Below are 40,371 nucleotides of genomic sequence, written 5' to 3'. Positions count from 1 at the left end.
GGCCTTAGGATTCTTTCAGGTGGAAATCAGAAAAGCGGGGAGGGGGCATCTGGTTTTTGTGACCGATGAGAATGGAGCAGTAATCCGGCATCCGATGAACCTGTCAGATTTTGGGGAGCGGCCGAGGTTTTATTTGAATGAGAAACAGAAATACGCAGCTAAAATGGAGCTTTCTGAAAAGATGGAAATACCTGCCAAAATTTTGAAGCCGCTGATTTTAAAGGAGCTGATCCGACAAATACAGATTCAAGTTTCCGGACAAGGATTACAGAACAACAGAAAGAGCAAATTAAAAGCAAGAAAAAGAAAGGGAAAACGGTTTTGATGTATTGATCTTTCATCAATTTTTCGTTTTCATAGCTGGGTAAAAGTGCTGTGATAGTTGTTGATAAACATATTTAATTTTTCTAAAATATTTTGTGGTTTACTGTTTTGAAATCGTAATTTTATGTTTCAAGAATCAATTATTGCTTACCTGACACCCAATAATGAACGAACAACAGAAACTACGACGCATGCTGGAGATCATTATTTACCTTTCCAGCGGGATCAGGCGGAGCCTTTCTGAAATTTCCAGACGATTTGATATTTCCGATCGGACGGCTTTCAGGTACATCCAGGCTTTTCGCGAAGCAGGCTTCATCATTCCCAAACCAAAAGAAGGCTTGTACTACATTGACAAGGATTCTCCCTATTTCAGGGAAATAAGCGAGTTGCTCCATTTTTCAAAAGAAGAAGCGGTGATCCTGCAAAAAGCCATTCACTCGATTAGCGATGAAAACCTCTTGAAACAAAACCTGGTCAAAAAGCTCTATGCCTTATATGATTTTGGCAGGGTGGCCAATACCATTGTCAAATGGGAGCATTCAGAAAACATCCATCAGCTCATGCATGCGATAAAAAGCAAAAAGAAGGTCATTCTTCGCGGTTACTTCTCTGCCAACAGCAACGAGATGAAAGACCGGGTGGTCGAGCCTTTTAACTTCACAACGAATTATATTGCTACCTGGGCGTTTGATACCGAAGACCAAACATGCAAAACTTTTAAGAATACGCGGATTGGTTCGGTGCAAGTACTGGACGAGCCCTGGGATAACGGAGACAAACACAACATGCTCCCAATGGATGTTTTCAGGATCAGTGCAAACCTGCAAATCCAGGTGAAAATGATGCTTTCTATCCGCGCTTGTGAATTGTTGAAAGAAGAATACCCATTGGCCGAAGAATACATTGAGCCGATAAACGACAATCAGTTTCTGTTCGACGCACCAGTTTGCAGTTTCGAAGGGGTTGGCCGTTTTGCACTGGGGCTTTGCAACGAGGTGCAGGTTGTTGAGCCGAAAGAATTCACCGATTTTTTAAAAGAAAAAGTAAAAAATAGTTTAACTGACATTCGTTGACAGTTTCATGTTCGAAATTGGTCTTCGAAAAGTAAAACTGAAACGTTTCAAAGCATAATTGAAATATAGAATCGTATCCTTATGAGATTTAAAATTACATTCAATCGTACCGGGAGGCAGCGCATGCTTCCAATGGACTACCAGTATTACCTGAGTGCCTGGATATACAAAATTCTGGGAAAGGCAGACCGGGATTTTGCCAGTTTTTTACATGCCGAAGGTTATCCTTTGGGACATCGGCGTTTCAAGCTCTTTAATTACTCTCCGCTTGATTTTGGCAAACCCAAATTATGGAAAGAAAAAAGTCTATTTGAAATTCAGAATGACCAAATCACCCTGAAGGTTTCCTTTCAGCTCGGTGATGCCGCTGAAAAATTTATCATTGGGCTGTTCAATAACCAACAGGCCTATATTGGCGATCAGTTTAACGGATTGGACTTAAGCGTTGCACAAATTGAACGCCTGCCCGAGCCCATCATTCAGACCGAGATGAGTTACCGGGCCATTTCGCCAGTGGTCATTAGTTTGAAAGGTGAACAGGACAAATATGCGCAATACCTTTCGCCTGACGACAATGGCTACGAAGAACTGTTTCTAAATCATTTGCGGACAAAACACCTGAGTTTGCCAGTTGGAACGGATTTATCGGAGAATTTGAAATTACAGTTCCAGCTGAAAAGTAAGCCCAAATCAAAACTGATTACCATAAAACCTTACACCTTGCAACAAAGCAAGGTGCGAGGTTTTGTGTTTGATTTTACACTCACAGCAAATCAAAAAATTCATCAATTGATTTTATCCTGTGGAGCTGGTGAAAAAAACTCAATGGGATTTGGGTGGTGCGAGGTACTGGAAGTCATGTAATAAAAATGAAAAACACCAACAATATGAAACAAACCAACAACACGATTGACTGCGAAAGTTCAGAAATACCTAAAGAGTAGGTCTGCAAAACTAAAAAAGCCAGAGCCGAAAATTTCAACTCTGGCCAATCAGTAATAGCGTAATTTGTTTTACACTTATCTATTTGTTTCAAATCCAGAATGGTACGATTGGAAAATAAAACAACAGCTATTATTGATGTGTTTTAAAATGCGTTTAGATGTCAGACCAAAGTTAATGTTTTTAACATGAAAAAGAAGCAGCAAAGAATACGTTGTTTTAAACTTATATATTTTGGGCTTGCATATCTCCAAATTTGAATATAGCTTTGTAGAAATCTTTTTCTATGAAAGAAATATATCAAAATTTCGAATTTAACCTTATGACTTTAGAAAAAGTTATTGAATATGTAGGGAAGAGAATTAGCACTCTTAAAAGTCAAGGATTTAGTGATGATCAGATTCAGTTGATAATTTTTGAAGACCAACTTTTTAAGGATTATTTTATTGATTCATCATATTTTGAAAAAGTTAAAAGGTTTTTTTATTAATAATACTACAATAATATGATTAAAGAAATTTGCCAATTTGTGGAAACACTTGAAGAACAAGCTTCCGATTTGTTTGAAGATGGAGCCAAGCTCAAAGAAGGTATTTACGTTGCTCTTGATATTGGCCTTCAAGATGGTAAATATATTCTGAGAAATGTTGATGAAAATGGTGATATCTCGAAGGAGGACATTGGCCTATTTACGAAGAAGGAGGACATTTCTCCATTTTTTAACCGATGTCGCATGATTCTGCAAGCATCAAAGCCAGTCTCCGCTGCAAAAATATTTAATCCAAACAAGAAAATTTTCAATGTTACCTGTTCTCCGTTTGCAGTTGGATGCACAAAGAAAATAATAGATAAAAACCTTGCTAGTATTGGAAAAGATGGCATTCTTAATGAACTAACCAAACAGTATTTAAATAAAGCCGAAGAGTTCGTTGAAGAAGGACAGCCGAAGATCTGGTTTGAGGGTTTTAAAAGTTATTTGACAAATAACTTTTGGAATCTGTTAGAGCAGATAGAATACAACAATCTGAAAGATGCCTTTGCTATCGTATTATATTTGAAATCACCTTCGCTCGAAGAGTATAAAATCCCATACCAAAAGTATCTAGGACAAAATGTTTTTAATAAGGCTGATTATAACACAACATTTCAAGAAGTTGTGTTTGGAATTAGTGATAGACTGAGTTCGTTTAATGATAAAAAACGCTTCTTGCAACATCAATCGGCCAGTTTTAAATACAACTATAAAATTCATAGTGAGGATGCTCAATTAATTTGGAAATTTTACCAATTGAGTCAAAATAAGCAATTACCAAATCCCCTTCCTATTTTTGTTGACCGGAATGAAGCAAACCTGAATGCTGATGTTGTTAAACTATTTAATGCTGATGGCATTGCCGGTTATTCCGAAATTATTCGATCGCTTTTGAATCTTCGAAGAAGCAATCTCCAAAACTTTTATCTTTTGTTTGTCCAGAAAGGACAAATTATAGACTTGGATTTTGTTCCTGTATTTAATTACACCTTGAAGAATAGAACAGATGAGGATTTTATGATCAAAGAGTTGTTTGGACTTGAACCAAGAGCCTATTTTAACAGTCAAGAGCATAATGTTTTTGATTTTCAATTTCAAATTGTTAATCCCATTTTCAACAAACAGTTGGTTCAAGAAACGAAGGCAGGTTCACTGTGGATAAAATATTTCGACGACCTTGAGATTAAACCTGATTACGGACTAACTGATGCAATCTACAATTTACTATATAAGTACAGGAAAGCTTGGTATGATTTCATATACAAATCGAAGCAGCATGAAATAACCATGACAATGATAGATGAAATGTTTCGGGACTCCATTTTTGATGATCTTAGGCATGATGACGAATTAAAAAAAACAATACAAATACGAAAGAAACTAAGCCTTTGGTTTGGTTTACAACCAATTTTCGATAACAACTTTAAAACAAATAGTATGGCAAACAAAACCGTTGAGTTACAAACGAAGCTTCGGGAAATTGCCCAAACCGAATCGCTTCACATCGAAACCGATGATGAATTCGCTTTTTCAGCTGGGCAGGTAATTTGGAAACTATTGATTCAAAGTGAATCGGCAAACCGTTCACACGCACTGCTTGAACCATTCTTGCAGAAAACTGAACCTATGCTGTTTAAGCAAGCAGTTGCTAGTACATTCAATATGTATAAATACAAGTTCGCATTGTATCCAAACAAATATGAGTTCGATAAACTGTTCAGTGAGGTTATGGGATATTTCCCCAATAACTCAAACATGAAGGAACACTTACCAATGATTTTGGCAGGCTATTTCTCTGAATCGATATTTAAAAAAGAAAAATAATAACCTTTAAAACTAATTGACATGACTTATTCAAAAAGAATTTTTGGAGCAGCAATTATAAAAGCAGTTAATGCAAATTACAATGCTGACTTTTCGGGACAACCCCGAACTTTACCTAATGGTGTTGTTTATGCAACGGACAAAGCATTAAAATATGCTGTTAAGAATTTTTTGAAGGAAAATTATATTACAGAAAAAGTTTTCTATTTCAAACGGTTCAATGAAGATTTCATTCCCTATAGTTTGGATGATGCATTTGCAACTGCTTTCCCTGAGCATAAGGATGAAAAGGACAAAAAAATTATTGCTAAAGATCTTCTGAACTGCATTGATATTCGTTTATTTGGAGCAACATTCGCGAAAAAATCAAAGACAAACAATGTTGCCATTTCTGTACATGGTCCAGTTCAAATTACCCATGGTGTAAATATCTGGCACCAGAACAATTTCTATTCTGAACAGATAATGTCTCCATTTCGTAATCCTAATGAGAAAAGTGAAGATAATGCAGCTACAACCCTTGGCCGCCAAAGCCGTTTGCACGAAGGCCATTACTTGCATCACTTCTCGGTGAATCCTAAAAACCTAGAAGATATTACAATGCTTGCAGGAAAAGATGCAAAGGAGCTTTCTACTGATGATATTGCAAAGCTGAAAGAGGCATTGCAAAAAGGTGTCACTTACTACGATTCGGCTGCCAAAGCCGGTTGCGAAAATGAGTTATTGGTTTGGGTTACATTAAAACCAGAGTCCAAGCTTGTTCTTCCAAACTTCACACAATTAATGAAGATGGAAAAAGAAAAGTTTGATGGTAAGGTACAACTTGATTTAAGTGAATTGAAAATAGCCATTGAAGCAAATGTCGCAGAAATCGAATCCGTCGAAATCAGTTTAAATCAGGCATCTATTGAAGTAAAAAATGTGCCTCAAAACGCATCTATAAAAAGTTTGTAGATTCATCTAAACCTGACAGGTTTAAAACAACCGCAGTATGGAAAAAATAGTTTCAATCAATATTAAATCGGATTTTGGGTTCTTGAAAAAACCTGACACCAATGATCCGATTTATCTGACCTTTAATATGCTTCACAAACCCTCTTTACTGGGAATCCTTGGAGCAATTATTGGCGAAAAAGGTTTTCAGAAACATGGAGAAATGCCAGAATACTACAAAAAGCTTAAAGGCTTAAAAGTATCAATTGCCCCATTGGAAGAAAATGGGAAAACCTACCACGAGAATGGAAACTTTTCCAAAACAATTATCAAATACAACAATACAACGGGACTAGCAAGCGAAGAGGAGGGTGGCAATCTGATGATAACAGAACAAGCATTGGTAGCTCCTGCCTTTAAGTGTTGGATTATGCTTGACATAGAGAATGAGACAGAGGCTAAACTTTACAACTTCCTTAAAGAAAATAAAGCAGAATATCTTCCCTACTTAGGTAAAAATGAATTCTCGTTGTGGTGGGATAATTTCGAGGAATATGAATATGAAATATTTAAACCAGAAGGCATTTTCCGAATAGACAGCCTTTTTATTAAAGAAGAAACTATCAAAGAAGGTAAGTACGATCCTATTTTTCAATTGGATATGTCTTCTTTCGCTGGAAAAGAATACTTGTATTTCGAAAGATTACCTGTATCCTATGAAACTACAAAGTTATTCCAGTATGAATATGAAGATTTTACTTTTACGAACTGGCAGTTAAAGCAGAATTACAAATTACCGAGCAAGCATTCATTGTACAAATTGTCGAGTAATGAAATCATCCAAATGTTTTAAAGATTATTCGGAGAATCTTTTAATGCTTTTTGAGGAGCCTCAAAAGACTTACTTTGCCCATTTGTCGCACGACAAAAAGGAAAAGGAAACTCTTTTTGAACACTCAAAGTTGGTTTCAGATTATTGCCTGATGTTAGTTGATGCTCATGGTGTTGAGGTTGTAATTGATTCTGTAATTGAAGAACTTAATCAAAATATACCAGTTAAGAATCACGAAGAATTTAGAAACCTCTTTAAAGAATCTTTTCTGGCAGCAATTATATATCATGATTTGGGTAAGGTAAATCCAAACTTTCAGATTTTAAAAATGGAGAACGAATTGTTTATCCAAGAAAAGAATCTTTCAATCCAATCGTACCATTCGTTTTTAGGATCTTATCTGTATGCAAATGTTTTTCTAAAAAGGATATTTGAAAACGAAAAATTTAGTTCGGAAGAAAAATTGCTTTTGTATTTTATAGTTCTTCTTTTCTCTAGTGCTATCGTTAAGCATCATAATTCGACTATTGATTTGTCATTTGAATTCGATGAGCAACAAGTTGATGATTGTTTTTCATTTTTTAAGACTTACAGTTTCCAATTTGATAAAAGCTTTGGTCAAAATTTCTTTTTAAGTGCAAAAAAGATATTAGAAGGATTCAACAAACTTGCTGGGGACAAACCAGAAATCTATTTTAATCTGTTTGCAACAACCAAACTACTCTATTCTTTATTAACCGCTTCTGATTTCTATGCAACCAACGAGTTCATGACAAAAATAAAAGTTAATGAATTCGGCATTTTGAGCAGCAAAGAAAAGGAAAGTCTGGTCGAACGGTTTAAAACTGTAAAGCCATACAATAAAGACCTCTACTCAAGTTTGGAGCATTACCAATCTTTTCCTTTTGAGAGACTGAATGAACGGAATAATAAAAATTTGAATATTCTGAGGCAAAAGCTTACTGCCGAAATGATTTTGAATTTAAGAAAACATTCTGAAAACAGATGCTTTTATCTTGAAGCTCCAACCGGCTCGGGAAAAACAAATCTATCGCTGGCATTTGCTACCGAGCTAATGAATGTTGATTCTTCATTAAATAAAGTATTCTACGTTTTTCCTTTTACAACTTTAATCACCCAGACATTTAAATCGATAAAAGAAACTTTAGAGATTGATAACAATACCATTATTCAACTACACTCCAAGGCTGGATTTCATGAAAAAGCTGATGGCGCTTACGGAAATGAGAAACGGTTATTTCTCGATAACTTGTTTGTGAATTACCCGATTGCGCTAATGTCGCATGTCCGGTTTTTCGATATTTTAAAAGGAAATGAAAAAGAGAGTAATTACCTGTTACATCGATTGTGCAATTCGGTGGTAGTCATTGACGAAATTCAAACGTATAATCCAGAGCATTGGGATAAGATTGTCTATTTCCTTGCTAACTATACTCAATTGTTAAATATTCGGATTTTAATCATGTCGGCAACTCTTCCGAAAATTGATGCGTTGCATGAGAATCTAAAAGGAACTTTTATTTCGCTCATTTCAAATCGGGAACAGTATTTTACAAACCTCAATTTTGCAGGTCGAGTTTCATTTGACTTTACCTTGGCTAATAAAAACAGACCCAATAATGATGAGAAAGAAAACTATCTTTCTGAGTTGTCGGATTTCATGATTGATAAAGCAGAGCAATTCACGGTATCCAACGAAGAGAAGGTTAAGGTTTTAATGGAATTCATCACCAAGAAAACTGCGGCATTGTTTTTCAGAATTATTAATAAGGACAGACGTTTTGAAGATTATAAAATTCTTTTGCTTTCTGGCGATATTTTGGAATTCAGAAGAAAGCAAATCATCAATTCAATAAAGGAACAAGAGTATTCAAAAGTTATTGTTGTATCAACTCAGGTTGTTGAAGCTGGTGTTGATATCGATATGGATTTGGGATTTAAGGATCGCTCGCTTATTGATAGCGATGAACAATTGGCTGGCCGTATCAATCGCAACGCTTCAAAAGATAATTGCGTTGTCTATTTGTTCGATTGTGATAAAACCAGTATTGTTTACGGCTCAGACTTTCGTTATAAAGTACAGCAAACGGACAAAGATATTTTCGATGACTATAAAGAGATATTGGTAAAGAAGCAATTTCATGCCTTGTATGAAAAGGTATTTGAAGAGAAATCAAGGAATATGAAGAATATTTTTCATGCAGCCAATAGCTATTACCAGTACTTCAAAGATTTCAATTTTTCAAAACTTCATGCTGAATTCAAATTGATTGAGGATAATGACAGCCAGCAGCTATTTATTCCGATTTCTATTCCTGTTTCATTTTTCGAGAATAGAACAGATTTGGAGAGAATGGACGTTCTAACCGACTACGGAGAAAATGTAGATGGTTCAAAAGTATTCGATTTTTACGAACACCTTATTCGTTGTGAGATTGACGATTTTGTTTTGAAGAAAATAGAAATGAAGAAATTGGGAAGTATAATGTCGCAATTCTGCATTTCTGTTTATAAAAAGCAACTTGATTCGATAGCAGATATGCTTGATCCCGAAAGAAGTAAATATGGATTTAAGTTTCTATTGAATTGGAAGCTGTGCTATTCACCCGAATATGGTTTTGACTCAGGAAAAATTGATACTAGTATATTCATTTAAATTCAACAATATTATGAAGGAATCCATCGCGATGTTTCAGCTGCTTCGAAAAGAAGAGATCAAAGAACAATCCTACTACCTCATCGACCGCAAATACGACGATGAATTGGGATTGCAGTTGGATTTGGAAGAAAGCAGTAGTGAAGCAATAATATTTTAATTTTCCTAGACCTTGAAGGTTTTCAAAACCTTCAGGGTCTATTCGGTAGAAAGTAACTTTTTCAACCAAATAATCGAACTTCATTTTCGGCGAAAAGGTTTAAAAAGTACTTTTGGTCATCATTTAAAAAATTCAAGGTATGGCAAATAAGAACAAAGGCAAGGTGGTGCAGATGTTAAGCCCGGAAAACTACATCCGCAAAAAGGCGCGCACATTGCCCGTTTACGAATGCAGGATCAACGAAGAGTGGGAAGAATCGAAAATGGCGCAACTATCGGTTGCCCGGCAACACACCAATGGTAATATTACTGTGTGTTTTTATTTAGTTGACCTCATGTGCCTGGGAATTAAAGACACCGATTACATGTTCAACGCCCCCATTCATGCGTATCGCGAACATATTGAAAAGATAGAGGAACATATGACCATGATTGAGATTGATTATGTTCTGGCCCACAATATCATATATGCCGGGCTCGAATATGCCGAAGAGTATGGTTTTAAACCACACAAAGATTTTACCTCGATCACCCGGTTTATGATCGAAGAAGATACCGACGACATCGAGCTCATAGAAATTGAATGTGGATTGAATGGACGTCCAACTTACGTACAAGGCCCTTTTGACGACGAAGTAAAAGTGAAGAAAATTATTGCCCAATTGGAAAAGACCGCCGAACCGGACAATTATTCGGTGCTACTGGAAGAAGATGAAGATATTTTTGACGAAGATATTTTTGATGACGATTTTGACGAAGATGAATTTGAGGAAATGCCGGCTGCTGAAAAAAGAGAATTGTTCCTCAACCTTAGCTCCCGGCTCGAAAGCCTGACAGAAGAAGAAGGTAAACGTTTTATCGTGCTGACCGACTCCATTGTGGACGACCTCATTGATGTTGACTTGCACAATCAAATCTACGATGAATATTTCGAAGATCTGGATATCGAAACCGAAGAAGATGAGATCCCCGATCAGTTGCTGGGCATCAGGCCTGAAGACCAACCTGTTTCAGAAGAAGCGAAAAACCGTTTCATCGAAATATATAAACTGATAGCAGAAAATCCGAAACAAGCAGCAAAAGAACTGAAGATATTCGGAAAAACAGCCAATGGCCTGCCGTGTGTTTATTTTCTTGAACTAACTCTGCTACAGGCAAAAGAATCGCCCAAATACCACCATAAACTTGATGAATATGCACTGAAGTATCCAGATTATCCGCTGATCAGGGTATTATGGGTTACAGAACAAGTCATCTCAAACCACAACTTAAAAGGAAGTCCCGAATACCCGCTTAAGTTGGAAATATTCTTTCCCGACAGGGAAACCATCCATCCAATCGAAAAATACTATTTCCTGACCATGCATGCTTTTGCTGCGGCAAAGGGAAACGATATCGACAGAATTGAAGCATTAAACTCGGTTGTGGGCAGTATTGACCTTCCTGAAACAGAAGAAGAAATACTGGTGACGATTATCGCAATAATTAAAGTCGATTACTTATTATCTTATTTAAAGCAGTAGACAATGAAACCTGTAATCAGTACAAAAAACACAAAAAACGAAATCCTCGCCGCTTACGACGAGTTGATGAAAAAAGTTCAGGAGAAGAAAACCAACGAACCAAAAAAAGTTCAGGAACAACAAAAACAGGAAACCGTTGTGAAAAATGCAGCGGCATTGAGCAACGAAGGTATTGTAAAAGAAGTATCGGGGCTGAAAGTAGGACTTTCGGCGGCGCTCGATAAATTAAGCGAGAACTTTGTTTCGGAATTCCGGAAATTTGAAGAGCTGCAGCAAGCCATAAAAATCGAAAAACAGCAGTTGGAAGACCTGTACCAACTGTCGGCCAGCACCGATTCGCTTGCGGCCATGCTGCTTGCCCAAAAGGAGAAGAAAGAGCAGTTTGAACAGGAAATGGCCACCCGGAAAGCAGAGTTCGAAGAGAAGATAAGAACTGAAAAAGAACGGGTTGACCTTGAAATGTCGGACAAACGGGCGCAATGGAAAAAAGAACAGGAGCTTTATGCCGCACAGACCAAAGAAGCCCGTGACGAACAGAAAAAGAGCCAGGCCCGCGAAGACGAAGAATACCAGTACAATCTGAAAATCACCCGAAAGAAAGAGACCGACCAGTACGAAGAAAAGAAACAAAAACTCGAAAAAGAACTGGCCGACAAAAAAGCTGCATTCGAAAAAGAATTTGCCGAACGCGAAACGAAAATTCAGGAAGCCGAAGCCGAATTAAAAGATCTCAGGATAAAAAATTCCGCTTTCCCAACCGAACTCGAAAAAGCGGTAACGGCTGCAACAAAATCTGTTTCGGAAAGACTTGAAACCCAGTTTGGCTTCGAAAAAGAACTGAAGGAAAAAGAAACTATTGGCGAGCTGAAACTGAAAGACCAGATTATCGGTACCCTAAACGCAAAAATAAAAGACCTGGAAACGACCATTAAAGAACTTTCGCAAAAAGCTATGACCGCCGAAACCAGCGTTAAAGACATTGCCATCCGGGCCATCGAAAGCTCTTCGAAACCCTATTTTATCGAGAAAAATAAGGAGGGACAAGGGAAAGAATAAACTACATCAACACATAACCCTTGAAGGTTTATAAACGAAATACCATGCAACGCTACATCGAACAACTCATTGACGACATCCACAAGGCGACCTGGAATTTGAAGCCGCCGCATAGCCTCTGGGAAGAGTCGGAAGCTGATCCTGACAATGAATTGGAACTCGAAGACATGTCGTTTGTGGAGCAATACATTGAAGGCGAAAAACAGCCCATCGCACAAATCACGGGTATTGGGGCGGAACAACTTCCGCCTTCTGAAAAATTGGCCATTGAACAGCGGGCTTTGCTGGCTGTTGAATTGGAAAAATTGTTGCAGTATTTTCATTTTGTGCTTGACTTTCCGGCAACCCTGCCGGGACACCTTCGCTACCCGTTTATCCGCGATTTTTGGAGCGAAGAACATGTTCCACTTTCGTTTGGCGAGAACCATATTGAGTTTTGTGATTATGAGGTTGAACACTGCCCATTCCCCGGCTATTGCACCACCTGCAAAGAGGTTGAGGCACAGATGAAATATGACGAAGAACGTGATGCCACTGGCGACTTCGACTTCGATTTCGATGTGGATAGCCTTCTGCCGGATCTCGAACAACTGGAAGATATTTGGGATGCCCGCGATAAAATCGAAAACGACGACGAGCCGGACGATGACCCGGATCCCAACGACCACTCGCCATCATAATCAATCTCCCCAATCTTTATTCAATCTAAAATTCAATCTCTATTCAATCATTTCAATCCATGCAAACCACCGGAACCCATTTCAATTATTACCTGATCTGTCACCGCAAATTGTGGTTGTTTGCCAATGGCATTAATATGGAATCGACCTCCGATTTGGTTTACGAAGGCAAACTGTTGCACGAAACTTCGTATCCCCGCCGCAGTGAGAAATACCAGGAGATCGCGATTGATGGGATCAAAATCGATTACTTCGACGCGAAAAACAAGGTAGTGCATGAAATCAAAAAATCGGACAAGCACGAGGAGGCGCACGAATGGCAGGTGAAATACTATTTGTATGTTCTGGAACAAAATGGTGTAACTGGCGCCACCGGCTTACTGGAATACCCGCGCCTGCACAAAACCGACGAAGTATTGCTTACCATCCCCGACCGGGAAGCGATTGGAGAAATGCTCGAAAAGATTGAAAAGGTCATTCATGGAGACCAGTGCCCGGGGCGTATTCAAAAAACGAAGTGTAAAAATTGCAGCTACTTTGATTTTTGCTGGAGCGGGGAGGGTGACTTATGAAAAAAACGTATTACCTATTTAATCCGGGACGTCTTCAACGCCGCGACAATACTCTGAAGTTTACGCCTTACGATGAGGAAGGCAACGAGCAAAAACCCCGCTTCCTTCCGGTGGAGAATGTGGGCGAACTGTATTGTTTTGGAAACCTGGATGCCAATTCGGCGACCTATAATTTTCTTGGGCAGGAGCAAATCCCCATTCACTTTTTCGATTATTACGAAAACTACACCGGTTCGTTTATGCCTCGTGAGGCTCTGATTTCCGGTAAAATGCTGATCGCACAAGTTAAATGCCAGCAAAACAAAAAAGCACGGATCGATTTGGCACAACGGATTTTGAATGGTGCCAGTTTCAATATGGTGAAGAACCTAAAATACTATAACAACAGGGGAAAAGACCTGGAACCAATTATTGAAATGATTGAAAAACTGGCCGGTAAAATTTCTTCGACCACTGCCATTGATGAGTTGATGGGCATTGAAGGGAATATCCGCAAGAACTATTATGAAGCCTTCGAACTGATCATTAATGATTTTAACATGAATGGTCGGAGCTACCGTCCTCCACAAAACGAAGTGAATGCATTGATTTCATTTGGTAATATGATGTGCTACAGTCAGTGTTTGCGGGCTATCCACCAAACCCAGTTGAATCCGACCATCAGTTTTCTGCATGAGCCGGGCGATCGTCGGTTCTCTTTGTCGCTTGATTTGGCTGAGATTTTCAAACCATTACTGGTCGACCGGATTATTTTTAAAGTGATGAACAAAAAGATGGTACAGCCCTATCATTTCGAAGAACAGTTAAACCGGGTGACGCTGAAGCCAAATGGAAAGAAAACAGTTGTCCAGGCCTTTGAAGACCGACTGGGAGAAACCATTAAACACCGCTCGCTAAACCGCTCGGTGAGCTACAAACACCTGATCAAATTGGAGTGTTACAAAATACAGAAGCATCTACTGGGCATCGAAGAATACAAACCTTTTAAAATGTGGTGGTAATGTATGTAATAGCAGTTTATGATATTGGGGAAAAGCGTGTGGGTAAGATGTTGAAACTTTGCCGGAGATATTTGAACTGGATACAGAATTCGGTTTTTGAAGGTGAAATTTCGGAAGTGAAGCTCCTGGAGTTGAAACAGGAAGCCATGCTGCTGATGGATGAGGAAACGGACAGTTTAATTATCTTTAAAACCCGCCAGGAGAAATGGCTGGATAAAGAAGTTGTTGGCCATGAACGCCAAAACCTGGACACTTTTCTGTAGCAAAAGTTGTCGATGGCTTTCCTGAGTAGGTTTTCTACCATAGAAAAGGGAAAAATAAAGAAAGTCAGGTTCTTTGACATCTTGAAAATAAGCGATTTATATATATTTGTCGATCCCCCGGGAAAAATACCTTCAGGGGGATCGACAATCTTTTCATTAAAAAATCCGATATTTGAGAAAGTTAATCTATTGAATATGAATATATTTTTTTGAGTCGTCGAACGACTACCAATCGCACCATACTGGAATTGAAATGCTGATAATTTATATCCTCTGAACTTATCCTTCTCTGCTACCAATCGCACCATACTGGAATTGAAATAATAGAACGGGAAGCGTAACAATACAAGAAATTGTATACTACCAATCGCACCATACTGGAATTGAAATAAGATTGGGGCGAGATTATTCTTTCCCCAATCTTCTACCAATCGCACCATACTGGAATTGAAATGGCGAAGCAAAAATGCTAAAAGAACATGAAACAGCTACCAATCGCACCATACTGGAATTGAAATTTGTAAACAATTAGCCGTGCGCTAAAAGTCGTTTACTACCAATCGCACCATACTGGAATTGAAATTTTGTAACTTTCAATGTCTTCATTCGCCTTTTTTAGCCTACCAATCGCACCATACTGGAATTGAAATTCCGTAGATAAAAAATTCAGGCAAACAAAGCATTTTCTACCAATCGCACCATACTGGAATTGAAATAACCCGTCATTAACACAGACAGCTACGTGGAAAGCACTACCAATCGCACCATACTGGAATTGAAATGGGAGTTCACTTTGTAGTTGTCTTCGTCGATGTGACTACCAATCGCACCATACTGGAATTGAAATTTGATACGGAGTACGACTCAGTAGACATGAATCACTACCAATCGCACCATACTGGAATTGAAATTTCCAAGTGATTCAGATTTTGATACTCTGGTTTGATTCTACCAATCGCACCATACTGGAATTGAAATGGGAACAGGCAAATCGGACAAAATACGCTTAGGGCTACCAATCGCACCATACTGGAATTGAAATTCAAACTGTCAATGGAGCACGATGACAAGGATTACCTACCAATCGCACCATACTGGAATTGAAATGTAGATTTCTTTCATGATGCTACTTTTTCAGTTGCTACCAATCGCACCATACTGGAATTGAAATGTTGATTATAACCTGGTAAAGACTATTCGATTCTGCCTACCAATCGCACCATACTGGAATTGAAATTCGGTTTCTTTGCTTACCACAAACCAGTGGTATTGGCTACCAATCGCACCATACTGGAATTGAAATTATATAAGATTCATCTGCAAGTTCATTATATCCTCTACCAATCGCACCATACTGGAATTGAAATATATATACAATATTGCTCCCACTTTGAGACGTTCCCTACCAATCGCACCATACTGGAATTGAAATTGTTTTTTTGATTTTAAAAAAAAGTTGATGATTTTTCTACCAATCGCACCATACTGGAATTGAAATTGTTTTTCCTTGTGTTCATGCTATTCTATTTTTATCTACCAATCGCACCATACTGGAATTGAAATCAGCAAGCTCAATCTGGTTCAAACCCAATTACTTTCTACCAATCGCACCATACTGGAATTGAAATTTGTTACCGTTGCACATGCAACAAACGGGACGTTGGCTACCAATCGCACCATACTGGAATTGAAATCAATTAGGAACATCATGATATAAAAATATTGGCGCTACCAATCGCACCATACTGGAATTGAAATATATGAATTCCGAGTTAATTCTATCCATTGATTTCTACCAATCGCACCATACTGGAATTGAAATCCGGAAGTTATTAATACTTCGTTCGTGCTTCCTATCTACCAATCGCACCATACTGGAATTGAAATTTCATAATGAATGTCAAGATCAAACGGGTAATTGTCTACCAATCGCACCATACTGGAATTGAAATTATTTACTGCCGTCACTCGGGGCATCTGGTATATACCTACCAATCGCACCATACTGGAATTGAAATACAATATTAATTGTTAGATTTCCTGCAAACGGATTTAACTACCAATCGCACCATACTGGAATTGAAATTAATGACACCATCCGTCATACTTGGTCAGCTCTCCCTCTACCAATCGCACCATACTGGAATTGAGATTCTGGCAGTTTGTTTATTGATCCTCATGTGCTTTTATTTTTTCTTTTCCAAAGCTTCCAAAATATCAAGTTTGATCACCTCCCAATATTTACCTTTTAAACAAATGGGGTCAAAATCAGTGTCTGCTTGTTCAAAGTTTGAAAAATTGGCTAGGATTTCCTTTTCATTGTGCCCATACGGATAGCGTTCTTCATGGAGTTTTAGCATCTGATCTATGCTATAATGTTCGAGAAGCTCATGCAAATCCCAAAAGTCCTTTTTCCGGGCTCCCCGGCTCACGACATCTATTTTCATTGCCACAATATCATCAGCATCGGCAAGACGAATCCCATCCAATTTTAATATTTCTCGGATAAAGGAGTCAGTGTAAAATAAATCGAGTTTGATAGCCTGATCCTTTGATTCACCGATAAAATAAGATTTCCCAAATCCGACGATTTTTGAATCAATCGTATCGACGTATGAAAAATTTGCTCTTAGATATTTATCAATGGTTTCGAAGTTTATCGCACCGTATTCTGAATCCGTAAATAAGTCAATATCCACAGATTGCCGGTGTCCCATTAGCAGGCTTAAGGCAGTTCCCCCAACCAGTCGGAATGGGTTGAAAACTGCTGAACCCATTAATGATTTTAAAGTAGAGAGAAGTAAGGGATTTACTGTATTATAGTATAATTTTAGAGACATGTATAAAAGGATTGTTATTCTTCTTTGTAGTATTTCAGCCAGGCAACAGATCCTTTGATCGTTCTAAAATCCTGGAAACTTCATCCTTCCCATAAAAGCGGACAATTTCCTGTTTTTCCTGTTCATTGCCCCGCTCAAAAACACGCTTGATAATGCTTGGCTTATATTTTATCCAATCCATTTTATCTGTATTGGTATCCCAAAATACCACCGGCCGTATTTTTGACAGATCAGGGTGATGGCCTTTCTGTTGTTTTCTCTTTTCCTGTTCGATATCATAATAGGCCTGCAGAATCATGAAATAGCTCTCATCAATACGCAGTTTTTCTCCTATCCTAACAGACAAAGAAGGGTTGATTCTTCGTTTCCCTTTAGTAATTGCTCCCAAGGTTTGGGGAAACTCGTCAATTGATTTCGCAAACTGTTTTTTTGACAGTCTCCTCTTTTTGAGTTCCCGGTCCAGAATTATTCCAGGATGTATTCCTTTGATAATAGAGATATTTGTATTCATTATTCTTACCCCTTTCCATACAAAAGTAAACATATTTGTTTACTTTTCAAGCCAAATCAAAAATATTTGTCTTTGCTCCATAAATCCGTCTACCTTTCGTGGACACTGAAAATATGACGATAGGAATAAATAAAATTTTTCATATTCCACTTGAAAGAATCTGGAAACGGTTTAAATTGAATGCTTCGGTTAGAATATTCTGGCCCCAATTCTTTGTTCACGGTCATTGTCTGTTCACGCTTGCGTGAACGTTTTGGTTTTGTGAACGCAAATCTATGCCATGACTTGCTGCTACAACACCCTTTCAAACCTTGCTTCAACCAGCTCTTTATAGCTATCCTTGAAATCACCGGCCAGAAAACTATCATCGATCAAATCCATCCATTTGGATTTACTTTTCCCCATCTTTTTGAAGATATTTTCCTGCTGTTTTGCATCAAGGTGAAGAGTTGTGAAGGCAGCTTTAAAGTCGTTCCGCTTGATTTTTTTCTTTTTGCCGTTCAGGGTCAAGGCCATATCCTCGTCATCTGCAGGATTGACCAATGCTGTTGCCAGAAGGTCATAAGCAGGGGTAAGTACAGTGCCCACTCCCGGCTGATGGATCAGTGAAAAGTTCTTTAGGTGCATATCGGCATTTCCGGTTAAGAAAGAGAACAGGACCAGCTCACAAAAGTTAACGACATCCAGACCAGGAGTGGACGAGTATTTCATGATCGCTTTCCCGATTTGTTCATAGCTCCCGTTGTATTTTTCTTCAGTCAGCCGTTCGGTCAACTGGCACATATCTTCCATGTGAAGCTTGCCTTTTTTTACCCGGTCGATCCGTTTGGTAATATAAGCCAGGTTCCCTGACTGCATACGTATCAGGCTGTGTGGGACTACGTTGATTTTAGCCAGGCTTGCCAGGTGCATGGTCAGGTCTTCCACTTCCGGCAAGTGTGGATAGTTGGGGCTTGGAGGTTTCAATATGTAACCGCCCCATAGTCCAACAATTGTAAACCGTTTGGGTGTGTCCCGGTGGCCCCCGGGAGCCAGGTGAAGCGAAAGCTTGGCCTGTACCCCGGTTACAGTGGTCTGGCTTTCTAAAACTTGTTCCGCCAGCTTTTCCAGTTCATTTTCTTGATAGGGCAAAACCGGAGGAACTGTCTGTCCAAACATCTTTTTGCTGCACGGTGCATGGAAATCCTGTTCGTTTTTGGCCAATGGCTTATAACAATAGAGACAGTTCATGTTCTTACGCATTTTCTTCGTTTGCAGGGATAACACTCACAGCCCCGATACAATCTTTGCAACAGGCCATCAAAAGCCCCATCCGGTCACGGGGGTTTAACTTCCAGTTCCTTTCGGCAATGTCCAGCAGCCATCCTTCAGGAATCAGGCCATCAAAAAAGGGGAACATGATTTTGGAAGTAAATTCGGCTTCCTGCAAAGGTAAAGTAAGGCTTATGGCTTGAGGGGGATCAGAATTCAGGTAATTTTTGTCGTATTGAAAATGGTAGCCCTCCTCGTCCTGAACCAGCCAGCCAGCCAGCCGGTCGTTCATCTTTATTTCAGCTTTCCTTTTTGCCATCATTCATCCTTTCTGATTTCAACCGGGCCAACTTCGTAGCCAAACAATTTAAGTACTTGGTTCACTTTGTCCAGGCGCAGGGTTTCTTTTCCTTGTTCCAGGTCGCGGATAAACCGTAAACCTACCCCTGCCTTTTCCGCCAGTTCGGGTTGGGTCAACCTGACAGCCCCTCGCTTCTCTTTTATAAAATCATTTAATCTCATAATTTATACCTTTTCGGGTATAAGTTTAATAAATTATTTTGAAATTATACCATATCGGGTATAGTATTTGTTTACATTAGCCTCTTTATACCCGAAAAGGTATAAGCTTTGGGAATAGAAATAAGGTTTTTAAAGGCTGATGGTTAAAATAAACCGGATGTTTGCGGTTATTACCTGTTCATGCCTGAGAGAATAGATCGGTTTTGTGAATGCACAATTTCTTTAAAAAAACAGACACTATTTTACAAAATAATGAAATCTTAATTAGCCATTTTGAGACAAAAAATAGTCATTTTTGAGACAAAATATCCCTTCTGAAATTTATGTCCAATTTCCTTTTATTCTTTCAAAAAAATGCCTTAACTTCGTCATATTGAATGTGTTCTAATACATGTGAACTATAAGGTGACCTGGTTTTTTCGTAGCGGTATAACCTTTTGATATACAGTTAAAAACAGCACAGTATTCAAATCTTGTCATCCCGACAAAAAAGAAAACCCAGTAAAAACAATTTTTTCTGTTTTTGCTGGGTTTTTCCGTTTAGTTTGAAAAAAACACCTTTAGAAACTAGTTCGAATGATCAGACATGATGTTTATTTTGCGATAACTACAGCTGAAATTCAAACCAATGTCTTTTTGTTTGGTTATTAAGAGAATTCCCGATCTGTTTCTTTGGGGATTTCCCACTCAACAACATAATCAAAGCGGTTTCCTTTGCAATGCAATCCATCGCTTGCAGGGAAAGGTTTATACTGTTTTCTTTTTGCTTTTTTTAGATAACTGGTGTCAATATGACTTTCATTAATAAACGGAACTTTGTTTGATTTAATTTTTACTTTCATTTTGATGAACTAAGAATAAAACGAATAACTGGCGTGATTCTTCAATGATCACAGTATAGCTTCCATTACCACGCATTAAGAAGATCGAACCTGCAATCAAGAAATCAGAGACGTCAGAATTATAGGTATATAGTCACTATAACAAAGAATCGCTTGAATATAGATTTACGCAGTGAAATTGAAAATGTTATGGAAATCAGTAATGTTTTTTTTGGCTTGAATTTCCGTTTGCGTTACAGTTTTATTGACTGCTCCAGCCACTTGCCAGAATATCAGCTATATGGATAGGTTTTATAGGTAGTTTGTTTTTTTTGATATAGCTTTCAATATTTAATAAACAAGATGATTCGGTAGAGATAATATACTCTGCTCCGGTATTCAATGCATGTTCAACTTTTTGTTCAGTCATAGCCGCCGAAATGGCTTTGAATTTGGTTACAAAAGTACCACCGAAACCACAACAAGTATCTGTATCCTCCATTTCAACCAGTTCTAGTCCTTTTACTTTAGAAAGCAATAAGCGAGGTTCTCTTTTTATACCATATTCCCGAAGAGCTGTACAGGCGTCGTGGTAGCAAACTTTATGTGGGAAGCTTGCTCCAAAATCGATATATTTCAGCTCATTCACTAAAAAATCAGTGAGTTCAAAAAGCCGCTCTTTTAGTTTTAAATGATATTCATAATCCAAATCCTCTTTATTGAAGAGGTCTCCATAGTAATTTTTGATAAATCCGGTGCATGATGCCGACGGACTAACAATAAGACGGTCGCCTGGGAAGTCTTTTACAAACTTATGAGCTAGATTTTTAGATTCGTTCCAATATCCACTATTATAGGCTGGCTGTCCGCAACAGGTTTGCTCAGGATTGTATTCTACTGCAACTCCGGCCTTTTTAAGCAATTTGATCATGTTAAAGGCGGTTTCCGGATAAAGCTGGTCAATAAAGCAGGGAACAAATAAATCTACAGTCATGGTAATCGGTAAAAGATTTGGGCAAATATAAGGGGTTTTTACGTTATATCGAAGAGTCTGGTAGTAATTGCCGAAAGCAAAAAAGAGCTGTTCAACAGAACAACTCTTTTGCACGGGAGGAGCGACTCGAACGCCCGACACCTGGTTTTGGAGACCAGTGCTCTACCAACTGAGCTACACCCGTATTTGAATGCGAGTGCAAATATAGTAATTCTTGAAAAACTACCTAGAAAAACTGAGCTGATTCGATAAAAATATTTCACTCGTTTTAAAGCTCTAAAATCAAATCTATTAATTTTTCGTCGTGTTCGAGTTTCATTTTTTTTACGAACCCGATATCGATGATTTTCGACTCCTCGAACTGATATGCGTAGTAATGGAGCGATTTCCTTTGATGATAAATTCATTCGAAGGTAAGCACACAGCCGTAGGTCTTTTGAGGTTAATTCAGGGTGCATTTCTTTAATTTTATTCAAAAACTGTTCATGTGTTCGTTCAGAATTCATCTCAAACACTTTGATGTGATTTCATTTATCGGCACAAAAAATTATAAAGCAATGATTATAAAAAGATTTACTCCACCGGATTTTTAAACTGATCTTGAAAGATCCTTATGAATTGAATCGTGTTTATAATGACCCTGAATAGGCAGATGTTGTAGCCGAAATGAAAATGAAGTTGACTGAACTGAGAAAAAAGTATAAAGATTCTGATGATCCCGATCAATATTTCATCGAAAAGTATAGGTCGAAAGGGATAATTAGGTAGTCTAAGCTAAATTATTCATCCTTTAAACGCGAGGATCTACCTTTAATCGAGCCTTAATCGAAGGAGATTGATTATAATTTCATGTTTTAAAGAAGAGAAAATGGCTCAATAGTATCGTTTTTCTGGAGTCGATCGTCCCTTTTTTAACTGTTCCGTTTTATTGATAACTGTCTTTTGTGTCTATGAAAAAGCTATTTGTCGATCAAAAATTGAGAAGATAGCATGGAATGAGAAGAGTTTTTAATAACAGGAAGTAATATAAAATAAAAAGCTGCAAGTGTTTGACTTGCAGCTTTTTGTGTGTTGGCGGAGAGAGAGGGATTCGAACCCCCGGATCCGTGAAGATCAACGGTTTTCAAGACCGCCGCATTCGACCACTCTGCCATCTCTCCTTTGATGTGGCGGCAAAAGTAGAGGATTTTTTTAAAACTCAAAAATTATTGCAAAAAAAAACTTAGAATTAGCAAAAAAAAAAACTTCAATAAAGGTTGCATAATTGAATCATATTTTAGAATTTTATAAAGCGTAAAAATTAAGCTTTTGAAAGCATTGATTTTACTGATGTTTTAGAAAAGTGAATTTCTTCTTAGTGATGTTTTAGATACAAATATGTTAATTATATAATTTCTAAATAGTTTATTTTTTTTAACCCTAAACAAGTTTTCTTATGAACAAAGCTCAATTAATTGACGCAATTGCTGAAAAAGCTGATCTAACTAAAGCGGATGCTAAAAAAGCCTTGGATGCTTTTGTAGAATCTACTACTGACGCCTTAAAAAATGGAGATCGTGTTGCATTGATCGGATTTGGATCTTTCTCTGTAGCTACTCGTAGTGCCAGAACTGGAAGAAATCCTCAATCAGGTGCTCCAATCGAGATTCCTGAAAAGAAAGTTGTAAAATTCAAACCAGGTGCTGAATTAGGTGATGCTGTGTAAATTACGTATCATAGAGAAATAATAAAAAAGGGAGGTACACCTCCCTTTTTTATTGCGAATATTTTTTGAAATAGCGTTTCAGCCCGTTGGGTTTATTCTATTTTCATACTTCTTAAATAACCGGATTGCGGCCGATATGGGTGATCTAATTTACTCCTTCAGATCAGTCTAATGTTTGCATTCTGTGCTATGCGGTAGTCAATAACCGTTTCATGATGACTGAATGATAGCCGGTAAATTTTCCGACCTTCATCCAAATCAGTATTTAATATTCAGCGCTCCTGTAATCTTACCAATATTTTCAGGGTCAATCAATCCCCGAATACTAATCAAAGCATTGTCATCACCTCCCACAACCAGAAGTAACTCAGAGAACTTACCAGCACCTGCATCACGACCGAAAAACCGGACAACTTCGTCTTCTTCTGTCACTTCCATTAAAACCTGATAGTCATGATTTTTGAAGAACCCATCATTTTCAAGTTCTTTGTAGAAATCCAGTGACTTATTGAGGTCATCATCATCGACTGCTAAAATCCTGACTCCATCTAAATCTGCCAGGAGATTTCCTTCGGGCGAGTTTTTATCCATTTGGCTTGCTAATCCAAGCAGGGCACCACTAATGTTAACGGTAGTCATTCCTTTCTTATTGGCGTACTTTTCAAACAATTTGTCAACGGGGCTTTTCTGTGCCATTCCCAATAGTGGGATTAGGCAAATTATTATAACTAGTAGCTTTTTCATTTTATTGTTTTTTTAGTTTTTGGTTAATTTTTTCTATTTCCTGTATTTCCTCAAAACCCTTATTTAGGGAATTCAGGCTTTTATTTAGTGGCTTCGAAGCATTGTCAATTTTTTTTATCGGTTGTAACTCATCCATCCCTTTTTGATAGTATCTGGCAACATATTGCAAGGTGCGCTTGGCTTCGGCGTAAGCTTGATCCGGATTCTTGTATGTATCGTTCCATTGTCGATGGTCGTTGTTTAGATTGACAACGAGCAAAGCGATTAAAATTGCAGCTGCAATTCCACTAACTGATTGCCAAAGCCATCTGTAGTGAATCTTTTCCTGATTTTCATTTTCCAGGATGTGATTCATAATTTCATCTTCCAGCTTCTTGTTTCTGGGGTTTTCTGAGAGTTCATCAATTCCGGTGAAAAAGGCCGTATACTCTTTCAGTTCCGGATCAATATTGTCCGAATTAAAATATTTAGCTAGCGACTGCTCCTCCAGTTTTGTGCTCTTTCCCTCAAAGTATTTTTGCAGAATTTGCTTGACTTCCTTTAATTCCATATCCCTGGTATTTTAATAATTCGTTTCTAACCTTTTTTCGTGCACGAGATAGGTTAACTCGTATGGCGTTGATGTTCATCGTTGTGATCTCAGCTATTTCCTCATATTCCAGTTGATCGATATCCCGCATTTTCATCACTTGCATTTGTAACTCTGGTAGCTTTCCAATAAGTTTCCTGATCAGTATGGCTGTCTCTGATAGTTCTAACTCGTTATTGAGGTCGCCATGCACCTCGTTGCCGATATTGGGTGTTTGATCTTCCAGAGAACAAGTTTTGCTTGTGCTCGATCGAAATAAATCAAGACATTTATTTCGGGTTATTCGTATCGCAAATGCTTCCAAATTCTCAATACGATTTAACCCTTTTCTTTTTTGCCAAAGTTTTAAAAATACATCCTGAACAACATCCTGCGCTTCCTCCTCGTTTTTTGTATAATACAACGCATAACGATGAAGTTTGCTGCTAAGGGGTAATACCGATGTTTTAAATTCTCTGGCTAGCATATCAGAACAAGCTTCTTAACTGTTTTCAAATGTAAGACGTAGACGGAAACTTTTCATTACATCATAAATACTATTTTTTAAATAATTGACACACAGATGAAAAAAGGCCCGGAAATTAATTCCGAGCCTAACTATCGTTTAGTTCTTGTTTCTATTTTAAGGTGCCCAAGGCAAATATTGATTTCCTCTGGTGCTTCCTTCATTCAGAGGAATGGCAACACCAAACATGATGCGGGGAACAAGTCCTGCCAAATCCTGTCTGATCTTAGAATCAGTACCGGTCGTCGCATAATTAGGTGCTCCATCTAAATAGTCGGTACTTACTTTTGAAATTTCAGCAGCCAAAGTGAGAGTCATCCCACTTTTAAAATTAAATCTTGAACCGAGACCCAGTGCATATTGCAGGTTCACTTCAGGGGATTTATTGGGTTCAAATCCCTTTCCTATTGAAAATGCAGGATCGTCACTTGGTAATCCTGAGACATCAGTGTAAGCAAGTTCGGAATAGAGGATATTCGGACCAGCATTTAATTCAATATATGGTTGGAATAGTTGAGCGTCTCTAACTCGACTAGCAAATTTCTTAAAATAATACCGGACCAATACACTTGGAGTAAAAGCTGTTGTCTTATATTCTATTGGATTGGTATAAAATGCTACTCCGTTAAATCCTTCGTGGGAGCTGCTCCAAACCGACAAATCCATAACTGTCAGAGAGTCGTCGGAGCTACTTAAACTATAGAAGCCAACACCTACACCCAATTCAAAATTAGTACCTAACGTTTTTGAGATGGTAATGTCCATGCTAAAGCCCATGTTATGACTAAATTCATTGTCGACAGAAGTGAAGCCTGATTCAACTTCGCTCATCAAGGTTGCGGTACCAATTCGCGGGGTTATAAACCATTGTTGACTGCCTTTGCCTTTTGCAAAGGTGAGTTGGGGAACTATAAACGTTAGTAATAAAAATACGGATAGTGCTACGCTGAGGTTCTTTTTCATCATTCAATCTATTTGGGTTTACAAACAGGAGGATACTCATCAAGGTTTCCGCATATTCAACTGTTTGCTTATCTCTTTCTACAAACCAACACTCAATATTACAAACAAAAAGTAATAACAGTACGATAATACAAAAAAAGCGATAAAAAACAGGTGTTTTTTAGTACATAATTCGCAAAATAGTAAGCAACTTCTATTAAAGTGAAATACTATGTTAGATGGAATGATTTTTCTGTTCAAAAATTGGTCAATAAACTATAAAAAACAAAAAACCATCAGAACCTCTGTCCCGATGGTTTTTTTTTGAGCTTGTTTTAATATACGTGAAGATTCGAGTGTGTCGTTTTGGGCTATTATTTTACTTCAATAACAGCGTATTTTGATATTTTCCAGAATTCCTCAGGATTATCAATCTGCAAGTAAGCAACTTGTCCATCTTCTTCTACCAATGTGTACGAATCGAGCGGGTGTTCTGAAATAATGGTTGCTTTTTTAGAGTGAAGCGGAATTGTTTTTGTTTCCTGAATATTTAGTTCTGTAAAGTACTCCTCATCAAAACTTTCCTGAATTGTTTTATTTTGACCGATCCAAAGAAAACCACCTTCTTTAGTTAGCAACCCTTTTTCTTTTAGTTCTTTATAGGTTCCATAGGCAATATGTGCCGTGTTGAGCTCATCCGTTTTTCGATCAATAATGCTTAGTTTGCTTTCGATGGTGTCATTTTGTTTCGCAATTTCAAACTCCATGTCTTCAACCTTTTCGTTCAATCCTGCAACGAGCACTTCTTTCTCTTCGATCACTCTTCTCAACTCATCCATTTCTGTGTTTTGGGCTTCAACAGTTTGAGATAAGGCAGCAATTTTTTGTTGGAATCCGTTCATTGTAATACCGGATTTTTTTAGTTTCTTTTCAAGATCAGCAATATGTTTGCTGCTTTCTTCCAGCATTTTATTCATCAGGGTAATGTCATCTAAAATGGCTTGTTTCTGATCAACATTACCTTCTTTGTTTTGCTCAATGGATAGTTGCTTTCTTTTTTCTTTAATAAATTTAAGGTTGTTTTCAATATCATTGAAAGCAGTAACCATCTCGTTTACGACAGAATCACGGTCTTCTATCAATTCATTTAAATCAGTGTTTTTTGTTAACAATGAATCAACTTCTGATTGCTTCTGCGTATAAACGTAAAAGGTGCCAACTAGTGCCAAAACGACTACTACGACAGCTGTTACGATAATTCCTAATTGTTTTTTTCTTGTATTGTCCATGTTGTTTTCCTCCTATAGTTTTTTGTGCTAAGCGGAAAGCAATGCTCGTGCCAATAACATGATTGTTTGGTAAGTGGTTGTAAATGAGAGGTTCGTTTTGTTGGGGTGTCCGTTATTTTTATCAATCTGATTACTGGTTTCGCAAATTGATAATTTCAGATCGCGCGAATTATTTATTTTCTTCTTTTAGCATACGATAAATGGTTGCTACACCAATATCCAGTTTTTCAGCCACCAATTTAATGTTATTATCGTATTTAGATAAAAAGCGATTAACGATCTCAATAGTGTATTCGCGCATGGTACATTCCTCGTTAGTCAGGCTATCCATCATATTTTGCCCGCCAAATACAAGGTCATCTTTAGTAATCTCGTCATGATCAGAAAGCGTGACTGCAAGTTCAACGATAGACTTTAATTCCCTGATGTTTCCCGGGAATGAATAGGAAAGTAGTTTTCTGCCCGCTTCGGAACTAAGTGCTTTTTCATCGAGCTCATTTTCCTTGCAAAAGCTTTTTATAAAGTGCTTGGCTAAAATAATTACATCATTTCCACGCTCGCGAAGTGGCGGAAGTTCAATTGGTAAGCCAAATAAACGATAATACAAGTCTTGTCTGAAGTTCCCTTCCTGAACTTCCATCAGCAGGTTTCGGTTAGTGGCAATAATGATTCGGCAATCAACTTTTACTGCTTCGTTGCTTCCCACCCGATTGATTTCCTTTTCTTGCAGGGCCCGAAGTAGTTTTGCCTGAAGAGAAATGTCCATTTCACCTATTTCATCCAGAAAAAGAGTTCCACTGCTGGCTTCTTCAAATTTTCCGATTCGGCGAGATGACGCACCCGTGAATGAACCTTTTTCGTGCCCGAATAGCTCGCTTTCAATTAAGTCTTTTGGGATCGCTGCAACATTTACCGGTACAAAAGGTTTTTTTGCCCGGTTGGAATTATAGTGAATGGCTTTTGCTACCAGTTCTTTTCCCGTACCAGTTTCGCCGGTAACTGTAACCGAAATATTGGTGCGTGTGGCTTTTTCAATTAAAGAGAACATCTTTTCGGCAGCAGGACTGTTGCCAATAATCGTATTTTGGTAGCTGTATTTCTTTTTTACTTCTTTTCGAAGTGTAACAATTTCTTTTTTGAGCCGACTTCCTTTGCGAATGTTATTTATGGTATTCAACAGCCGTTCTTTCACGTCTGACGATTTCACAATGTAATCGTAAGCACCATGCCGAAGTAGCTCAACCACGACTTCAATATCATCTTGCTCGGATATTAATATAACCTGAATATCCTCATTGATTGCTTTGATCTCTTTCAGAACTTCGAGTCCTTTCATATCGGGTAACCGATAATCTAAGGTCACGACATCCGGTTCTTGACTCAGGTTTTTTATGCAGTCTTTTCCGGTGGTGTACGATTCGATTTCGTATTCAGGAATTAACGACAGGTTATGAACAAGAAGTCGATTATACCAATCGTCGTCTTCTACAACAAATATTTTAAATGGTTTGCCAGTATCCATAAAATAGGTTCAGGGAAAATATTGCTTTTCTGTATGCAATGTTATGGAAATATTTTGTGAAAGTATAGCTATTTGCGGGTTTTAACTTTAAATTTTTATATGAAAATCCCCAAAACCGGCGGAGGTTTTGGGGATTGTTAACAAAATATATAGAGGTGACGAAATGGCTAAAAATCATTTAAGTGTCGCAATTATTTACTTCTTCTAACTTTCTTTTCTCTGGCAGTTGGTTTTTCGATGAATTCTTTGACTCTGAACCCTGCAATTCAAGTGCCAAAGCGGTATTTTAGGTTTTTGTCTGCTTAAATGTTTGGTTATTAGTGTCGTTTTGTTTTGAGCATGGAATTAGTATTCTCATAATGAGAATTTTTATCTAAAAATGATTTTAAAACCTACCCTATTGATCTTCGAGGATGGATCTCAAATAGCGATTAGTAGTCTCAACTTCGTATTCTATTTCTGTAGATAGCTTGATTATTTTCTGTTCGTTTTCTCCCAGCTGAGCTTCGTACTCTATTTCTTTAATTTTTGAGTATAATTTAAGTGCCTTGATGTGCTTGGCAGGAGCAGCCATTTTATGTGCATATTCCCGAACCATATCCCAATTTTTCAGGTCAATGTTTTTTTGCATTTCTGATAAGCCACTATCGCTTGATCGAATGAAAATTTCTAACATTTCATTTACAAATGCCATATTTCCATTTGCCATGCGTTTCAATTCGCTTAAATCAATTTGTGGCTTTGCTTCTCCTTTATGCGATTTAGCCTCTGTGTGTTGGTGTCGACTAGCCGCTGATAGCCTCGCTAATAGTTCTTTCTCAGTAAAGGGTTTTGGCAGAAATTGCTGCATACCCGCTTGCTTGCATTTTTCAATATCATCAGGTTTATTGGTTGCCGTTAGTGCAATAATTTTAGCTGCGTTGTTTTGTTGTACAATTTGTTTTGCTGCTTCCAATCCGTTTAAAACCGGCATGCGAATGTCCATGAAAACAAGGTCAAAATGTTCTTTTTTGTACAAATCGACCGCTTGCTGACCATCGGAACATTCCGTTACATTTATATTCCATTTTTCGAGGATCGATCTTAGGAGGTATCGGTTGAATTCTTCATCATCAACAATTAAAATTGACAGGCTGCTAAAATGATCCGGGATTGTCAATGTTTCCTGTTCTGCTTGTTTAATTTTTGACGGGTCGCCAATGTCGTAAGGAATTTCGAGTGAGATTGTTGTTCCTTTATTTAATTCGCTGTCGATGGATATTTTCCCTTTTTGCACGTCAATCAGCTTTTTTACAATGGCCAGTCCCAGTCCGGCACCTCCTTGTTTTCTGGTCAAGTCGGTTTCCAGTTGTACAAAATCATCAAATATTAACGAGTGGTTTTCTTTTGATATGCCAATTCCGGTGTCGATCACCTGAATGCGGACCCATATCTTGCGCCATTTATTTTCTTTTGCCGACACTTTTAAGGTCACACTGCCCTGATCAGTAAACTTAATCGCATTGGTAACCAGATTGATCAGGATTTGTTTTAATCTAAAAGCATCGCCGCGAAGCACGATTGGTTCAAGACCATCCGTGTCTAATTTAAGCCGCAAGTTTTTCGATTTCGCTTTTCCTTTGTTGAGGACTATAACGTCAGCAAGTAATTTGCCCAGCGAAAAATCATCTTTTGCCAACTTCAATTTCTGGCTTTCAATTTTCGAGAAGTCAAGCGTGTCGTCTACCAACGAAATTAAATGCTCGGTCGAAGTGTAAATAATTTCCAAATCCTTTTTACGTTTGTTGTTATCTGTCTTTTTTATCAACTGCTCGGTTAATCCGTAAATGGCATTGATGGGTGTTCGCATTTCATGGCTTACAGTGGCTACAAAAACTTCTTTGGCGCGAGCTAGTTTTTCAGCATCAGTTTTAGCCTTGTGAAGTAGGTTTTGATGGATTCTGGATTTGTTTAAATATCTATAAAACAGAAACAAAACCAATAATAACAAGATAACCGATCCCAGCGTAAATAAGGCCAACCGTTTGTAGGTGATGGCTGCCAGCCGGTCTGCTTCCTGAGTTTTCTCAAGTAGTTTTCTTCGTTCGTCGGTTTCCAATTTAGTTATTAATGTGTTGAGCAGCTCCGAAAGGATGATGTTTTCTTCGAGTAATGCTTTTTCCTGAACAGAAATTGTCTGGTTGGTTGTTTTTATGCGGTCTTCTATTTGTGCAATTTCTTGTTTGATCGAATCTTTGTCGATGGTATTGGAATCCACTGGTTGAACCTGAATTTGTTCAATGATCTCAGGTTCTTTTTTCTTACCTCCAAAAATACGTTTTAGCAATCCACGTTTTTTTTCTGGAGCTTCAACTTCAACTAAAATGGTATCAGGCTCAGTTTTCGCACTGTCAATTTTGGTGTACAGTTCGGTGAATGATTCGTGTGCATCTTCGCGGGCATGATGGAGCACCAAAATTTCTTTCCAGACAGCCAGCTTTGCATTTGTCAGCTGCCGAATTGAGTCAATCTGCATTTTTTGCTCTTCGCTGGTCTGTGCATAGTCTTCCAAATTTGTTAGTTTTTTCTGAATGGATTGATTGATTTGCTTATAGGGATGAAAATATTTCTCATCTCGGGTTACTGAATATAGTCTAACGGTACTTTCTACTTCGGAGAGGTCAGCGGCAATATCTTTTATTTGCAGCAGCTTAAAATCTGGTCGAGCTTCGCGGTGAATAGAATCGACGATTTGTGATAGACTTTGATAAACCAGATAGCCGGAAAAAATGACGCCCAGCACAACTATTGCTGTGAGTATCGTTACAGGGAATTCAATCTTAATACGTTTCATCAATCAATCATTTGAATCAGATTTAACTATTTTGTGACACCGATACAGCTGGAGTAAACTATCAACTATCTAAAGTAGAATCGTATTGTCAGGCCAATGTCATCCATCCAAAAGCCGGTATAGTTAATCACATTAAACATGGGCTTCCAGTCAACCGAAACACTGATCGGAGCATCTGGAATGGCATACTCGAGTCCCAATATTCCATCAATCCCCAAAGCGGTGTAAGTTCCGTCATTGTCGTACCAAGGGTGTATGTGTCCATTCAAATCCCAATAACCAAGATGTGCGCCCGCTCCATAGTATAAGTTGAAGTTTGAGTCGTTAAACACGTCCTGATGTATTTCATACAGACCTTGAAATAAAGTTCCATTCCATCTGGAGGAAACGATGAATTCCAGCGCTTTGCTTTCGGAGATGAAGTGCTTTAGCGACAAGCCAGCCATCGGGCCTGCACGGAATCCGATTGCTGTTTTATAATCACGTTGAGCACTCAAATCTGAAAAGCCCATAAAACAGATAAGAACAACTAAAGATACACTTTTAACTACTTTCATAAAGAAGAATGAATTTGAATTTTTGACTAACCCGCACTTGTTTGTCGCGATTGACCTCTAATTTATTGGTTCAATAGGAACCGGTATTTCGGAGAACGAAAAGTAAGGACATAAATTACTTCTCGTTGTCAGAATTAATTCCTATTGTAAGACTGTTGAAAAGGTAAAATGTTCAGTGAAATCAGACGTTTAAAAGGTCTTGGTAGATTTTGTGATTTTCATCGTCATAAACACAAAAAGTGACTCCTTCAAACCAATCGTCATCATCTAAAAATTCAAGGATTGTTTGTATTGCGATTTTCGCGGCGAGCTCTTTTGGGAAGGCATAAACACCAGTGCTGATATTTGGAAAAGCGATCGTTTTTAATTTGTATTCTTTGGCCAATAACAAACTATTCTGGTATGCCGAAGCCAACTGTTCTTTTTCGCCAATCTCGCCACCATGCCAAACCGGACCAACGGTGTGAATTACATATCGCGATGGCAGGCGATAGGCTGTTGTGATTTTTGCTTGCCCGGTTTCACAACCGTTTAGTTTTGCACAAGCTTCCTTTAGTTTAGGGCCGGCTGCCCTATGAATAGCGCCATCAACGCCGCCACCTCCCAAAAGACTTCTGTTTGCTGCATTCACGATAGCATCAACATGCATTTCGGTGATATCGCCTTGTAAAAGTTGAATTCGATTCATATTTGTTGATTTAATCAATCGAAGTTAACAAGATTCTTGTCGGAATAAAAGCTAGCTTCCTAAACTAATCATTAAGATTCCGGCTAAAATGCCAAGTAGGTAGATTCCTTTTTGTCGAATATTACTTTCCTTAAAAAGAAATGCTCCGGTTACAAAAGCCACTAACACTCCGCCTCGCCTTAATGCAGCAATAACAGAAATCATGGAGTCTTCATAGCTCAGTGCATAAAAATAGGCGAAGTCAGCCATCAGTAGAAAGACACCAATCGCAGGAATGCTCCATCGCCAGTCGAATGGTGGTCGCTTGCTTTTGGGTTTGCTCCATCGAAAAATGGCAACTACCGGAAGCATAACCACCACCTGATAAAATGAAAACCACGCCTGCACCGCAAAACGGTCGATTTTCCGCATAATGAATTTATCGTATAACCCGCTGGATGCACCGAGCAGCGTTGCTCCAATAATGCACAAAATCCAAATATTTTTGCGAAAGTGGATGCCTTCGAGCTTACCGGCAGTCGATAACAGGTAGAAAAACAACAGGGTGGTAATAACGCCTGCCCATTGCAACAAATTGAGGTGTTCCTGAAAAATGATAATCGCTCCGATTAAAGTCCACAACGGACTTGTTGCCCGAATGGGCGAGACAATGGTAATTGGCAAATGCTTCAAACCGGTAAATGCCAAAATCCAACTACTCACTACAATCATGGTTTTCAGAAAAATCATGCCGTGTTCCTGCAGTGTGATTGGAGGCACATAAAAATTGATGGATTGAAAAAACTCAGGATAGTACCAGGAACCTAGCGTGGGTGGGATAAAAATGACTGCTCCTGTAATTGCCGAGATTAAAAGTACCGGAAATACAGCATTTTCATTTACCGATAGTTTCTTAAAAACATCGTAAATACCCAAGAGAAATGCCGACAGCAATGTTAATAATACCCACATGAAATCTCATTTAGGCCGCAAAGCTACGGGCAATCATCGGGTTTAAGTTAATTCAGCTTGATGATGTTGTAAAGTTTAATCATTCTTTAAATAACGTGAGTTTAAGAATCTGTTTTAAAGCAATATTTAATGTTCCAATGTGCTTTTTAGGTGAGAAAGGATTGGAAACAATTGAATACAATAGGAAACATTTGTGTTCAACTGTTTCCTGAATAATATTTTTTCATAAAAGATCAGGAAATTCAAAGAATTATTTTCTTCGTTTTGAACTGGCACCACCGCCACCCCCGAACATCATTACACCAATCAGAAATCCAAAGTTGTACCAGCCTCCAGAGTTGGGGAAAGCATAAATTTCGTAGTCGGTAAATAAGCTGGCTATAAAACTAAACAGGATGATGAAGCCATGAAATAGTCCATGCCAAAATCCCGGAGGATTTGTAATATTACCAGCCGATTGAGTTGCGCAAGCAGTAAAAATGAACAAGGAAAGAAATAGCCATGCAATAAGGTAAGTGTGCCTTTTCATATTTTGTTAGTTTTGGTTATTAATTAGACGTTTGCCAACGGTAAACGCTTTTGCCGGATTTGAAATTAAAAGTTGGTTGATATCCCCTTCGGTGAATCCTTTTGCTTTCAGATTTGGAATGAGTGATTGAAAAATGTTTGTGTAGGACTTGAAGTCGTTCCCGGGTTGTGACGGGGCGTACCAGCCGGCATCGTGTGAAATTAAAATTCTGTCTAAAACGCCCTGATTTTTTAAATAAACAAGGGCATCACCTTCGAGATGTTTTTCGTTCCATCCATACTTGTCCAATGAAACCCAGACTCCCATTTGTGCTGCTTTAACTAGGTTTTTCCAATCTTTTTCATCGCTCGCATGTGTCCAGATAAATGCTTCGGGAGAAACGCCTTCTTCTTTTAATATTTCAAGCTCTTCGAATGCGGCAATTGCAGGCCCGGTATGTGCCATAATTGTAAGACCGGTTGACTTGTGCGCAATTGCAGCGGCTCGTATCAATGTTTGATGAAATTCGGATAGCTTGCCTCGATTTACAGCAGTTTTTATAAATCCGGGTTTAATTCCGGTGCCTTCAATGCCTTGTTCAAACTCTGCAATGTAAAACTCAGCAATGGCCTCAGCTGGCATATCCAGTACATGTTCAGGGATAAATTTATTGTTTTGGGCACCATAAAATCCGGTGTTGGTCAGAATCTGCATTCCTGTTGAATCGGCTAATTGTTTTAGCAGTTTTACATCTCTTCCAACAAAAAGAGGAGTGCATTCAACTAATGTTTTGACCCCGTATGTTTCCAGCGTGAGTAGTTCAGGGAGTATTTTTTCAACTGCTTCTTGATGATCGTAGTTTTCAGGATGGTAGTTTGCTGCACCTGAAAAATCGACCAAAACATGCTCGTGTGCAAGGGTTTTCCCAAGCTCACTTGGATTAACCAGGCCATTAATCGTAATTATTTTTCCTTCATGATCACCTTCTTCAGAGCAAGATAGGAGTGTGGTTAGTAGCAAAACCAGAATGTATCGCATAGCCTTTTTTATACAAATGTAAATGATATAGACTAAATTAGTAATTCATAAATGATTTAATATGATGATTACCCAACAGTTATTTCCTCTTCTTTTTAAGTCGTGCTTTAATACCTCTCAAATGGTTGATTGAGTTGACGAATAAAATGATGAGGGTGAGCCCTACAGCAAGTATATATGCTTTTAGAGCCACGGCGATTCCAATCCCCGACGAATAGAGCAGGGTAGAAGCTGTCGTGAGATTCCGAACCGTATTTTCATCTTTCGACTTCAAAATGGTGCCGGCGCCAATAAAACTAACGCCAACCACGATCGATTGTAAAATCCTCACCGGATCAACACTCATAATATCGGTTACAATGTTCTCGTTGATAAAATTACTTAGAGCCGGAGAAATTGCTACGAAAAAGCATGAAATACTTCCAACAATCATATTGGTGCGTAAGCCAGCCGGTTTATCCAGTTTTTCCCGTTCGCCTCCAATCACACTGCATAAAACCATAGCGATTACAACGTCGAGCAAAATCCAGAGTTGATTGATAACCATTTCCATGTTCATAAATCTTTTTGACGCATATTAGTTATTCTCGTTCAGTCCGTGGTCCATTTTCAAGATACTTAGGGCAAGTAGCTCGTATTTTGAATACCGCTTTTTTTCTTTGATGTTTTTCGACAAATCAAAATCATCTAAACTTTTCTTGCTCATCGCCGCCAGTATTTTGGGGTGAATGTAATATTTTCGGCTCACGGCAACGGTGTTATTTAATTCTTTCGAAACTAAGCGTACTAAGGTTACATCTTTTTTCTTTCATGGGTTTTCTTCGACAATTTTTCTCGCCCGGGGCTCAAACTTGATTGACAGAACGGTTCCACCCCATGTTCTGAAGTTTTTGGCACTGATCTCGTGGGAGGAAATTTCTCGCAGGTATTCGTTTACATCTTCGGAATTCAACACTTTGTAACCACCATTCGATTTATAGCGGAACAACTCGTACCCGGGAAGTTCAGAGCATTCTTTCAATAATTTTTTCAACGTCGGATGATTTGTTGTTGCAGTCTTAAACTTTCCACTTTTACCTTTAAACTGGATTTCGAGCGTGGTTTCGCTTTCTTTCAGATGTTTTTACGCAGAGTAGTTGTACCGTAAGTGCCGTTTTCTTCCTCATCGTATTTGTTGCCAATTCTCAAGAATAGTTTATCCATCAGCATAATAGCCAGCGCTGCTACTTTTTCTTTTGACCAATCGGCCTGTTTTAAATCGCGATTTATTCGTCGGCGGATGATTGGAAGTAATTTGGCGAAGTCAATTAGTTTGTCATACTTTTTCGTACCGATGTATTTTTTCCATCGCGGATGATAAATATATTGTTTGCGACCTTTTTCATCGCGTCCTGTAGCCTGGATATGTCCATTCGGATCTCTCGAAATCCAAACTTTCTCCCACATGGGGGGGAAAGTTAGTTTTTCGATCCGTTTTAATGTTCGTTTACCTTTTAGTGTTCTTCCTCTTTCGTTTTTGTAAATAAAACCTTGACCCATTTTTATTCGGTGGTATCCTGGCATTTCGTCGGTTACATAAACAAGCGAGGAGGGAAGTTGCTCTGCTTTCATTCTTTAAAAAATGAATACGTTGAATTGTCAGCTATTTCGCAGCGCGTTGATTAACTCTTTTTTCGACATACTACCTCTTCCGTCAATACCAACTTGCTTTGCTTTTTCATACAGATTTTCTTTAGTCCATTTTTCATATTTTTTGCTTGACCCTCCTTTTTTACCTGAATCAGGTGAATTCGCAATTCGTGCTGCTTTTTGCTTACTAGCGCCTTTCTCAATCAGTGCTTCGTACTGATCTTCATTCTTAATTCGAGATGATCCTTTTTTATTAGGCATGATATCTATTTTAGAAGTTAGAAAAGATCGAAACCATGCTACTGCCTTTGGTTTCGATCTTTCATTATTGTTATTGATAGAATATTAGTGATTACCTTCAGCGATTTCTTCAATCATTTTTGAGCTAAAAGCTTCAAGATCCGAAGGGTTACGGGAAGTGACCAGCCCCTTGTCAACAACAACCTCTTGGTCAATCCAATTAGCTCCTGCATTTTGCAGGTCTTTTTTGATTGAAAAGAAGGATGTCATTGTTCGTCCTTTAACTGCATCAGCTTCAATTAGCATTTGAGGCCCATGACAGATAGCTGCAACCGGTTTCCCGGTTTCCATAAAATCACGAACAAAGCTGACCGCTTTTTCATCACGCCTGAGTTTGTCGGGATTAATTACCCCACCCGGAAGCATCAGCGCGTCATAGTCTGCAACTTCAGCTTCCGAAATGTCAACATCAACGTCGATCTTACGGCTCCATTCTCCATGTCTCCACGCAGTAATTTTGCCTGATTCCGGCGAAATAAGCCGAACATCAGCACCGCTTTTTTCAAGAGCATCTTTTGGCCCAAACAACTCCGATTCCTCGAACCCGTTAGTCGCTAATATTGCTACTTTTTTTCCTGTTAATGTTCCCATGTTGTTTTGTATTAAATGCTGTCAATGAAATCTTTGACTTCTTGCTTACTTTTTCCTGTTTTTTTCTGAATCTGACCGATCAATTCATCTTCCTGACCTTCGCTATATACTAAGTCATCGTCAGTTAATTCTCCGTATTTCTGCTTAAGTTTACCTTTAACGGTATTCCAATTTCCTTTAATTTTGTCTGTTGTTGCGCTCATAATATTAAATTTTAAGATTATTAATTATACAAAGCAAGGTAGGTTCCTTGCCGATGATTGTTGCTTTTAGTCTGGTTTTGTTTCAATCAAATTGCTTTTGCTCAGCATTATTCATGAAGTTTGAAACGATTTCAGAACCATCGACACCGTAGGAGTCGACAACTGTTCCTTTTGCTCCCGATTTTGTTTCAACGGCATAAACAATGCTCATGTCGGCCGGATTGGTATTTCCTTCAAATCGATGGAATTCATGTAGTATTACTTCGGAAGCCTGATAATGCTTATCAGAATGTTCTTCAAGTTGACCTGATTTGTTGACTGAGAAATTATGCGTAAAACCGCGTTTTTTCAATGCTTCAATTGCTCCCACCAGTGTGTCGTATTGATTGTTGTAACTCATGATTAAGATTTTAAAAATTACTTTTTTACTTTGCTAAGCTTTTCTGTAGGGAACTTCCCATCCTTGGTACAAAAACTCATCAAGCTCTTTTCTGTCCGACTTTTTCGTTTCTTGTTTTCTGAGGTCCTCGGGAAGTTGATCGGGATCAGTTGGCTTTCCAATGACAAACATGGTGATCGGCTCAAATTCATCAGGAAGATCAAAATGATCGACCACTTTTTGTGGAGTGAACCCGGCCATTTGGTGTGCAAATAGTCCCATGCTGGTTGCTCGCAAAGTAGCAGCTGCCATAAAAGCACCCGAATCGTAAAAGCGATGTCGATTTATCTTGTCCTTTTTGGTGAAGTGTTTTCTTGCTACTACTACTCCGAGACAAGGTGCTGTTCGAACCCAGTTTTGGTTAAACTCGCCCAAACAATCAAATAATTTTGAGTAATGAGGATCATCTTTAAACGCAAATATGATACGCCAAGGCTGCTCATTGAAACTGGACATGATTGTCTTTCCAGCTTCAAAAATCTGCTGAATTGATTCGATCGGGATTTTTTCATCACTGAAACTCCGGGGACTCCAGCGCTTTTGAATTAGTTTTAAAAAGTGTTCTTCTTCAGGGCTAATATTTTGAGTATTCTTATTTTCACCTTGTAAATTGTCCATTGCATTGTTTTTTTATGAATTTTCTCTAAGGATGTTGAAAAAATCCTGCCAATATGGACTGATATTTGGCTTTGTTGGTGTTAATGTGTTGGTATATAGACTTATAGTATGTGTGGGGGGACGTGGATTAAAAGGTATCAGTGGAAAGTAGAGTGTGGATATGTAGATGTTATTCCCCGATTTCGCAGACATAAAAAAAGCCGCTGTTGCGGCTCATTTTAATTGTTATTATCTCGTTTTTTCTTTCGGAATTCCTGAAGCATGTGTGATCGAAAGTCATTTTCGACATCGTAAAAACTGACCACTTTTTTAGCAGGTAAAACATCGAAGAATTTATGACTGTATTCTTTCATTAAATCGGCTTCTTGTTGAAACAAGCTAACAAAATCATTCGAAATGGCTTTTAATTCAGAATCAGACAACCCATCCGTATTTTCTAATGTTTCATGTTCCATTTTACGGCGCTCCATATGAATTTTGAAACGTTTCTCTTCAAATTCATTATATACAGGCCAAAACTTTTGTGCTTCCTTCGGGGTTAATTCCAGCTTGGACGTCAGGAAAGCTACTTTTTCTGATCTGATTTTTTCCATCCAGTCATCATCCAGTTTCATCCTGTTTTGAGCGAAAGCAAAACTCATTGTTGAAAGGATCAGTAATGTCAATAAAAAAAATTTCTTCATTTTATTTTAGTTTAATTTTTTTTATTTTAATTCGGCATAAATCTCGGCCTCATTCATCGAAAGTGTCAAATAATCCAACATTTCGTCCGAACTAATTTCTTCTTCCGTCGCAATTTCATCATTGGCAAATAGATCATAAACAGAGTTTGAAGTGATCGAAAAGTAAGAAAACAGAAGATCTTCTTCAGATGCGATTTCCGAATTTATTTCGGAGTTTTCTGTGCTTTTTGCCAGATAGTCGGGCAAATAAACACTTAGTGGATAATAGACCAACAGAAAAACAAGTGCAAAACTTGCAGCCATCCCCAGCAATGGTTTAAGCATTCGAATTACTTTTCCTTTTTGCGATACAGGTTGAAATTCTTCTTCAATCCGGGATTCAATTCGATCGTCTAAGGTGTCAAAATAGCCTTCGGGAACCTTAAAAGGTGGTTTCGAAGGTTTATTTTGTAATTCGTCCCATATGTCAGTATTCTTTCTCATCACTCACTTTGACTTTTTATATTTAGAAAAGTTTAATCATTACGCTAAAAATGCCATGTTATTCTTCTGATTTAAAGTATTCTTCAATTTTCTTAACCGCATGATGATACGAAGCCTTAAGTGCTCCTTCTGACGTTTCAAGAATTTTCTCCATGTCCTGATACTTAATATCATCAAAGTAACGCATATTGAAAACCAAACGCTGTTTGTCTGGCAGCTGT

Annotated in this window: 47 protein-coding genes, 2 tRNA genes and 1 CRISPR repeat array (1 of these 50 running past the window's edge); of the genes, 16 read left to right on the top strand and 33 right to left on the bottom strand. The window is 38.3% G+C overall.

Annotation, left to right across the window (positions count from 1 at the left end; genetic code table 11):
* From ACTB00_RS03700 to cas2, 15 genes are all read left to right on the top strand, one after another.
* Window positions 1-325: hypothetical protein (locus tag ACTB00_RS03700; protein ID WP_463298597.1), on the top strand; the 325-nt coding region annotated here is incomplete at its 5' end.
* 163 nt (window positions 326-488) lie between these two features.
* On the top strand, window positions 489-1,400 hold the full coding sequence (locus ACTB00_RS03695; protein WP_463298596.1) for a helix-turn-helix transcriptional regulator: 912 nt from the start codon (window positions 489-491) through the stop codon (window positions 1,398-1,400).
* A gap of 81 nt (window positions 1,401-1,481) precedes the next feature.
* Window positions 1,482-2,264 carry a CRISPR-associated endoribonuclease Cas6 gene (gene cas6 / locus ACTB00_RS03690; RefSeq protein WP_463298595.1) on the top strand — a complete coding sequence of 261 codons (783 nt, stop codon included), beginning with the start codon at window positions 1,482-1,484 and terminating at the stop codon, window positions 2,262-2,264.
* Between the two features lie 364 nt (window positions 2,265-2,628).
* Window positions 2,629-2,832 (top strand): hypothetical protein, encoded by a 204-nt coding sequence (locus tag ACTB00_RS03685; protein ID WP_463298594.1) that lies wholly within the window; start codon window positions 2,629-2,631, stop codon window positions 2,830-2,832.
* Window positions 2,833-2,847: 15 nt separating this feature from the next.
* Window positions 2,848-4,698 (top strand): hypothetical protein, encoded by a 1,851-nt coding sequence (locus ACTB00_RS03680; protein WP_463298593.1) that lies wholly within the window; start codon window positions 2,848-2,850, stop codon window positions 4,696-4,698.
* 21 nt (window positions 4,699-4,719) lie between these two features.
* Complete coding sequence (locus ACTB00_RS03675) at window positions 4,720-5,652, top strand: type I CRISPR-associated protein Cas7 (RefSeq protein ID WP_463298592.1); 933 nt, start codon at window positions 4,720-4,722, stop codon at window positions 5,650-5,652.
* Between the two features lie 37 nt (window positions 5,653-5,689).
* On the top strand, window positions 5,690-6,484 hold the full coding sequence (locus tag ACTB00_RS03670) for a type I-B CRISPR-associated protein Cas5 (RefSeq protein ID WP_463298591.1): 795 nt from the start codon (window positions 5,690-5,692) through the stop codon (window positions 6,482-6,484).
* A complete protein-coding gene (gene cas3 / locus ACTB00_RS03665; protein WP_463298590.1) occupies window positions 6,462-9,140 on the top strand; it encodes a CRISPR-associated helicase Cas3' in 2,679 nt (892 codons plus the stop codon). The genes ACTB00_RS03670 and cas3 overlap by 23 nt, the downstream gene beginning before the upstream one ends.
* 13 nt (window positions 9,141-9,153) lie before the next feature.
* Entirely contained in the window at window positions 9,154-9,300 is a 147-nt protein-coding gene (locus tag ACTB00_RS03660) for a hypothetical protein (RefSeq protein WP_463298589.1), read from the top strand.
* Between the two features lie 139 nt (window positions 9,301-9,439).
* Complete coding sequence (locus tag ACTB00_RS03655; protein ID WP_463298588.1) at window positions 9,440-10,822, top strand: hypothetical protein; 1,383 nt, start codon at window positions 9,440-9,442, stop codon at window positions 10,820-10,822.
* A 3-nt stretch (window positions 10,823-10,825) separates the two neighbouring features.
* A complete protein-coding gene (locus tag ACTB00_RS03650; protein WP_463298587.1) occupies window positions 10,826-11,878 on the top strand; it encodes a hypothetical protein in 1,053 nt (350 codons plus the stop codon).
* A 44-nt stretch (window positions 11,879-11,922) separates the two neighbouring features.
* The gene (locus ACTB00_RS03645; protein ID WP_463298586.1) at window positions 11,923-12,558 is read left to right on the top strand and encodes a hypothetical protein; all 636 of its coding nucleotides are present in this window, start codon (window positions 11,923-11,925) and stop codon (window positions 12,556-12,558) included.
* A 59-nt stretch (window positions 12,559-12,617) separates the two neighbouring features.
* On the top strand, window positions 12,618-13,130 hold the full coding sequence (gene cas4 / locus ACTB00_RS03640; protein WP_463298585.1) for a CRISPR-associated protein Cas4: 513 nt from the start codon (window positions 12,618-12,620) through the stop codon (window positions 13,128-13,130).
* Window positions 13,127-14,131, top strand: coding sequence for a type I-B CRISPR-associated endonuclease Cas1b (gene cas1b / locus ACTB00_RS03635; protein WP_463298584.1), 1,005 nt, complete (start codon window positions 13,127-13,129; stop codon window positions 14,129-14,131). Before cas4 ends, cas1b begins: the two co-directional genes overlap by 4 nt.
* Window positions 14,131-14,394, top strand: coding sequence for a CRISPR-associated endonuclease Cas2 (gene cas2 / locus ACTB00_RS03630; protein ID WP_463298583.1), 264 nt, complete (start codon window positions 14,131-14,133; stop codon window positions 14,392-14,394). The genes cas1b and cas2 overlap by 1 nt, the downstream gene beginning before the upstream one ends.
* Before the next feature lie 225 nt (window positions 14,395-14,619).
* Window positions 14,620-16,547: a CRISPR direct-repeat array (repeat unit 30 nt; unit sequence CTACCAATCGCACCATACTGGAATTGAAAT).
* A 33-nt stretch (window positions 16,548-16,580) separates the two neighbouring features.
* Here cas2 and ACTB00_RS03625 read toward each other — a convergent pair.
* The 9 genes from ACTB00_RS03625 to ACTB00_RS03585 form a co-directional block, all read right to left on the bottom strand.
* Window positions 16,581-17,234, bottom strand: coding sequence for a nucleotidyl transferase AbiEii/AbiGii toxin family protein (locus tag ACTB00_RS03625; RefSeq protein WP_463298582.1), 654 nt, complete (start codon window positions 17,232-17,234; stop codon window positions 16,581-16,583).
* A 34-nt stretch (window positions 17,235-17,268) separates the two neighbouring features.
* Window positions 17,269-17,745: a helix-turn-helix transcriptional regulator gene (locus tag ACTB00_RS03620; protein WP_463298581.1), complete on the bottom strand. Its 477-nt coding sequence runs from the start codon at window positions 17,743-17,745 to the stop codon at window positions 17,269-17,271.
* 291 nt (window positions 17,746-18,036) lie between these two features.
* Window positions 18,037-18,903 carry a HipA domain-containing protein gene (locus tag ACTB00_RS03615; protein WP_463298580.1) on the bottom strand — a complete coding sequence of 289 codons (867 nt, stop codon included), beginning with the start codon at window positions 18,901-18,903 and terminating at the stop codon, window positions 18,037-18,039.
* Between the two features lie 76 nt (window positions 18,904-18,979).
* The gene (locus ACTB00_RS03610) at window positions 18,980-19,315 is read right to left on the bottom strand and encodes a HipA N-terminal domain-containing protein (RefSeq protein WP_463298579.1); all 336 of its coding nucleotides are present in this window, start codon (window positions 19,313-19,315) and stop codon (window positions 18,980-18,982) included.
* Window positions 19,315-19,518, bottom strand: a complete 204-nt coding sequence (locus tag ACTB00_RS03605; protein ID WP_463298578.1) for a helix-turn-helix transcriptional regulator — start codon at window positions 19,516-19,518, stop codon at window positions 19,315-19,317. The genes ACTB00_RS03610 and ACTB00_RS03605 overlap by 1 nt, the downstream gene beginning before the upstream one ends.
* 647 nt (window positions 19,519-20,165) lie before the next feature.
* On the bottom strand, window positions 20,166-20,360 hold the full coding sequence (locus tag ACTB00_RS03600) for a hypothetical protein (RefSeq protein ID WP_463298576.1): 195 nt from the start codon (window positions 20,358-20,360) through the stop codon (window positions 20,166-20,168).
* Between the two features lie 241 nt (window positions 20,361-20,601).
* On the bottom strand, window positions 20,602-21,333 hold the full coding sequence (locus ACTB00_RS03595; RefSeq protein ID WP_463298575.1) for a (Fe-S)-binding protein: 732 nt from the start codon (window positions 21,331-21,333) through the stop codon (window positions 20,602-20,604).
* 111 nt (window positions 21,334-21,444) lie between these two features.
* Window positions 21,445-21,517, bottom strand: a tRNA-Trp gene (locus ACTB00_RS03590).
* An 888-nt stretch (window positions 21,518-22,405) separates the two neighbouring features.
* Window positions 22,406-22,493, bottom strand: a tRNA-Ser gene (locus ACTB00_RS03585).
* A gap of 275 nt (window positions 22,494-22,768) precedes the next feature.
* Between ACTB00_RS03585 and ACTB00_RS03580 the strand changes: the two genes are divergently transcribed.
* Window positions 22,769-23,038 (top strand): HU family DNA-binding protein, encoded by a 270-nt coding sequence (locus tag ACTB00_RS03580; RefSeq protein WP_159522655.1) that lies wholly within the window; start codon window positions 22,769-22,771, stop codon window positions 23,036-23,038.
* Window positions 23,039-23,296: 258 nt separating this feature from the next.
* Here ACTB00_RS03580 and ACTB00_RS03575 read toward each other — a convergent pair whose 3' ends face one another.
* The 24 genes from ACTB00_RS03575 to ACTB00_RS03460 form a co-directional block, all read right to left on the bottom strand.
* Window positions 23,297-23,782 (bottom strand): DUF4252 domain-containing protein, encoded by a 486-nt coding sequence (locus tag ACTB00_RS03575; RefSeq protein ID WP_463298574.1) that lies wholly within the window; start codon window positions 23,780-23,782, stop codon window positions 23,297-23,299.
* 1 nt (window position 23,783) lies between these two features.
* Window positions 23,784-24,332 carry a hypothetical protein gene (locus ACTB00_RS03570; RefSeq protein ID WP_463298573.1) on the bottom strand — a complete coding sequence of 183 codons (549 nt, stop codon included), beginning with the start codon at window positions 24,330-24,332 and terminating at the stop codon, window positions 23,784-23,786.
* Entirely contained in the window at window positions 24,289-24,837 is a 549-nt protein-coding gene (locus ACTB00_RS03565; RefSeq protein ID WP_463298572.1) for an RNA polymerase sigma factor, read from the bottom strand. Before ACTB00_RS03565 ends, ACTB00_RS03570 begins: the two co-directional genes overlap by 44 nt.
* Window positions 24,838-24,993: 156 nt before the next feature.
* Window positions 24,994-25,842 (bottom strand): hypothetical protein, encoded by an 849-nt coding sequence (locus ACTB00_RS03560; RefSeq protein ID WP_463298571.1) that lies wholly within the window; start codon window positions 25,840-25,842, stop codon window positions 24,994-24,996.
* A 350-nt stretch (window positions 25,843-26,192) separates the two neighbouring features.
* A complete protein-coding gene (locus ACTB00_RS03555; protein ID WP_463298570.1) occupies window positions 26,193-27,107 on the bottom strand; it encodes a Cbp1 family collagen-binding glycoprotein adhesin in 915 nt (304 codons plus the stop codon).
* 169 nt (window positions 27,108-27,276) lie between these two features.
* A complete protein-coding gene (locus tag ACTB00_RS03550) occupies window positions 27,277-28,629 on the bottom strand; it encodes a sigma-54-dependent transcriptional regulator (RefSeq protein ID WP_463298569.1) in 1,353 nt (450 codons plus the stop codon).
* Between the two features lie 397 nt (window positions 28,630-29,026).
* Entirely contained in the window at window positions 29,027-31,462 is a 2,436-nt protein-coding gene (locus ACTB00_RS03545; RefSeq protein ID WP_463298568.1) for a response regulator, read from the bottom strand.
* 65 nt (window positions 31,463-31,527) lie between these two features.
* Window positions 31,528-32,019, bottom strand: coding sequence for a hypothetical protein (locus ACTB00_RS03540; protein WP_463298567.1), 492 nt, complete (start codon window positions 32,017-32,019; stop codon window positions 31,528-31,530).
* A gap of 181 nt (window positions 32,020-32,200) precedes the next feature.
* Window positions 32,201-32,707 carry an O-acetyl-ADP-ribose deacetylase gene (locus tag ACTB00_RS03535; protein WP_463298566.1) on the bottom strand — a complete coding sequence of 169 codons (507 nt, stop codon included), beginning with the start codon at window positions 32,705-32,707 and terminating at the stop codon, window positions 32,201-32,203.
* A gap of 51 nt (window positions 32,708-32,758) precedes the next feature.
* Window positions 32,759-33,658: an EamA family transporter gene (locus ACTB00_RS03530; protein WP_463298565.1), complete on the bottom strand. Its 900-nt coding sequence runs from the start codon at window positions 33,656-33,658 to the stop codon at window positions 32,759-32,761.
* A 250-nt stretch (window positions 33,659-33,908) separates the two neighbouring features.
* A complete protein-coding gene (locus ACTB00_RS03525; RefSeq protein ID WP_463298564.1) occupies window positions 33,909-34,187 on the bottom strand; it encodes a hypothetical protein in 279 nt (92 codons plus the stop codon).
* Window positions 34,188-34,193: 6 nt separating this feature from the next.
* Entirely contained in the window at window positions 34,194-35,204 is a 1,011-nt protein-coding gene (locus ACTB00_RS03520; RefSeq protein WP_463298563.1) for a phosphotriesterase family protein, read from the bottom strand.
* A gap of 79 nt (window positions 35,205-35,283) precedes the next feature.
* Window positions 35,284-35,757 (bottom strand): MgtC/SapB family protein, encoded by a 474-nt coding sequence (locus ACTB00_RS03515; protein WP_463298562.1) that lies wholly within the window; start codon window positions 35,755-35,757, stop codon window positions 35,284-35,286.
* 24 nt (window positions 35,758-35,781) lie between these two features.
* Window positions 35,782-35,952 (bottom strand): hypothetical protein, encoded by a 171-nt coding sequence (locus tag ACTB00_RS03510; RefSeq protein ID WP_463298561.1) that lies wholly within the window; start codon window positions 35,950-35,952, stop codon window positions 35,782-35,784.
* Between the two features lie 60 nt (window positions 35,953-36,012).
* Entirely contained in the window at window positions 36,013-36,294 is a 282-nt protein-coding gene (locus tag ACTB00_RS03505) for a hypothetical protein (RefSeq protein ID WP_463298598.1), read from the bottom strand.
* A gap of 23 nt (window positions 36,295-36,317) precedes the next feature.
* Window positions 36,318-36,815, bottom strand: a complete 498-nt coding sequence (locus ACTB00_RS03500) for a hypothetical protein (RefSeq protein ID WP_463298560.1) — start codon at window positions 36,813-36,815, stop codon at window positions 36,318-36,320.
* A 27-nt stretch (window positions 36,816-36,842) separates the two neighbouring features.
* Window positions 36,843-37,094 carry a DUF7218 family protein gene (locus ACTB00_RS03495; protein WP_463298559.1) on the bottom strand — a complete coding sequence of 84 codons (252 nt, stop codon included), beginning with the start codon at window positions 37,092-37,094 and terminating at the stop codon, window positions 36,843-36,845.
* A gap of 84 nt (window positions 37,095-37,178) precedes the next feature.
* The gene (locus tag ACTB00_RS03490; protein WP_463298558.1) at window positions 37,179-37,724 is read right to left on the bottom strand and encodes a type 1 glutamine amidotransferase domain-containing protein; all 546 of its coding nucleotides are present in this window, start codon (window positions 37,722-37,724) and stop codon (window positions 37,179-37,181) included.
* An 11-nt stretch (window positions 37,725-37,735) separates the two neighbouring features.
* Window positions 37,736-37,927, bottom strand: a complete 192-nt coding sequence (locus ACTB00_RS03485; protein ID WP_463298557.1) for a CsbD family protein — start codon at window positions 37,925-37,927, stop codon at window positions 37,736-37,738.
* Window positions 37,928-38,009: 82 nt separating this feature from the next.
* Window positions 38,010-38,327: a hypothetical protein gene (locus ACTB00_RS03480; RefSeq protein WP_463298556.1), complete on the bottom strand. Its 318-nt coding sequence runs from the start codon at window positions 38,325-38,327 to the stop codon at window positions 38,010-38,012.
* A 33-nt stretch (window positions 38,328-38,360) separates the two neighbouring features.
* Window positions 38,361-38,984, bottom strand: coding sequence for a nitroreductase family protein (locus ACTB00_RS03475; protein WP_463298555.1), 624 nt, complete (start codon window positions 38,982-38,984; stop codon window positions 38,361-38,363).
* Window positions 38,985-39,202: 218 nt separating this feature from the next.
* Entirely contained in the window at window positions 39,203-39,667 is a 465-nt protein-coding gene (locus tag ACTB00_RS03470) for a hypothetical protein (RefSeq protein WP_463298554.1), read from the bottom strand.
* 21 nt (window positions 39,668-39,688) lie between these two features.
* Window positions 39,689-40,150, bottom strand: coding sequence for a hypothetical protein (locus ACTB00_RS03465; protein ID WP_463298553.1), 462 nt, complete (start codon window positions 40,148-40,150; stop codon window positions 39,689-39,691).
* Window positions 40,151-40,208: 58 nt separating this feature from the next.
* Window positions 40,209-40,371, bottom strand: the 3' portion of a protein-coding gene (locus ACTB00_RS03460; RefSeq protein ID WP_463298552.1) for an RNA polymerase sigma factor. Its footprint extends 383 nt past the window's final position; only the last 163 of its 546 coding nucleotides appear in the window; its start codon lies off the right edge, out of view — the gene reads right to left on this strand; it ends in the stop codon at window positions 40,209-40,211.

It is taken from the genome of Sunxiuqinia sp. (assembly GCF_055140945.1).
The sequence above is the reverse complement of the archived record's forward strand: the minus strand, read 5'-3'. Positions and strand labels throughout refer to the sequence as shown.

Coding starts and splice junctions, on each gene's coding strand:
- ACTB00_RS03695 (WP_463298596.1), top strand. CDS start 489: ATGAACGAACAACAGAAACTACGACGCATGCTGGAGATCATTATTTAC.
- cas6 (WP_463298595.1), top strand. CDS start 1,482: ATGAGATTTAAAATTACATTCAATCGTACCGGGAGGCAGCGCATGCTT.
- ACTB00_RS03685 (WP_463298594.1), top strand. CDS start 2,629: ATGAAAGAAATATATCAAAATTTCGAATTTAACCTTATGACTTTAGAA.
- ACTB00_RS03680 (WP_463298593.1), top strand. CDS start 2,848: ATGATTAAAGAAATTTGCCAATTTGTGGAAACACTTGAAGAACAAGCT.
- ACTB00_RS03675 (WP_463298592.1), top strand. CDS start 4,720: ATGACTTATTCAAAAAGAATTTTTGGAGCAGCAATTATAAAAGCAGTT.
- ACTB00_RS03670 (WP_463298591.1), top strand. CDS start 5,690: ATGGAAAAAATAGTTTCAATCAATATTAAATCGGATTTTGGGTTCTTG.
- cas3 (WP_463298590.1), top strand. CDS start 6,462: ATGAAATCATCCAAATGTTTTAAAGATTATTCGGAGAATCTTTTAATG.
- ACTB00_RS03660 (WP_463298589.1), top strand. CDS start 9,154: ATGAAGGAATCCATCGCGATGTTTCAGCTGCTTCGAAAAGAAGAGATC.
- ACTB00_RS03655 (WP_463298588.1), top strand. CDS start 9,440: ATGGCAAATAAGAACAAAGGCAAGGTGGTGCAGATGTTAAGCCCGGAA.
- ACTB00_RS03650 (WP_463298587.1), top strand. CDS start 10,826: ATGAAACCTGTAATCAGTACAAAAAACACAAAAAACGAAATCCTCGCC.
- ACTB00_RS03645 (WP_463298586.1), top strand. CDS start 11,923: ATGCAACGCTACATCGAACAACTCATTGACGACATCCACAAGGCGACC.
- cas4 (WP_463298585.1), top strand. CDS start 12,618: ATGCAAACCACCGGAACCCATTTCAATTATTACCTGATCTGTCACCGC.
- cas1b (WP_463298584.1), top strand. CDS start 13,127: ATGAAAAAAACGTATTACCTATTTAATCCGGGACGTCTTCAACGCCGC.
- cas2 (WP_463298583.1), top strand. CDS start 14,131: ATGTATGTAATAGCAGTTTATGATATTGGGGAAAAGCGTGTGGGTAAG.
- ACTB00_RS03625 (WP_463298582.1), bottom strand. CDS start 17,234: ATGTCTCTAAAATTATACTATAATACAGTAAATCCCTTACTTCTCTCT.
- ACTB00_RS03620 (WP_463298581.1), bottom strand. CDS start 17,745: ATGAATACAAATATCTCTATTATCAAAGGAATACATCCTGGAATAATT.
- ACTB00_RS03615 (WP_463298580.1), bottom strand. CDS start 18,903: ATGTTTGGACAGACAGTTCCTCCGGTTTTGCCCTATCAAGAAAATGAA.
- ACTB00_RS03610 (WP_463298579.1), bottom strand. CDS start 19,315: ATGGCAAAAAGGAAAGCTGAAATAAAGATGAACGACCGGCTGGCTGGC.
- ACTB00_RS03605 (WP_463298578.1), bottom strand. CDS start 19,518: ATGAGATTAAATGATTTTATAAAAGAGAAGCGAGGGGCTGTCAGGTTG.
- ACTB00_RS03600 (WP_463298576.1), bottom strand. CDS start 20,360: ATGAAAGTAAAAATTAAATCAAACAAAGTTCCGTTTATTAATGAAAGT.
- ACTB00_RS03595 (WP_463298575.1), bottom strand. CDS start 21,333: ATGACTGTAGATTTATTTGTTCCCTGCTTTATTGACCAGCTTTATCCG.
- ACTB00_RS03580 (WP_159522655.1), top strand. CDS start 22,769: ATGAACAAAGCTCAATTAATTGACGCAATTGCTGAAAAAGCTGATCTA.
- ACTB00_RS03575 (WP_463298574.1), bottom strand. CDS start 23,782: ATGAAAAAGCTACTAGTTATAATAATTTGCCTAATCCCACTATTGGGA.
- ACTB00_RS03570 (WP_463298573.1), bottom strand. CDS start 24,332: ATGGAATTAAAGGAAGTCAAGCAAATTCTGCAAAAATACTTTGAGGGA.
- ACTB00_RS03565 (WP_463298572.1), bottom strand. CDS start 24,837: ATGCTAGCCAGAGAATTTAAAACATCGGTATTACCCCTTAGCAGCAAA.
- ACTB00_RS03560 (WP_463298571.1), bottom strand. CDS start 25,842: ATGATGAAAAAGAACCTCAGCGTAGCACTATCCGTATTTTTATTACTA.
- ACTB00_RS03555 (WP_463298570.1), bottom strand. CDS start 27,107: ATGGACAATACAAGAAAAAAACAATTAGGAATTATCGTAACAGCTGTC.
- ACTB00_RS03550 (WP_463298569.1), bottom strand. CDS start 28,629: ATGGATACTGGCAAACCATTTAAAATATTTGTTGTAGAAGACGACGAT.
- ACTB00_RS03545 (WP_463298568.1), bottom strand. CDS start 31,462: ATGAAACGTATTAAGATTGAATTCCCTGTAACGATACTCACAGCAATA.
- ACTB00_RS03540 (WP_463298567.1), bottom strand. CDS start 32,019: ATGAAAGTAGTTAAAAGTGTATCTTTAGTTGTTCTTATCTGTTTTATG.
- ACTB00_RS03535 (WP_463298566.1), bottom strand. CDS start 32,707: ATGAATCGAATTCAACTTTTACAAGGCGATATCACCGAAATGCATGTT.
- ACTB00_RS03530 (WP_463298565.1), bottom strand. CDS start 33,658: ATGTGGGTATTATTAACATTGCTGTCGGCATTTCTCTTGGGTATTTAC.
- ACTB00_RS03525 (WP_463298564.1), bottom strand. CDS start 34,187: ATGAAAAGGCACACTTACCTTATTGCATGGCTATTTCTTTCCTTGTTC.
- ACTB00_RS03520 (WP_463298563.1), bottom strand. CDS start 35,204: ATGCGATACATTCTGGTTTTGCTACTAACCACACTCCTATCTTGCTCT.
- ACTB00_RS03515 (WP_463298562.1), bottom strand. CDS start 35,757: ATGGAAATGGTTATCAATCAACTCTGGATTTTGCTCGACGTTGTAATC.
- ACTB00_RS03500 (WP_463298560.1), bottom strand. CDS start 36,815: ATGAAAGCAGAGCAACTTCCCTCCTCGCTTGTTTATGTAACCGACGAA.
- ACTB00_RS03495 (WP_463298559.1), bottom strand. CDS start 37,094: ATGCCTAATAAAAAAGGATCATCTCGAATTAAGAATGAAGATCAGTAC.
- ACTB00_RS03490 (WP_463298558.1), bottom strand. CDS start 37,724: ATGGGAACATTAACAGGAAAAAAAGTAGCAATATTAGCGACTAACGGG.
- ACTB00_RS03485 (WP_463298557.1), bottom strand. CDS start 37,927: ATGAGCGCAACAACAGACAAAATTAAAGGAAATTGGAATACCGTTAAA.
- ACTB00_RS03480 (WP_463298556.1), bottom strand. CDS start 38,327: ATGAGTTACAACAATCAATACGACACACTGGTGGGAGCAATTGAAGCA.
- ACTB00_RS03475 (WP_463298555.1), bottom strand. CDS start 38,984: ATGGACAATTTACAAGGTGAAAATAAGAATACTCAAAATATTAGCCCT.
- ACTB00_RS03470 (WP_463298554.1), bottom strand. CDS start 39,667: ATGAAGAAATTTTTTTTATTGACATTACTGATCCTTTCAACAATGAGT.
- ACTB00_RS03465 (WP_463298553.1), bottom strand. CDS start 40,150: ATGAGAAAGAATACTGACATATGGGACGAATTACAAAATAAACCTTCG.